We start from the raw sequence: 54,031 nt of genomic DNA on the forward strand, positions 1-54,031 counted from the left end.
ATCAGCCAGCCGGCCTTCGCGTCGTCGATACGTCCCGTCGGCGTGGCGCCGCGCACGAGATATGCCGCCAGGCTTTCGACGAAATAGATCGACCATTCGGGGCTGTGTTCGGGACAGGAATCATTCAGCGCAAAAAGGGCGAGCGCATCTTCGGAGGTGCGAATGCCGTCCGGAAACGCGTATTTGCGCAGCATCAAAATATCGTCGGCCATGATCCGACCCTTCCCGGCGATGACACATGCCGGAAAAGAAAAGCGGAATCCGCTCATCTTCTTTTCTCCGTTTCATCATGAAACTGAATATGGTGATAAACGAGAGAAGTTGAGGGCTGGACAACAAGCGCGGTTAACCGGTGGACAACGGAACGGTCAAACCGCTTCGAGCTGTTTCGATCTGGAACGCTCCCGCCAGATGATGAACAGGCCGGAGGCAACGATGATGGCGATGCCGAGCCATTTGGAGGCGGTCGGAAAATCGCCGAACAGGGCGTACCCGAGCACCGTCGCCGAGATGATCTCGAAATACTGGAACGGCGCGAGCAGCGACAACGGCGCCAGCCGGAAGGCGCGCACCACGAGCAGATGGATATAACCGGAGATCGAACCGAGCAGCATCAGCAGGACGAGGCCGAGCCAGGAGGCGGGAAGCGAGGGCGCGAAATCCTCGGCCCCTGCGCCATCGCCGATCACCAGGGCCGCCGCCATGAACAGCGTGCCGCCGACGCCGGCCATGGTCTGCATGACGAGCGGCGAATCGGCCTCGCCGATCGCGCGGTTGAGGAAGAGGTAGAGCGAAAACAGGAAGGCGCAGGCGACCGGCAGCAGCGCCGTCCAGCCGAAGATCGCATAGCTCGGCTGGATGACGATCATCGCGCCGCCGAAACCGACGACGATCGCAAGCCACCGCCGCCAGCCGACCCTTTCGCGCAGGAAGATCGCCGACATCATGGTGAGCATGAAGGGCTCGACGAAATAGATGGCGAAGACATCGGCGAGCGGCATGTATTTGACCGCCGCGAAGAACATCAGGCTGGCCGCCGCATGCAGCACGCCGCGCAGCAGGTTCATCCAGGGGCGCTTCGGCCGGAAGATGGCGGCGCCCGTGAAAACGACGAACGGCAGGATGCAGACGAGCTGGAAAAAGAACCGGTAGAAGGTCACCTGGCCGGGCGACATCGCCTCGAAGGTCGCCATGTATTTGGCGATGGCATCCATCAGCGGCAGGATGGCCATGCAGGCGGCCATGATGGCCATGCCCTTCAGCGGATTTTCAGGTGTGGAAGGGTGCATGCGCGGCACTTTCGAGGAACCGGCTTCTTCAACCACAGCGATTGGCAATGTTCAAGGCACGATCAGGCCGCGGCAGGCTCGGAAACCGTGGCGCCGAAGATTTCCTCGAATGCTTCGCGCAGGCGCATGTCGACATCGGCCATCATCACCGGAAGGCCGAGATCGACGAGGCTCGTCACGCCATAGGCGCTGATGCCGCAGGGCACGATGCCGGTGAAATGCGAAAGGTCGGGATCGACATTGAGGGACAGACCGTGGAAGCTCACCCAGCGGCGCAGGCGGATGCCGAGGGCCGCCACCTTGTCCTCGGCCATCGTTCCATCCGGCAGGAGCGGCTTTTCCGGCCGGCGCACCCAGACCCCGACGCGATCCTCGCGACGCTCGCCGCGCACGTTCATCATCCCGAGGGTCAGGATCACCAGTTCCTCGAGCGCCGCCACGTAGGCGCGCACGTCCTGGCGCCGGCGCTTGAGGTCGAGCATCACATAGGCCACCCGCTGGCCGGGGCCGTGATAGGTATATTCGCCGCCTCGGCCTGTGGAAAACACCGGGAACCGCTCCGGCTCGATCAGGTCGGCCGAATCGGCGCTGGTGCCGGCGGTATAGAGCGGCGGGTGTTCTAGCAGCCAGACCAGTTCGTCGGCGCGGCCATCGGCGATCGCGGCCACCTCCCGCTCCATGTCCGCCACCGCCTGTTCATAGGGGACCAGCCCATCGGAGATTCGCCAGCGCACCGGCGGAGAACCGGCCTGCGGCAGCATGGAGAGGTTGAGATCGGTGCGTGTGAGCATGGAAAATCTTCTGGCAAAAACAAAAGGGGGCGGCAAGGGGGCCGGTTTCGGCCCGGTTTATATAGGCATCGGGGAGAAGAATTTTTATCCTTCAAAAATCTGTCACGGCGCACTTGTGCACCCCAAATGCTTTTGCTACATGCAGCCCCGCCGGCGCAAGTCGGCTCTACCACGGGCGGTCGTGGCGGAATTGGTAGACGCGCAGCGTTGAGGTCGCTGTGTCGCAAGACGTGGAAGTTCGAGTCTTCTCGACCGCACCAAATAAGAAACCCGCTTCGGCGGGTTTTTTGTTGTCTGGATCACAGCGGACAGAACCAGCCGCTAAAAATTTAGCGGCCAAGCTCCCGTTCCCTTTAGATTTTTCCCCTAATCCCGTTGATCCGGGACATCTGGGGAAAAGACATGAAGACGCTTATCTTTGCGCAGGCTTTCGCCTGCCTTCTGGCAACCACCGTCGTTGCGTCCGCAGAAACGATTTCCATGGACGCTCATTCGCCGGAGCTTTCCGTCAAGGTGGCGGAGGGGATCGGCACGGCCAATGCCCATATCGTCGCAGAGATGACGCGACAGGATGCCGGCGACTATTGCTCGAACTGGTTTGCGGGCCGCGGCAAGACGGCGATCAACGACTGCATCAAAAGCAGCCTGGATGGTGCCAACACCAAGGCGGAGATAAGCGCCGACTGCGATGCCGGCTCACTCATCGACCCTCGCGGCCGGAAGTTCACCTTCACCGGCGTTTGGGAGAAGCATGACGATATCAGGGCGCCCGGGCGGTTCCGCTTCAAGGACGAGACCGGCTCGACGGTCGAGCCCAATAATGCGGCGGGCGGGCTTACCCTGGCCCATTTCTGGACGACGCTCTGCCCGCAGGGCTTTCCCACGCTGGACGCAGAATTCAATCCCTACGTCAGGAAGAGGGAATTCGCGCTTGCCTCCAGCAAGGACACGGACCATCCGCTCAACGACAGCCTGAATATCGAACCGTTCATCCACAACGACTCGTTCATGCATGTCAGCTACAGGTACGGGATCATCACCTATCACGATCCGAAGCCATCGATCGTCGGCACGATCCAGCCGAACACGCTGCTGTTCCAGGGCAGGATCGAGCATATGGGCGAGGCGATCGGCGTCGCCTACACGTTCAAGAAGGGCTGCGAACCGGCACCCTATTTCGTGGTCGGCTATTACCACGCCAAAACATCGAGCTATTTCCTGCATGGCAAGGCGCCGTTGCGCAGCAAGACGAATTGCGATGTTATCGGCTACAGCGAGAAAAGCCCGAATGCGACCTTGAAATTGCAGGCCTATCTGATGGATTGATCCCGGTGCCTATGTTGCAAGGTAAGGAGAAGCCCATGGTCGAACTGAAGATCAAGACACGGCCGATCGGTGCGACGGCCGTCCTCGGACGTCTCGGTCACCCGCAGGTGACGAGCGAGACGAACGGGCATGTGGACGTGGTTACCGGCGCTTCCGAGCCCGGCTTCAATCCGCTGGACCTGATGTTTTCCTCGCTCGCGGCCTGCCTCGTGCTCAGCGGCCGCATCGCTGCAAGCAAGCTCGGCATTCTCGACAGGCTGAGCGAGGTGAGGGTGCATGTGACGGGCGAGAAAGCCCATGGAGAGCCATCGCGCATCAGCAGTTTCATCGTGGATTTTCACGTCGAGGGTGATTTCGACGACGAGCAGAGGCTGCAGATCGCCCATATGGCGGAACAGATCTGCACCGTCAGCAATACGCTGAAGACCTCGCCGGATATTTCGCTGACGATCCGCTAGCCGTCAGTCGTCGTCGGGAATGTGACTGTCGACGCCTTCGAGCCGGAGGTTGTTGACGAGTTCGCGCACGCCCGCGACACGCTGGATACGCCGCACGATCTTGCGCGACGTCGCCGCATCGTCGACAGCGCCTTCGAGCGTCACGGTACCGTCCTCGACATGCACGTCGATCGAGGCCATGTCGATCATGTCCAGCTCGTCGATCGCGTCGGTTACCCGTTCTTCGAGATCGTCGGCTTCCTCGATACCCTTGGTGCCGGGGCGCACGCTGTCCACCAGCCGCTCCTCGGACCCGTCGCTTTCGACGCCATCCACCTGATAGCCCGGATTGCGCTCCGCATCGAAATTGGCCTTGGGATCGCCATAGGCGGCGTTATCGACGGGGCGGGTGCCTGCTCCATCGTCATAGGGCCAGCCGTCATCGATATTCCGGTCGTCGTAATCGCGAAAATCTTCCTCGCGGGAAATATCGTCCGCTTTCTTCTTGCCCGGCACTGCGGTCTCCTGTCATCCAAACGGACCCGGCGCACCCCCGTTCATCGGCTGGCGCGCCGGGTATTTCGCCTCAATGGCTCGCGGATGCGCCATTCTTGCCCGTCAGGGCCAAATGGCTTTCGACATCATGTACGCCATCCACGGTCTCCGCGCTCAATACGGCCTTCCTGGCCGAGAACACGGTATCGACCGAACCCTCGAGGACAACCTTGGTTCCCTCGGCATGCGGTTCTATCGTCGATGAATCGACATCCGGCAGTGCAGCCAGACGCTCCGATACTTTCTGTTCGAGTTCTGCTGCGGTCTTGTCTGCTGTCGCATTCACGGTCGTAGCTCCTCGTTGGCTTTGCGACCGGATAACGGACGAACGCGGATTTGGTTCTGCCGTGCTTCTTATTTTCCCTTGTCCCATTTGCGCAGCAGCCGGTCGCGTTTCAGGCGGGACAGCCGCTTCAGCCAGAAGATGCCGTCGAGCTGGTCGATCTCGTGCTGCATGCAGATGGAATAGAAGCCGTCCGCGTCCTCTTCCCGGACGGCGCCGTCGAGGTCCTGGTAGCGGAACCGGATCCTTTTCGGGCGCTCGATCTCGTCGTTGGCGCCCGGCATCGAGACGCTGCCTTCCATGTGCCGCATTAGCTCGGCGGAGGAGGCGAGGATTTCCGGATTGGCATAGAAACGCGGACCGCTTTCCTTCGAGAGTTCCAGCACGACCAGCCGGGTGAAGACGCCGACATGGGCTGCGGTGATGCCGACGCCGGGCGCCGCCCGCATCGTATCGAGAAGGTCATGGGCAAGCGCGGTCAGGCCCGGGTCGAAGACCGAAACCGGTTCGCAAGGTTTCGACAGGCCCGGATCGGGATATTTCAGGATGGTTCGGATGGCCATTTTTCGAACTCCGCTGGCTGCGCGCCGGGATTTTTCCGCATGGTTTCGCCATGCGCTCTGGACCCGGAACAGCAATTGTTCTAGCAGGAAAACCGGTGGTGCGAGCAATAGCGCCGGATCTAGCTATCCGGTTGTTGACAATATGTTTTTTGCCGCCATTCTCCTTTTGTCGAAGACCAGCAGCGAGGGCGGCAGATGAGCGATATCGGCGAAGACGTCCGCCTGCGCACAAAAACCGACGATGCCGGTGACGACATCTATTCCGAAGACGGTGCGATCCGTGCCGACTTCCTGGCGATGGTGGGCGCAGCGATCGCCGATCGCGACACGCTTTTCCTGCGCAGCCATGTGGCGCGCCTGCACGAATCGGAACTCGGCGACCTTCTCGAAGCCATCCTGCCCGACCAGCGCCACGCGCTCGTGCGGCTGCTCGGCGACGATTTCGACCTGACCGCGCTGACCGAAGTCGACGAAAACATCCGCATGGAGATCGTCGACCAGATGCCGAACGCGCAGATCGCGGCGGCGATCGGCGAACTCGATTCGGACGACGCGGTCTACATTCTCGAAGACCTCGACCACGAGGACCGGGAAGAGATCCTGGCGCAGCTGCCGTTTACCGAACGGGTAAGACTGCGGCGCGCGCTCGACTATCCGGAACAATCGGCCGGCCGCCGCATGCAGACGGAATTCGTCGCCGTGCCGCCGTTCTGGACCGTCGGCCAGACGATCGACTACATGCGCGACGAGGAGGACCTGCCGGAGAGTTTTACCCAGATCTTCGTCATCGACCCGACCTTCAAGCTGCTCGGCGTGCTCGACCTCGACCGTATCCTGCGCGCCAAGCGGCAGGTGAAGATCGAGACGATCATGCGGGAAACCAACTATCCGATCCCGGCCGACATGGACCAGGAAGAGGCAGCGCAGCTCTTCGAACAATACGACCTGATCTCGGCTGCCGTCGTCGACGAGAACGGAAGGCTGGTCGGGGTGCTGACCATCGACGACGTGGTCGACGTCATCCAGGAAGAGGCGGAAGAGGACATCCTTCGCCTTTCGGGCGTCGGCGACGAAGAACTGTCCGACTCGGTCAGGGAGACCTCGCGGTCGCGCGTGCCGTGGCTGCTGGTCAACCTGTTCACCGCCTTCATTTCCGCCTCGGTGATCTCGCTGTTCGAGGCGACGATCGAACAGGTGGTGGCGCTCGCCATCCTGATGCCGATCGTGGCCGGCATGGGCGGCAATGCCGGCTCGCAGACGATGACCGTGACGGTGCGGGCGCTTGCGACCCGCAATCTCGACATTCACAATGCCTGGCGGGTCGCCCGACGCGAGGCCGGCGTCGGGCTGATCAACGGCGTGGTGATCGGCTGTCTCGTCGGCACGGTGGCGGGGCTGTGGTTCCATGATGTCCATATCGGCGGGCTGATCGCCACCGCCATGCTGATCAACATGTTCGCGGCCGCCATGGCCGGCATCATGATCCCGCTGCTACTCGACAGGGCCGGGGCCGACCCGGCGGTATCGTCGGCGGTGTTCGTCACGGCGATCACCGATACGACCGGTTTCTTCTCGTTCCTCGGCCTTGCGACCTGGTGGTTCATGCTCAGCTGAGCGCGAAAAATTGACTGTTACGTAAAAGTCAATTAGTTTGGCTGACGAGTAGCAGGACATGGTCGTGAACAAGTATTATAGCATTACGGAGCTGACGCGTGAATTCGGGGTCTCGACCCGCACGCTGCGCTTCTATGAAGACGAGGGTCTGATCCACCCGGAACGCCGGGGCCGCACGCGGCTTTTCCGGGCGACGGATAGGCGGCTGATCCAGGAAATCCTGCGCGGGCGCCGGATCGGCTTCACGATCGCCGAGATCCGCGAGATCATCCAGGTCTACAAGGAACCGCCGGGCGAGCTCGGGCAGCTCAAGCTCCTGATGACCCGCATCGACGAAAAGCGCAACGACCTGCGCCAGAAGCGCAAGGATATCGACGACACGCTGACGGAACTCGACAATGTCGAGGAGGCCTGCCTGACCCGGTTGGCCGAAATCGGCGTCGGGACCTGATTCTCAAGAAAATCCGGCTATTGCGCCTCGATCGAGCATTGTTCGGCGAGCGCCTGCACCCGGCTGTCCTGCGGGGCGATGGTGCCGGATTGCAGCGGCGTCATCAGTGACTGGGCGATCAGCTTATCGGCCGTGCAGCCGCAGAATTTCCGGCAGAGGCCGGCATCGTTGCCCTGGCCGGTGCAGCCCGCTTCGCAGCTCCGGACATAGCCGATACGGGGGTCCGGCGGCGGCGCCGGGTGCACCAGCGAGAACAGATAGACGAGCGCGATCAGTACCGGCTGATGGACAAGGTAGACGACGAGGCTGTGGCGGCCGGCCTTGGAGAGCAGGTTCTCCCGCGTCTGGACCGCCGCGAGCCTCGGCAGCCATTTCCTCGACAACGCGATGCGGGCGACGGTCACGCCGGCAAGCAGGGCGGCGATCCACGGAAACAGCGGCACGTAGTCGTTCGAGCGCGGCGGGATTTCTGCAAAGCCGAGCCAGCTCAGATAACGCGGATCGAAAAAACTCGAGTCCAGGACCCGGGGCGCAAGGCCGTAATCGACGATCATCGCGACGACGACCAGGACCACGACGGCGCCGGTCAACAACGGCGACAGGCCCAGGAACGCAAGGCCGATCAGGCTCGACAGCGCAATATTGTGCAGGATCCCGAAATAGATCCATTCGCCGCGGAACGCGATGAAAGTGGCGATGCTGATGGCGACCGCGGCACCCGCGACCATCGCGAAACGCTTCCAGAAGGATTGCCAGCGGATGACCGGGAAATGAGCGAGAACGAGGCTGACGCCCGCCAGAAACAGGAACGAGCTGGCGATCGCGCGTGCATAGACCCGGAAGAAGCCCTGGGTCGCCGTCCCGGAATCGAGATAGCCGAAAAATTCCAGGTCCCAGGTGAAATGATAGGTCGCCATGGCGACGAGGGCGACGCCGCGCAGCGTATCGATGAGCGTGATGCGGGGCCTGCGCGACGGGGTGGTCTCAGTTTCGGCAACGGTCACTGCTTGTCTTTCCGGATCAGGTCTCAAGGTGCGCCGCGGTCCATGATCGCCAGTCGCGCCTCCGAGAAATACTGGCGGCGGGTGAGCACGACGACCACGACGAGGGTCATCGCGATGAACATATAGGGCCCGATGAACCAACCGAGATAGCCGATCGACAAAAAGAGCGCCCGCAGGCCCGAATTGAAATGACCGGCCGCGATCGTGTTCATCCGAACCACCTGGTCGGCCGCCCGTTCGGCGGCAGCCCGGTCGGCATTGGTATCGTGCATCATCGGCAAGGCGCCGAAGAGAATGGTGCAATAGTTGAACAACCGGTAGGACCAGCCGAACTTGAAGAAGGAATAGCCGAACAGGAAGGTCAGGCCGGCGACCTTGAGTTCGAAGGCGGTGCGGCCGCCGTAAACGACGAAGGGCAGGTCGCGGAAGACGGCTTCCACCTGTTCGGTGGCGCCGAGCAGCGCGAAACAGCCGCCGATCGCGAAGATCGACGTCGAGGCGAAAAAGGCGGTGCCGTTCTGCAGGCCGGCCAAAATCTGAGTATCAATCATCTTAAGGTCGCGACGGAGGGAATTGTAGATCCATTCGCGCCGCCGTTCGGCCATGGCGCGGTTGAGGCTGGCGCGCGGAAAAAACCGCGAGCCGGCGCCGGCGGTCACCCAGGAATAGAGGGACCAAAGGACGGCAAAGAGGGCAAGCGCACCATAGTCAGCGGTCGTCATGGGCTTTTACGGGTCCGGAATCGATCTCTCTGCCTCTCGTCATGCTTTGTTTCGGTTTCGGCGGCAAGCCTCCTTGATCCGAATGGCAACGGCTACCGCCGCTGCTCGTTCGCAATGCGACCATTCACACCTGCGCCCACGCCTTTGCCATGTTTCCGCCGTTTTCCGGATTGCGAAGGCCACGGGATTTTAATAGACCATTAGCCATGACGGCCCGGAGCGGACGCTCGTCGATGCAGCAAGAGCCTGGAGACAGCATGGAAGATACGGTTCAGAAGTCCTGTTGGGGCGTGACCTTCAAGGCGCTCCTGGGATTTGCAGGGGTTTTGGCTCTCGCATATCTGTTCGGCGCCATCTGATCGCCCCCGAGAGATTCCGGAATTTCCTTCCGCGGCGTGGTATTCGAACCGCGCCGTTTCTATTTTAGGATCATGTCGCGGCCGTTTCACCGGATGTCGGGCAACCGCCAAGGCATGGCGGCGGTCTGGCATAGGCTCGACCATCCATCTCTTTTACCGCACGGGTCACCATGTTCCTGTCCGTTTTCGACGTCTTCAAGATTGGCATCGGTCCTTCGAGTTCGCACACGATGGGACCGATGTCCGCCGCCAACCGCTTCCTGGAGCTCATCCTCTCCAGCGACTGGCCGCGGCCGGCCGGCGCCCATGTCGCGGCGCTGAAGGTGAGCCTGCACGGTTCGCTCGCTTTCACCGGGATCGGTCACGGGACGGGCAGGGCGGTGATCCTCGGCCTCGTCGGCGAGGTGCCGCACAAGGTGGACCCCGACCGGATGGACGAGATCATCGCCGAGGTGGAGCGGACCGGCCGCGTGATGCCGCCCGGCCATCCGTCTTATGAATTCCAGCCGAAGACCGACCTGATCTTCGACAAGAAGCAGCCGCTGCCGGGCCATGCCAACGGCATGAGCTTTTCCGCCTTCGACCGGGACGGCCGGCTTCTCCTGAAGCGGATCTATTATTCGATCGGCGGCGGGTTCGTGGTGACCGATACCGAACTCGAGGCGATGCGCGGCGCAAAGAAATCGGCAGGCGACGCCCGCATTCCCTATCCCTTCGCCTCCGCCAGGCAGATGCTCGACATGGCGCGCGGCTCCGGCCTGACGATCGCCCAGATGAAGCGCGCCAACGAAGAAACCAAGATGGGCACCGCGGAGCTCGACGAGGGTCTCGACCGGATCTGGGACGCGATGTCGAGCTGTATCGACCGCGGGCTCAAGGTCGACGGGATCATGCCGGGCGGGCTGAAGGTGAAGCGCCGCGCACGGGCCATCCACGACAAGCTGAACGAGGAATGGCGCAGCAACCGGCTGAACCCGCTGCTCGCCAACGACTGGCTCTCCGTCTATGCGATGGCGGTCAACGAGGAGAATGCCGGCGGCGGGCGCGTGGTCACGGCGCCGACCAACGGGGCTGCCGGCGTCATTCCGGCGACGGTACGTTATTACCTGCATTTCCACGATGACGCCACCCAGGCGGATATCCATAACTTCCTGCTGACGGCGGCGGCCATCGGCGGCATCATCAAGCACAATGCTTCGATCTCGGGCGCCGAGGTCGGCTGTCAGGGCGAAGTGGGCTCGGCCGCCGCCATGGCCGCGGCGGGGCTTGCGGCCGTCATGGGCGGTTCGCCGGAGCAGATCGAGAACGCCGCCGAGATCGCGCTCGAACACCATCTCGGCATGACCTGCGATCCGATCGCCGGCCTCGTGCAGGTGCCCTGCATCGAGCGCAATGCGCTCGGTGCCGTCAAGGCGGTGACCGCCGCCTCGCTCGCCATCAAGGGCGACGGCACGCATTTCGTGCCGCTCGACGCCTGTATCGAGACGATGCGCCAGACGGGCAACGACATGAGCGAGAAATACAAGGAAACCTCGACCGGCGGGCTCGCCGTCAACGTCGTGGAGTGCTGAGCCGTTCTACCGCTGTGGAAGGGGCCGAGCAAACGCTTGACCTCACGCGCGGATAGGTTTTCAACGAGCCATGGCTCTTCATCTCATCAAACTCTGCGTCGGCGCCGACTCGATCCAGGATCTCCAGGATTGGGTTGCCGAGCGGTCGCTCAATGCGATTGCCGCCGGCCTCGAACCGCACAGCATCCATACGACGCGCATGGTGCCGAAGCGGATGGAGGAACTGCTCGATGACGGATCTCTCTACTGGGTGATCAAGGGGCAGGTGATGGCGCGGCAGAAGCTTCTCGACGTCCGCACGGTTACCGGCGGCGACGGAATCCAGCGTTGCCAGCTGGTGCTCGGGCCGGAGGTGATCGAGACCGCGCCGCAGCCGAAGCGGCCCTTCCAGGGATGGCGCTACCTGAAAAGCGAGGAAGCGCCGCGCGACCTCGGCAAACTGGGCGAGGACGTGGCGGCGCTTCCGGAAGATCTGCGGCGGGAACTCGCCGAGCTTGGACTTCTGTAGCCTGAAAACCTGCGATCAGCTTTGCCTGATCGTGATCAGCGAAGCTTGATGCGAACGGGCGAACGCCCGGCACGGGCGCCGACATGCAGATGGACATTGGCTTCCGGCTGGGAATGACGCCAGGCGCGGGCACCGTGGCTCAGCAGCATGGAGACCAGGTCGCGGGTCTTTTCCTTGGAGCGGTTCAAGCCCAGGCCGGCAAGCCGCATCGCCGCCTCGTGAAGCGGGTTGAGCGCCACGCCCCGGGCTCTGGATTTTTGTGTCGAATGGAAGGCCAGTTCGGCGCTGTTTTCATTCATCATCGGAAACCCCGTCTACGCGTTACTTTCGAGATCCCTCCGCGCCGGGAAACCGGCGCGGGTATTTCATCAAGGGCCGCGAGCGGCCGCTCACTGGAGCGACGCCCAGCAGCTGATGCCCTTTTTCTTCAGCACGTTGCAGGCATCGATGGCCGTCTTCTGGTCGTCGAAGCCGCCGAAGCGGGCACGGTAGATCTGTTCGCCATTGTTGCTGAAGGCGACAGTGAAGGGTTTGGCGGAACGCAATACCTTGCCGCCTTTATCCTGCGCATTCTGCAGGAGATCCTGAGCCTGTTTCTGGTTCGGCGAGGCGCCGATCTGGATGACCCAGCCGCTGGAGGTGATCGAGGCCGGAGCCGCAGCCGGTGTGGCCTTCGCGGACACCGCCGATACCTTGGTGGATGCGGTCGTCACGTCGTCGACGGTCGAGCGGCCGGTGCGGCGCGCCACGGCTTCCTCGGTGCGGGCCGGCATATATTCCGGAGCCGGCGTCGGGACGGCGGCAACACCTGCCATGGCCGAATTCATCGCCTGGGTGATGACCTTCTTCTGCTCCGGTTCTGCGGCATAGGCCGATGCGGCTGCAGGGGCCAAAGCTGCAGGGGCGATGGCCGCCGTCTGCTGCTCGCCATAACGGGCGCCGGGCCGCGGGCCGCTCGGCGGCAGGTCGAGAGCGGCCATCTGGCGGGCATCGGACTGGGCCGCTGCGACAGCCGGAGCCGAGCGGACCGGTGCGGTGGGTGCAGGCGCAGCAGGAGCGGCCTGGGCGATCAGGTTGGAATTGCCGCTGCGGGAAGCCTCCGGCAGGTAATCGGCGACCAGCTTGCGCATCGTGGCGTCACGGGCAGCACTGGAGCGGCCACCGAGCACGACGGCGACGATGGAACGGCCGTCGAGCTGGGCAGAGGTCGCAAGATTGCTGCCGGCAGCCCGGGTATAACCGGTCTTGATGCCGTCGACGCCCCTGACCGTGCCGACGAGGCGATTGTGGTTGCCGATCGTCTGCCTGCCGTAATCGAAGCTGCGGATTGAGAAATAGCCGTAATACTGCGGAAAGTGCTGGCGCAGGGCCATGCCGAGACGCGCCTGATCGCGTGCCGTCGTCATCTGCGCGGTGTTCGGCAGGCCGTTGGCATTGCGGTAGGTGGTGCGGGTCATGCCGAGCGCACGCGCCTTGCTGGTCATCAGCGATGCAAAGCGGTCTTCGGAGCCGCCCACGAATTCACCGAGAGCAGTGGCGATGTCGTTGGCGGAGCGGGTAACGAGCGCGCGAATGGCCTGATCTACCGACACGGAGCCGCCGGCGCGAACGCCGAGCTTGGAGGGCGGCTCCGCAGCGGCGTGCGCGGAAACGGGAACCTGCGTGTCGAGGCTGATGCGGCCCGATTCGAGCGCTTCGAAGGTCAGGTAAAGCGTCATCATCTTGGTAAGCGACGCGGGATAACGCAAGCCATCCGGATCTTCGGAATAGAGGACCTTGCCGGTCTTGGCGTCGACGACAATGCCGGCATATTTCGGACCGGCGGCCGCCGGCGTCGAAAACATCGAAATCGCCACAGCCAATGTGAAGAGAAAACCGAGGAACCGTCCCGGGACCGTCGCATCACTCTTGGAAAGGGATGCAGAAATCATTTTTTTCGACACTGCCGCACTCATCGCTTGCATCAAAATCAGTCACACATCCGGACGCGCCCCCGACACGGCCGTTACCGATCAATCTAGGGGATTAGCGTTACCAAGAGGTTTATGATGAACAGCAGCTTGCCTTGATACGCTGCATTTTAGACATCAACCTGGGGCTTCGACCCGACCCGTCCGCGGCGGCTTATTTCGCCAGCCGGTTTTCGACAAAGAGGCGAACTGCGGCATCAATATGTTGCCAGTCCTTCAAAAGCGCGCTGGAGAAGCGATAGAGCACCGTCAGGTCCTGTCCGATGTGGATATCCCGCTGGCAGTCGCCGCTGGTCGCCTTGCTGCCGGCAGCCGGCAGGACGCAACGCACGACGTAATCGGGTGCATCGGTCTGCTGCCCCGTCAGGACGACTTCGCTGCCGTAACCCGAATCGGCGCGCAGCCGGTGAAGCGTCAACCCGAAGGCGGCCGGCTGCGGCTCGCCGTCGAACAGTTTCGAATAGATCGGCTCCAGCCGGCCCGACATGTCGCGCGACATAGTGCTCTGGGACAATTGCAGGAAAATCAAGGAGGAAGACTGGGCGACATCATCGAAACGGGACCGCAGGGCGGCACTGTAACCTTCGAGTTCCGGCCAGGTGAGATAAAGATCGATGCGTTCGGTCACGCCTGCCTGGCGCTGGTCGCGGAAGCGGATCGTGTTGGCCGAAAGCCTGAGCGTGTCCTGGCCGATCCGAATGAGGAAATCTTCCCGGCTGTCGGTATGGCCGGCAAGCGCGATGCGCTGTCCGAACCAATGGCCGCCGATGCTGATCGCGGCAGTCAACAGCGCAAGGATCGCGATGACCGCGGTCAGCCGATAGACGAAGCGGTTGGAGAGGAGCGGCGCTTCTTCTGCAGCCGAGAGGTTCCGGGCCGGACCTGCCATGACGCGCGCTCCATATTCTCGACCGAGAGGGGATTCGCCTGCGCCGGGATGGGACAGAATAAGGTTACGGAACGCGGCCGGCGATTTGGCCGCAGTGTGGATCGCCATGATTAATGTTTGGTAAATATTCCGCCCGCGAACTGGCGGCAGGTCCGGGCACTCCGATCGGCATGCGCCTGCGGGGATGGCCCGACACGTCGGCCGCGGCCTGGAGTGCCGCGGCCTTTGCCGGCAGGGAAGGCGGGATTACTGGCCGACGGAGCCGACGGCCGTGGCACGGCCATCCTGAAGCTTGACCCAGCGGGCAGGGTCGTCGTTCGCCTGGCGCTTCAGGAACGTATATTCGGTGTCCGACCAGATCATGACCTTGTTACGCATGTTGTCGAGCACGAAATCGCCGCGATCGGTGCGGACCGTCAACACGGCATGACCTTCGCCGTTCGGCTGCAGCACGACGGTGATCAGCAGGTCGGAGGGCGAAAAGCCCTTCGTCATCAGCATCTTACGCTTCAGAAGCACGAAGTCTTCGCAGTCGCCGACGGTGCGGGGATAGGCCCAGCGCTCTTCGACGCCATAGATTTCCTGGTCGGTCATCGGCGTGATCGACGAGTTGACCGTGTAGTTGACGTCGAGAAGCGTGCGCCATTTGTCCTCGGTCAGTGCCAGCGGGCCGGCATCCTGATAGGTCGCCGCGCATTCGCTCACATAGGTCTTGCAGAACTCATAGTGGCCGAGCGGCGGATTGGCCTGGCCGATGACGCGCATCGCGCCGGCCGGCATGCCGAACGAACTTTCGGCGGTGAAGATGGCCATGACGGCGGCGATGGTGGCGAGGCCCAGTCCCTTGCGGTATTTCATTTTTATGTCTCCCCGTTGTGAGGAGAACATTGCCAGACGGGCCTTGAGCGACCGCAAAGTCTCGCAGTAAAATCAATATCTTATTTGAATTCAATTCGGCTAAAACAAAGATCAAATACGGCTCGAATTTTCGCAGAATTCGAGCCGTATTCGCCGCTAATTTGCATAAAATGCCGTCTATCGGAGGCTCGGCGCGTCACGGCTTTCCCGCTATCCAACTGGGAATAAACACGTTTTCGAAACCGCTCGGGCTGCCCGGCGAAAGCCGAAAATACTTCACCGGCGACGATTGAGGCCGCGGAACACGAAGGGGAGGTTGTATCGCGCGCTGCTCCCGAGGCAAAATCAGGGTCACCGAGGCCGATTTTCGGCCTCGAAAAAAGTGCCGAAAGGGCACATTTTTTTTGAAGAAAGTTCATTTCGGCACAGACGGCCCGCTTTTTGTGGCCTGTACCGCGATGAAACGGGGCGTAACGAAGGGGGGCGGCAACAAAAAAGCGCCCCGGATGGGGGCGCTTTGGAAAGCTCGGAGCTGCGTCCCTCTTAAAGGAATTCGGTCAGCGTTTCGCGCGACTGGACCGAATTGAACTCGATCGCCACGCCTTCCATGAAATGACGCACGACGCGGCCACGCATGTTGCCGAGGCGGACGGGCGTGCCGAGCGCCGGGCGGATGTCGATATCGATCGCAGCGCCCGACAGCGAAAGGTCCATGATACGGCAGGCATAACGCCGGCCGTCGTCGAGCGTGATCTCGGAGCGGGTGTTGCGCGGCGCCAGGCGATCGTGGCGACGATCTTCCGGCAGGCCAAGCTCATGCTTGTTGGCGATCCAGGTGAGCTGGGCGGCCAGTTTTTCCCGCTTGCGGTCCGTCGCATTGATCGACATCACGAAGCCGGTGCTCGACAGGCTGATGACGATACCTTCCAGGCGGCCGATATGATCGAGATAGGCGATCACCCGTTCGCCGACGAGAGGACGACCTACACAGCCAAAGCTGACATCACCCGGCGACATGTCCACGACGTTGCACGGAAATTCCTCATGCGTCGCCAGCATCAGCCGACCGGGGATATTGACCGACACGCGCTGAAATGAACGCTGCGTGGGAGCGCTCGTTGTCGATGGATTATGAGCCGGCTGAAAAGAATACATTTGAGAGAGCTTTTCTCTTCTAAGTCTATCGTCAGAGTATTAGCGCGCCGCGGTTAACAGAAGGTTTTGGCACGCCGCGACGCCTAGCCTTTGCCGCGCCGTCCTGTGATCACAACGGCCGTCGGCCAGGCGGCAGGCGGCCGTGCATTTGCCGGGGGCTGCGGCGATCGCCGGTAAGCGGCACGCCGAAATGCGAACCGCTGCCGGTCAGGAACGTCCAGTTGTCGAGCGCGAGGAAAACGGCCGGCATCGCCGTTGCGGGATAGGGAGAAAACTGGGGCAGGAGAGCCCCGAAAATGCGATCGCTCGCCGTCGTCTCCACTGAGCGGATCGGCAGAAGCAGCACCTCATAGGCATGACGGATCTCCCCGTTCGAGGCAAAAACATCCAGAAGGGCAGGCTGTTGGGACTGGATGACGTTGTGGGCGATTTCCACCGGCTGCCGGTGATCGCCCTCCTGCCAGACGCCGGCCAAAGGTTCCCCCCGGAATTCGCGGCCGAACAGGTCGCAGATACGGGTTCCGGCAAGCCGGAATGAGAGGGTGCCCGCCGGATCGAAGCCGGCCATGAAAAGATGCGGAAGAAGATGACGCAAAGCGGTCGGATCGATCTCGGTCTTCAGAGGGACTGCCCCGTCGTGCTTGAGATTGATCCAGTAGTCGAAGATTGCCCGGCTCGCTTGATTCCGCATTCATCATACCTGTTACATTTCGATGCAAACCGCGCGTCATGTGCGGCTGATCCTTCTCAAGCAGCGAAATCCATGCCACGGCAGAGGCGTCAGGGTTAACGAATCGTGACCCGCGATGCGCTGGCGCTACCGTGATCTCGGCCGCGCTTTTCTTTGAACGGCCGCTCCTATATGGCTGTCGGACACTCTCAAGGAATGATCGAGGGCAGAAGGGACTTGCATGAACGACGGGCCGGACATGGCAGACGAGCCGCGCGAGACGGATGACGGCGGCGAGCGCTCGCAACCGGTCTTCAACCTTCCGCAGAGCCTCGTCGTGACGCTCGCCCTGCTCGTGGTCATCTACGTCGTGCAGGACTATGTGCTGGACGACGATACCCGCGCCACGATGGTGGTAAACCTGGCTTTCACGCCATTGCGCTATGTCTATCCTCTCAGCGACCAGGGTCTGGAATGGGCGTGGACGCCGGTTACCTATTCGCTTCTGCACGGCAGCGTCGAGCATATCCTCTTCAACGCGCTCTGGCTGATGGCGTTTGGTGCTCCCGTGGTCCGTCGGATCGGCACGCTGCGCTACGTCGTCTTCTGGATCCTCTCCGCCGTCGCGGCCGCCTTCTTCCATGCCGCGCTCAACTGGGGGAACGAGACGCTGCTGATCGGCGCGTCGGGCGTCGTGTCGGCGCTGATGGGGGCCGCCTGCCGTTTCGCCTTTCCGGAGCGCCGGGGTTACGACCGGACGCATGGCCATCTCTATCCGCGACAGTCGATCCTCGGGGCATTCCGCAACCGCACCGTGGTGATCTTCACCGCCATGTGGTTCATCGGCAACCTGCTGATCGCCTTCGGCGTAACGCTGTTCGGGGCGGATATGGGACCGATCGCCTGGGACGCGCATATCGGCGGCTTCCTGTTCGGCTTCCTGCTGTTCGGCCTTTTCGATCCCCTGCCGCCCAGCGTCATGCCGATCACGCAACCTTGATCTCTTTCTTGATCTCTTTCACACCTCGCTCTACACTTCTTCGCACGTGCAGGGACGGTTCTCCACCCGGGCGCTTTGCTTCCCGGGGATGAGCGATGTCCAGGCCAAGCCGGTTGTGAGGAGAGAGCCATGGCAATAGTCGTCAAGAACATGCTGGATGCAAAGGGACGCGACGTGGTCACCGTCGGCCCCGACAAGACGCTGCTCGAAGTCGCCGGGATCCTCAATGACAAGAAGATCGGTGCCGTCGTGGTGACCGGCATGGAAGGCCGGATCGCCGGCATTTTCACGGAACGCGACCTGGTGCGCGCCATCGCCGGCAAGGGCGCCGGCGTGCTGGACCAACCCGTCAAGTCGGCGATGACCACCGCGGTGCAACGCTGCAAGGAAGATACGACCGTCGACGAGCTGATGGGGATGATGAGCGCTGGCCGTTTCCGCCACGTGCCCGTCGAACTTGACGGCAAGCTCGCCGGCATCATCTCGATCGGCGACGTGGTGAAGTCGCGCATCCGCGAAATCGAACTCGAGGCCGAGCAAATCAAGGCCTATATCGCCGGCTGATTCGTTTTGGCTTAAGCCTCGTCGAAGGGCGAGGCTTTGCTGCCGCCGGGCAGGATCTGCGCCCGCCTAGCGGGCGAAGACTTCCTGCATGCGCTTCAGGGCGGAAATCTGTGCCATGGTCTCCGTATAACCGCGCTCGATCGTTTCGCCGGCGCGGTGGAATTCGGACAAGCCGATATCGGCAAGCCGCGGATGCAGCGCCAGATCCGGCGGATCACCTGCCAGACGGGCCCGGGAAATGCGTTCCTGGATGATGTTGAAGGCCTGCACCATGGTGCCGGTCAGACCGACGCGCACATCGTCGGCCTTCTTGCGGCCGTCGTCGATCGGCTGGACGCTGGCATTGTGCTTGACGACGGCCGATCGGCCGAAAATCTCGTAGTTCAGGTTGACGGCGACCACGAGCGGCTGCTCGTAGGCGCGGCAGACGGAGGTCGGCACCGGATTGACGAGGGCGCCGTCGACCAGCGTGCGGTTGTTGCATTTGACCGGTTCGAAAATGCCGGGGAGCGCGTAGGAAGCGCGAAGCCCGGTGATCAGCGAACCGCTGGAGATCCACACTTCGTGGCCGGTGTGAAGCTCGGTCGCGACCGACACGAAAGGCCGGTCCAGATCCTCGATGGACAGGCCTTCGAGATGCTCCTGCATCCGTTTGGTCAGCCGCATGCCGCCGAGAAGGCCGCCGCCGCCGATCGTCAGATCGAGCAGGCCGGCAATGCGGCGCATCGTCAGCGAGCGGGCGAAACTCTCGAGCTCGTCGAGCTTGCCGGCGAGGTAACATCCGCCGACCAGAGCACCGATCGAGGTGCCGGCGATCATGCCAACCTCAATGCCGGCCTCGTCGAGCGCACGCAGCACTCCGATATGCGCCCAGCCGCGCGCGGCGCCGCCGCCGAGAGCGAGAGAAAGCTTTGCTTTTTTGGGGGCTTCGATGATGGGAGGAGGTGTGGGTTCGAGAACTTGCGCTTCGCCGCCTTCGGCAGGTGCCGCAAGCGGATCGTGACGGTTCCAACTCCAGTTCAGCATCGACAAAGACCCTCCACAGCTGAACAAACCCCGGTCTGCCGATTAACGCACCGACAGGTTTCGAAATCGTTTATTCAGGCGAGATATGCCAAAAAACGGGGCAAATGCCTAAATGGTTCCTTGATCCGAATAGACGACATCCGGGTCAAAATGACGCTGATCGTCGGTGATTTCAAGAACCGCCCGGCCATCACTTTGGGTGACAGTCCGATAGAAACAGGAGCGACGCCCGGTGTGGCAGGTGGCGTCGTGACCGGCGACCGATACCTTGAGCCAGACGGCGTCCTGGTCGCAATCGGTGCGCAATTCGTGAACCGTCTGGAGGTTGCCGGAGGATTCGCCCTTTTTCCAGATCTTCGCCCGCGAGCGGCTGTAATAATGGGCGATGCCGGTCTCGATGGTCAGCGCCAGCGCCTGCGCATCCATATGCGCGACCATCAGCAACTCGCCGTCACCGGCGTCGGTAACGACCGCGGTAACGAGACCGTTCTGATCGAAACGGGGCGTAAAGGCGCCAGCGCCTTCAAGTTCCGTCTTGTCGGCGGAAGGCCGTTCGAAGGTAAGCGACATCGGGAGACTCCGCCCGGAAACCGCGTCAGCGGTTGCGGGCCAGCATGAAGAAACGGGCCTGTTCGGCGGCGTTCGTCTTGAACTCGCCGGTAAACGTCGTTGTCGTCGTGTGCGAGCCCTGCTTCTGCACGCCGCGCATTTCCATGCACATGTGCTCGGCCTCGATCATCACGGCGACCCCGCGCGGCTTCAAGGTTTCCTCGATCGCGTTGGCGATCTGCGCCGTCAGGTTTTCCTGGGTCTGCAGGCGGCGGCCGAAGATCTCGACCACGCGGGCGATCTTCGAGAGACCGAGGACACGGCCGTTCGGCAGATAGGCGACATGGGCCTTGCCGATGATCGGCAGCATGTGGTGTTCGCAATGGGAGAAGAACGGGATGTCGCGCACCAGCACGATATCGTCATAACCCGAGACTTCCTCGAAAGTGCGGCCGAGCACGTCCTCCGGCGACTGTTCGTAACCGCCGAACAGCTCGCTATAGGCGGCGGCGACGCGCTTGGGAGTATCGAGCAGGCCTTCGCGGGCAGGATCGTCGCCTGCCCAGCGCAGCAGAACACGCACCGCTTCTTCGGCTTCCTGCTGCGAGGGGCGGACCTGCTTCTCTTTCGAAGCCGGGAAATTCTTCACAATGGCATCCATCTATCGTCTCCTGATGCGGTTCAAGGCCGCATCCGACTGGCGTTACTCACGGACTGACCAGCCGCTGGGCACTCGCGGCTGATTTTTTGGGCAATCCGGGGTTATCTGACCTTCGGCGAATGTTTTTACAAGATATCCTGTTCCGTTTTCGGTAGGATTTCGTGAAAACATCCTTTCTTGATGATCTCGCCCGGACATCACATATAATGGCAGGAACCCTTTTATGGTAGTCCACCGGACGTGACGCAGTGTTCAACGCGCGACGGCGGGCCAGAAGCGAGCCTTGATGGACGACATCTACAACAGCAAGATCCTCGAATTCGCCGGCAATATCACCCATGCCGGCGTGCTGCCCGATGCGGATGCCAGTTCCGAAAAACATTCAAAGCTGTGCGGCTCGAAAGTGCGTGTACATGTGAAGATGGACGGAGACCGGGTCGCCGACTTTTCCCACGAGGTGCGCGCCTGCGCGCTCGGCCAGGCCTCGTCCTCGATCATGGCGCGGCATGTGATCGGAGCCACGGCCGCCGAGATCCGCAAGGCGCGCCAGGACATGCTCGCCATGCTGAAGGAAGGCGGCGAGGGGCCGGACGGCCGGTTCGAGGAGATGCGCTACCTGAAGCCGGTCAAGGACTACAAGGCCCGCCACGCCTCCACCATGCTGACCTTCGAGGCGGTGGTCGATGCGATCGACCAGATCGAGGCGAAAGAGCGCGCCGAAGCCGTGACCGTCTGACCCGATGTGCGGCGATCCCGACTGCGCGCACGACCATTCCAAGCCGGCGGCAGGCCGCTCCCGCAACTGGTCCGGCCCGTTTGCGAAGACGCCCGGCCGGCTTTTCGGCATGGGGCTGATCCGCTTCTACCAGCTGACCCTTTCCGGCTTCATCGGCAATTCCTGCCGGCACATCCCGACCTGTTCCGAATATGGCTACGAGGCGGTTGCCCGCCACGGGCTGTGGCCCGGCGGCTGGATGACGCTGTTTCGGGTCGCCCGTTGCGGGCCGGGTGGTACCGGCGGGCTCGATCCGGTGCCGGATATCTTGGAGACGCGGCAGTACTGGTGGACGCCGTGGCGTTACTGGCGACGTCACGCCAAACCGGTATCGCAGCCGTGATCACCGTCGCACTGCTTCACAGCATCGTTCTCGGCGGCGGCCGAAGGGTCGTCATGGCGGACCTGCGGGCCATGGCGGAAGAACTCGGCTACCGGAACTGCCGGACGCTGGTTTCGACCGGCAATCTGGTCTTCGAGACAGAGAGGTCGCCGACCGGTGATATCGAGCGGGCGCTGGAAGCCGCGTTCGAAAAGCGGTTCGGCAAACATGTCGATATCATCGTCCGAACCGGGTCGGACTGGCTGAAGCTCGCGGCCGGCAATCCGTTTCCGGCGCGGGACGGCTCCGAGATCGCCGTGCGGGTGATGCGGACGCCGCTCGACGAGAGTGTGCTCGGCCTGCTCGAACGCCACCGGGGCGAGGAGACGATTGCTGTCGTCGACGGCGATCTCTGGGTCGATTTCGGCGGCAAGGCGAGCGGGACGCGGCTCCTGTCGGCGATGACCACCAAGAAGCTCGGCATCGGCACCAGCCGCAATGCCAATACGGTCGCCGGGCTTGCCGAAATGATCGGCTGATCCGCCGCTCGCCTTTACTAAAACGGCAAAAGCATTTATCAGCCACGCCGGCTCCGCCGCGAAGGCGAACCGCCATTTATTCCAACACCACCCGCATTCGTTGGCGGGACTGGACAGGAGAAAGACATGTCCCAATCCGTTTCCCTTACATTTCCCGATGGCTCCGTCCGCGTTTTCGACGCCGGGACGACCGGCCGTGACGTGGCCGAGAGCATTTCCAAGTCGCTCGCCAAGAAGGCGGTCGCCGTCACCATCAACGGCACGCTGCAGGACCTTGCCGATCCCGTCACCGACGGTTCGATCGCGATCGTCACCCGCACCGATCCGCAGGCCCTGGAAATGATCCGCCACGACGCCGCGCATGTGATGGCGGAGGCCGTGCAGGCGCTCTGGCCGGCAACCCAGGTCACCATCGGCCCGGTGATCGAGAACGGATTCTATTACGACTTCAAGCGCGTCCACCCGGATAGCGGCGAGGATTGGCCCTTCACGCCCGAAGATCTGCCGAAGATCGAAGCGAAGATGAAGGAGATCATCCAGCGCAACGAGCCCTTCACCAAGGAAGTCTGGACGCGCGATCAGGCCCGCAAGGTGTTCGGCGAGATGGGCGAGACCTACAAGGTCGAGCTCGTCGACGCGATCAAGGAAGGCGAGGACGTCAAGATCTATCGCCAGGGCAAGTGGTTCGACCTCTGCCGCGGCCCGCACATGGCCTCCACCGGCCAGATCGGGACTGCCTTCAAGCTGATGAAGGTGGCGGGCGCCTATTGGCGCGGCGACAGCAACAACCCGATGCTGACGCGCATCTATGCGACCGCCTGGGCGACCCAGGAAGAGCTCGACCAGTATCTGCACGTGCTGGCGGAAGCCGAGAAGCGCGACCACCGCAAGCTCGGCCGCGAAATGGACCTCTTCCACTTCCAGGAAGAGGGTCCGGGCGTGGTGTTCTGGCACGGCAAGGGCTGGCGCATGTTCCAGACGCTGACCGCCTATATGCGCCGCCGGCTCGCCGGCACGTATGAGGAGGTCAACGCGCCGCAGGTGCTCGACAAGTCGCTTTGGGAAACGTCCGGTCACTGGGGCTGGTACAACGAGAACATGTTCGCGGTGAAATCCGCGCATGCCTTCGTCAACCCCGACGACAAGGAAGCCGACCAGCGGGTCTTCGCGCTGAAGCCGATGAACTGCCCGGGTCACGTGCAGATCTTCAAGCATGGTCTGAAGTCCTATCGCGAACTGCCTATCCGACTTGCGGAATTCGGCCTCGTGCATCGCTACGAAGCCTCCGGCGCGCTGCATGGATTGATGCGCGTTCGCGGCTTCACGCAAGACGACGCGCATGTGTTCTGCACCGACGAGCAGATGGCCGCCGAATGCCTTCGGATCAACGACCTGATCCTGTCGGTCTACGAGGATTTCGGCTTCAAGGAAGTAGTGGTCAAGCTCTCGACCCGGCCGGACAAGCGCGTCGGCACCGACGCGCTGTGGGATCGTGCCGAGTCGGTGATGCTGGACGTGCTGAAGACGATCGAGGCGCAGTCGGAAGGCCGCATCAAGACCGGCATCCTGCCGGGCGAGGGCGCTTTCTACGGTCCGAAGTTCGAATATACGCTGAAGGACGCGATCGGCCGCGAATGGCAGTGCGGCACGACGCAGGTGGACTTCAACCTGCCGGAGCGGTTCGGCGCCTTCTACATCGACCAGAATTCGGAAAAGACCCAGCCGGTGATGATCCATCGCGCCATCTGCGGCTCGATGGAACGTTTCCTCGGCATCCTGATCGAGAATTTTGCCGGCCATATGCCGCTGTGGTTCGCGCCGCTGCAGGTGGTGGTGGCGACGATCACCTCGGATGCGGACGATTACGGCCGCGAGGTGGCGGACGCTCTTCGGGATGCGGGCATGGTCGTCGAGACCGATTTCCGCAACGAGAAGATCAACTACAAGATCCGCGAGCACTCCGTCACCAAGGTGCCGGTCATCATCGTCTGCGGCAAGAAGGAAGCGGAAGAGCGGTCGGTCAATATCCGCCGTCTCGGCTCGCAGGCCCAGACCTCGATGACGCTGGACGAGGCGATCGCCTCGCTGTCGCATGAGGCAACGCCGCCGGACGTGCTGCGCCGCCTCGAAGCCAGAAAGGCCGCGAAGGCGGCCGCCTGATCGGATCCCGACAGCGCCCGCAAACGCGGGCGCTGTCGGAAAACCAAGCCGCAGCGCAGAATATTGCGGCGGTATCCTCAGGGAAGAGACTGTTGGTCAGGCCGGCAACGAGGTCCGGCCGAAATACGGCTAGTTCCTGTCGCTGGCGACCGTGCCGGCCACCTGAGGCGTGTTGCGCATCAGCACCTCGACCTCGGTATTGCGGCCGGCCTTCACGGTGAAGCCGCGCTGATAGGTCTTGGTCTTGTTCCGGGCGACGGCAAGATACTCGCCCTCCGACAGAACCATGGTCGAGAACGCGCTGACGCTTTCGTTGACGACGTCGCCGGCGGCCGTCAGCACCGACCAGGCGGTATCGGCAATTGCTTCTCCCCCTGGCTGGGAAACAAGCTTCAGGGTGATCTGGGCGGCGCGATGCTGCAGCACCGCCTGGGTAAGCTTTCCGGATTCCACCTGGATATCGGCCCGCACGACGGCATTGACGTCGCCATATTCGGAGACCACGTGATAGGTGCCGGCATTCAGCCGCACCACCGTGTTCGGTTTCACATCCGACATGACCAGCGCCCGATCGCCGTTATCGCGCACTTCGGCGGAATAGACCGAAAACCTCAGTTCCTTGGGCGGAATGCGCTGGTCTGTACCGGCAACCGCGTTGAGAACAAAACCGCCTGCATCGAGCACCAGGGTCTGTTTCGGCACGCTGCCGTTTTCAGGAACTTTCAGTTTCTTGGTGACGCCGGCGCGGCCGAAGGCGCAATTGACGAAATAGTCGCCGGGGGCAAGCTGGAAGGAGGCAGAGCCGCCTTCGGAACTGGCGACCAGCGGCAATTTGCCATCTTCGCCGGCGATCGGGCTGAACACACGCCAGGTGAGGCCTTCCTGCATGGGCTGGCCGTCGGCAGTCAGTTTGGCGTCGAACTGCACGTCCTTGGCGAGGGGACCGAGCGGACCGCCCGGCAGGGCCGAGAAGGCATTCAGCTTCGGCATCTTGGCGGTGCTGTCGAGCGCGCGAAAATTCTTGAAGGCGTCTTCCTGGGCGAACGCGCTCAAAGCTGAGCCGAGAGCAACCGCTCCGGCGAGGAGGCAGCGTGTCGCGAGGGAAGTGCCTGACATCTGTTGTCTACCGGTTGACTCTTGTTTTCCGAAACGTCACTTGAAGACCAATGACAAGGCAATTTCAAGACCTTCCCATGAAGCCAGCTCCAAATGAAAGCGTTGACCATGCAAAATGACGTTAAACTCATCGATTTCCTGCGCGACAGGCATTCCACGCCGGTGGCGCAGATCAAGGGGCCGGCTCCGTCGCAGGAGGAACTGGAGGCGATTCTGACCTTCTCAACGCGTATTCCCGACCACGGCAAGCTGGCGCCGTGGCGCCTGGTCGTCTATCGCGGCGGCATCAACAAGGAGCTCGGCGAACAGTTCCTGGCGCTCGCCCTGAAGAAGACGCCTGATATGGCCGACGCCGCCAGGGAGGCGGAACTGACGCGTTTCACCCGCGCGCCGCTGGTCGTCGCCGTCGTCAGCACCGCGGCCCCCCATCCCAAGATCCCCGAATGGGAACAGGTGCTGTCCGCGGGTGCCGTGTGCTTCAACATGCTGATGGCCGCGAGCGCCCATGGCTACGTCGCCAACTGGCGCACCGAATGGGTCGCCTATGACGACGAGGCGCTGGCTCTCCTCGGCATCAGACAAGGCGAAAAGGTCGCCGGCTTCATCCATATCGGTTCGAGCGATTTCCCGACTCCCGACCGCCCGCGGCCGGACCTCGCGCAGATCGTCACCTACGCAGGCGAATAGGGCCATCGATGTTCTATACCACCGACACCAACCGGCATGGACTGAAGCATGATCCGTTCAAGGCGATCGTGGCGCCGCGCCCGATCGGCTGGATCGGTACGAAGGGCAGGGACGGGTCTCTGAACCTGTCGCCTTATTCCTTCTTCAACGCGATTTCCGACAGCCCGAAATTGGTGATGTTTTCGTCCAGCGGCCGCAAGCACAGCCTGAAGAACGCCGAGGAAACCGGCGTCTTCACAGCAAGCCTCGCGAGCCGTCACCTGGCCGAACAGATGAATGCCTCGTCGGAGGCGGTTCCTTACGGCGTCAGCGAGTTCGAGGTGGCGGGGCTGACCGCCGGGATGGCCGAGCTCATCGACGCGCCCTATGTGGCGGAAGCCTATACGGTGCTGGAATGCCGCGTCACCCAGGTGATCCAGCCGGTGGGACTGGACGGCAAGGCGACTGAGGCCTACGTGGTTTTCGGCCAGGTGGTCGGCATCCATATCAGCGAAGAGATCCTGCGCGACGGGCGGATCGACATGGGGCTCGCCCGGCCGATCGCCCGCATGGGCTATCGCGACTTCGCCGACGGCGGTGCGGACGTGTTCGAGATGACCCGGCCGGCCGGCGCCGAGCCTAGCCCTAAAAAACCCGATTGATGATCGGAATTTGACGGACGCTGCGGCAGAGCTTGCCGGAGAAGCCGTTCGCCTTTGCTCTTTGGCATTCGGTCCGGAAGGTCGCTTCGTCGCCCTCAGCGGACATGGCATCGATCGCCGCCGCGCCTGCGGCGGAAGCGGCGAGCACTATCGCCGCGGCCGCGAAACGCGCGGTATCGGACAAGTGACCGTAACCGCCCTCCCAGCCGAGGGCCGTCAACCGGGCGCTGCAGCGCTCGAATGCGGATGCCGAAAGAACGCCGGCCGCATCGGCAAGCGCTATAATCCTCGTCTTGCCGGGGACCTGCCCGGCGCGAATTTCCGCAACACGCAGGGCCATGTCGAGCCTCTGGACCTCACCGCCACCGCGAACGCCCGTCAGGACGACGGAGTAGGCGCCGCATCGGAGGGCGATTTCGACGGCCGCATCCGTTCGTGCCGAGAAGAAAGCCGGCAGGAGGAAGGCCGGCGGGACAGGGCTTATTCCTGCCCAGGCCCGGCAGAAATCTACAGCCGCATTCCACGACTCGGCGGCACCCGTCAGGTCGAGCACGGTGACATCGGCCTGCGCGGAATGGACCGTCGCGGCATCGGCGGAGGGTTCGACGACAAGCCAGGACCGTATTTTCAAGGACTTCGCCATGGTTAAGGAACGTGGTGAACCAATCTTAAACTTTTTCGCTCTAGCGTGATCTCTCAAGCCAGACAGATCCTGACTGGCATGTGTAGTCGAGGCCGAGTGTGATCGTACAGGCATTTCTTCGTTGGGCTGAAACGGCAAGAACCGCCGAGAGGGCAAAGGCTGCCAATGCTCTCGGGCGAGCCTATCTCCGATCGCCGATGGGCGGCGAGCAGCATCGCGCCGCGGCGCTTGCCATGACCTATCTTCTCGACGATCCTTCGCCACGGGTGCGTCTGGCGCTCGCCGAGGCTCTTGCCGAATCCAGGGACGCCCCGCGCGCCGTGATCGTGTGCCTGGCCGAAGACCAGCCGGAGATCGCCTGCACGGTCATCGCCTGCTCGCCTGTTCTCACCGAAAACGATCTCGTCGACCTTGCCGGGCGCAGCGACAGCCTGACCCGCGGAATGATCGCCGCAAGGCCGAACCTTTCGCGCGGGGTGGCTGCCGCGATCGCCGAGATCGGCGACGAATGCGAAGTCACCATGCTTCTGGAAAACGAGACCGCCCTGATCACCCGAGTGTCGCTGCGGCGGATTGCCGAGCGGTTCGGGCATTGCTGCGATATCCGCAACCTGCTCCTGGAGCGCGACACCCTGCCGGCCGATGCCCGCCACATGCTCGTCAACCACATCACCGCCGCTCTCGCGGGCTCGGGCCTGGTGCGGACCAGCATGGCGCCGGCGCGGATCGAGCACATGACCCGCGAGGCGGGGGAAGCCGCGGCCGTCGCCATTGCCGGCACGGTGCTGCAGGAGGAAATTCCCGGCCTCGTCGAACATCTGCGCACAGCCGGGCGGCTGACACCAGCCTTCCTCATTCATGCGCTCTGCAGCGGCAAGGTGGATTTTTTCGCCGGCGCGATGGTTTCGCTTTCAGGGCTCGATGACCGCCGTGTGCGCGCGATCCTCGCAACCGGCCGCATGCATGCGGTCCGGGCGCTGTTCGAAGCGTCCGGGCTCGGGCGGGATATCGCGGCAGTCTTCGTCGAAGCGGTCTTCCTCTGGCGCAAGGCCGCGGCCACCGGCAGGCTCGACAATATCGCCGGCATATTGCTCGAACAGTTCCAGCGGTCGGAGATGCCGCTTTCGCCCGTCTCCGAACTCCTCGAGATGATCGAAAAACTTCATCGGCTGGAAGTCAGGCTCAGTGCCCGCTCCTATGCGAACGAAGTGTCGCTGGCGGCGTAGGCCGATCTAGCGCTGGAACCGCTTGGCGACCCAGGAATAGCCGTTTTCCATGAGCCGGACCGGACTGGTCATCAGGGTCTTCACGCCCTCGGTCGTCGGCAGCACGGTCTTGACCCGCTGGATGGCACGGCCCGCGAGCGTCTCCTTCTCCTGCTGCGTCACAGGTTCGTCGGCGATCGCCGGCGCCGGCTGCGCGGGCTGCGGGACCTCCGGCCGCGACTGCGGCACCGGCGCCTTGGCCACTTCGGTGGCTTCCGGTTTCTGGCAGACGGCGATGAGCATCGGATAGGGCTGGTTGGCGTATCCGGAAAGCTGCTGCTCCGAAACGGAATTGCACATCTCGATGCTCGGCCAGCGGCTTTCGGCAGTGGCGATATAGTGGCAATCCGTCCCGGCGTCGTTGCAGCCGAGAATGGTCATGACAATCAGTGCGGAATTCATGTCGTCCCCGTCAATATGGCGACGGACTTAGAGCGGGCAATCTGGGCTCAACCAAGGCAGCTTTCGGCGCAACGCCGCATCCGTTAAAGATTACGCATCCGGCGGAGCCTTGGAGACCGAAATGACCGTGACGATTGCCATCGAGCCGCCGCGCCAGGCGGGGGTACTGAGGCTTCTCGAACTCTCCGACGCCTATGCGGCATCGCTCTATCCCGCCGAGAGCAATCACATGGTGGATGTCGCGACGCTCGAGGAAGAGCACGTGTCGTTCTTCGTGGCGCGGCAGGGCGAGGCGGTTCTCGGCTGCGGCGCCCTGGTCGAGGCGGGTGACGGTGCGGGCGAGATCAAGCGGATGTTCGTCGACGAGGCGGCGCGCGGCCTCAAACTCGGCCGACGGCTGCTCGACGCGATCGTCGATCGGGCCGGGGCGCTTGGCCTTTCGGTGATCCGGCTGGAAACGGGCATCCATCAGCCACAGGCAATCGGACTTTATCGCGCCCATGGCTTTGTCGAGACCGGGCCTTTCGGAGACTACAGGCCCGATCCGCTCAGCATCTTCATGGAGAAGACACTTTCCTGACGACCGGAAGGTCGGGCGGCAGGTCCGGAGACGGCGTCTTGGCGACCTCGGCAGTTTCCGCCTCGGTCACGTCGGCCATCTTCACCTCGCGGATCCATTCGCGCCAGATCGACACGAGCAGCGCCATCAGGACCGGACCGATGAACAGGCCGAGAAAGCCCATCGTGCTGACGCCACCGACGAGACCGAAGAAGGTCGGCAGGAAGGGAAGCTTGATCGGACCGCCGACCAGGCGCGGCCGAAGCGTCTTGTCGACGATGAAGAGCTCGACCGTACCCCAGATGAAAAGACCGGCGCCGGCGACATAGGCACCGTTGGCGACCAGGTAGAACGAGATCAGCGAGAAAGACAGTGGCGCGCCACCCGGGATCAGCGCCATCAGGCCGGTGAGCACGCCGAGCGTGACGGGCGAGGGGACGCCCGCGATCCAGTAGGCGATACCGAGCACGATGCCTTCGCCGATCGCAATCAGCGTCTGGCCGGTCACGGTGGAACTGATCGTCCTTGGAACGACGCGGGAGATGCGCTCCCAGCGGGTCGGCAGGATGCGCTCGCCGAGAAGGTCGATCTGCTCGCTGAAGGAACCGCCGTCGCGATAGACGAAGAACAGCGCGATCAGCATGAAGAGCAGCGTCAGCACCAGGTGGAAGGCGCCGTCGCCCGCCGCCACGATGGCGCGGTAGATATTGCCGATATTGGCGCCCGAGACGATCTGGATGAGTTCGCCGACAGCGCCTGGCGATCCGACATGCTGGACCCACTGGATGCCGAGCCATTCGCCGACCCACGGAAGGCCCGTGATCCAGGCCGGCGGCGGCGCGCCGAAACGGTTCACCTCGGCAGCCCAGATGATCCACTGGCGCACTTCACCGATCGTGTAGGAGATCGCGATGCCGATCGGCACGATGAGGAAGGTGAGGATGAAGACGATGGCGAGCGAGGCGCCGATGGTGGTGTTGCCGCCGGTGCGGCGTAGCAGTTCCCGGTACAGCGGCCAGCTGGCAAAGCCGATCACCAGAGCGGCCAGGACCGGAACCAGGAATCCATGGAAAAAATAAATGCCGGCGGCGGCGACGAGCACCAGAAGCCAGCGGGCAGCGGAGATCGGCGGGATGAGCGCGACCCTGCTCGGCGCGACCGGCCCAAGCCAGCGCGGCTCTTTCGGGCCCTTGCGATCGTTATTTCCGCTCACCGCATTTCCTTTTTTCATTTTCACCATCATATGGCTTATGAGGCTCCCTGGTACAAGACTAATGCGTCATCCATTAAAAGGAAGCTTACTCCTTGCCCTAGACGGCAGATGCGATAGAAATATGAAATCGCTTTCCGGCAGAGCCGGAAGTACGGAACAAACGTTCTTGATGAAGTTTTCCTAGCTTCGATGGAATACCGAAGTGTCTGATGCCCATTCCATCGGCCAGACTGTCTTCAGGGATTTGCAATATGCCTTACAGGGACACGGTCGATCTCAGCAATTGCGACCGAGAACCGATCCATATCCCCGGCAGCATTCAACCGCATGGATGCCTGATCGCCTGCGATGCCGCCGGCGCGATCGTGGTACAGCACTCCGCCAACGTGGGGGAGATGCTTGCGATCGCGGGAGACATCAACGGCCGGCGCCTGGAGGAGATCGTCGGCGGGGAGGCCGCGCACACATTGCGCAATGCGCTCGCGACGTCCGACAACCCGGCGCGGCCGGCGCTTCGGCATGGGCTGAGATTTGCCTCGGGTGCTGCGTTCGACGTTTCGATCCATCGCTTCGAATCCAAGATAATCCTGGAATTCGAACCGGCCTCGGTCGATTCCGATCAGCCGCTCGAAGTCGCGCGCATGCTGATCAGCCGCATCCGCAACGTGGCCAGCCTCGACAGGCTGGTCGAGAGCTCGGCGCGGCTGATCTATGCCATGCTCGGCTACGACCGGGTGATGATCTATCGTTTCGAAGAGGATGGCGCCGGAAAGGTCGTCAGCGAATACAAAAGGCGCGACCTCGAGAGCTTCAAGGGCCAGTATTTCCCGGCAGGCGACATTCCGAAACAGGCCCGCGCGCTTTACGTCAAGAACACCATCCGGGTGATCTCCGACGCCAGCAATCCCCGCGTCCCGATCGTGCCGGAAAATGACGAGGCAGGCGAGCCGCTCGACCTGTCCTTCGCGCATCTGCGCAGCGTGTCGCCCATCCATTGCGAGTATCTGCGCAATATGGGCGTCGCCGCCTCGATGTCGATCTCGGTCGTCGTCGATAACGAGCTCTGGGGACTGATCGCCTGCCACCACTATTCCCCGAAAGCGCTTTCGATGCCGCAGCGGGTGGCGGCGGAAACGTTCGGAGAATTCTTCTCGCTGCATCTGAGCGCCTTGAAGCAACGGCAGCTGATGGAGACCGCGGGCCAGGCGCGGCGGTCCCTCGACCGCTTCCTGCAGGCCGCCTCCCACAATGCGGACATCACCGCGCTGCTGCGCAGTTCGCTCGGAGATTTCGGCCATATGTTGAGCTGCGACGGCATAGGCCTGTGGCTCGGCGGCGTGTGGACGGGCGAGGGGGTCGTGCCGCCGGCTGACCTGATCGAGGAGCTCGCCGAGCTCGTCGGCGGTGTCGCGGCGGGCAAGATCTGGTCCAGCTTCCAGCTCAGCGTGGATCTGCCGGGGTTGCGCATTTCTCCCGACACGGTCTGCGGCGTGCTGGCCATCCCGCTTTCCCAACGCCCCCGCGACTACCTGTTCTTCTTCCGCCGCGAGATGGTGCAGACGCTCGACTGGGCCGGCAATCCCGACAAATCCTACGAGACAGGCCCTCTCGGGGACCGGCTGACGCCGCGCAAGAGTTTCGCTATCTGGAAGGAAATGGTGCATCGGCAGGCCCAGCCGTGGACCGACAGCGACCGCGAGATCGCCGACGCGATCCGTGCGGTGCTGGTCGAGGTGGTCCTTCACCACAACGAGCTGCTCGCCGACGAGCGCGGCAAGGCGGACGTGCGCCAACGGATGCTGAACGAGGAACTGAACCACCGGGTCAAGAACATCCTTTCGGTGATCAAGGCGCTGGTGGGCCATTCGGTCGATGCGGATGTCAGTCTCAAGGATTATGTCGGTTCGCTCAAGGGACGCATCCAGGCATTGGCCTTTGCCCATGACCAGGTGGTGCGCGGCGGCGATGGCGGGGTGCTGTCCGATCTTCTGGAAGCGGAGCTGAAGCCCTATAGCGAGGGGACCCGCAGCGTCACACTCAAAGGGCCACGCATCTGGCTCGACAGCCGCGCCTTTTCGGTGATGGCGCTGGTGCTGCACGAGATGTCGACCAATGCCGCCAAATACGGCTCGCTCTCCGTCAATGGCGGACGGCTGGATATCGAGTGGCGGCGGCTCGCCAACAACGATTGCGAGCTTGTCTGGACGGAAGGTGGCGGTCCCCCGGTAAACCTCCCGTCGCGTGCCGGTTTCGGCAGCGTCCTGATCACCCGCAGCGTGCCCTACGAGCTCGAGGGCGAGGCAAAGGTGGAATATCCCCCCGAAGGGGTGAGGGCGCGCTTCCTGGTGCCGGCCAAACACATCCACGGCGATGACGAGCTGACGGAAGCCGAAATCGCAGAGGGCAACGGCGCCGCCGGTCAAGAGGCCGCTCCGTCGCGGCTTCAGGATCTCGAATTCCTGCTGGTGGAAGACCAGATGCTGATTGCCGCGGATGTCGAAGTGATGCTTGCCGAACACGGCATCGACAAGGTAACGACGACGCCCTCGGCGGCGGACGCTTTCCGCAAGATCGAGGAATTCGCGTTCGACGTCGCGATCCTCGACGTCAATCTCGGCTCGGGCACGTCGCTGCCGGTCGCCGAGGAACTGATCCGCAGGAATATTCCCTTCGTTTTCGCGACCGGCTACAGCGACAAGTCGATCATCCCGGCGAGTTTCTCGGCGCCCGTCGTGCGCAAACCCTACGAGGCGGCAGCCCTGATCAGCGCCGTCACCAAAGTGCTTGCCGGACGGAGCTGACCTTCATGACGACGCCGGAATTCCTGATGGTGTTCGGGCGTGCACTGATCGGCGGGCTTTTTGTCGTCGCCGGGATCCGGCATTTCTTCATTCTCCCCGCGGTGGCCGCGCCGATGGCGGCGCGTGGCATACCGCGTCCGCAAGAGGCCCTGATCGTCGGCAGTATATTCGAAACGGTTGCCGGCTTGATGGTGATCTTCGGCTTTTACACCGGCTGGGCGGCGCTCGGGCTTGCCGGCTTCACGCTGGTTGCCTCGTGGATCATGCTCGACTTCTGGAACAAGCAGGGCTTTGCGCGCGAGGGCGCGATCAATGGCTGGATCGCCAATACCGGCGTGGTCGGCGGCCTGCTGATCGTGGCCGCCGAAGGTTTCTGACCTATGGGCCTTTGAGGGTATCCAAGCCGGAGGTCCGGCTCAGATATCGAGGTTTTCCGCAAACGCGGCGCGTTCCTGGATGAAGCGGAAGCGGGCATCCGCCTTGGTGCCCATCAGGTTGTCGACGGCTTCGCGGGTGCCTTCGAAATCCACGTCGTCGATCGAAACGCGCAGCAGCGTGCGATGGGCGGGATCCATCGTGGTTTCCTTGAGCTGCGACGCCATCATTTCGCCCAGGCCTTTGAAGCGGCCGATCTCGACCTTCTTGCCCTTGAACACCGTTTCCATCAGTTCCGCCCGATGGGCGTCGTCGCGGGCATAGACCGTCTTGCCCCCCTGGCGCAGCACGTAGAGCGGCGGCACAGCCAGGTAGAGGTGGTTGCCGCGGATCAGTTCCGGCATTTCCTGGTAGAAGAAGGTGATCAGCAGCGAGGCGATGTGGGCGCCGTCGACGTCCGCATCGGTCATGATGATGATGCGTTCGTAGCGGAGGTCTTCCTCGCGGTATTTCGTGCGGGTGCCGCAGCCGAGCGCCTGGATGAGATCGGCGATCTGCTGGTTGGCGGAAAGCTTTTCACGGCTTGCGCTGCCGACGTTGAGGATTTTTCCGCGCAGCGGCAGGATCGCCTGGTTGGCGCGGTTGCGGCCCTGCTTGGCGGAGCCGCCGGCCGAGTCACCTTCGACGATGAAGAGTTCGGCGCCCTCGGCGGTATTCTGCGCGCAGTCGGCGAGCTTGCCGGGCAGGCGCAGCTTGCGCACCGCCGTCTTGCGGTTGACTTCCTTTTCCTTGCGGCGGCGCAGGCGCTCCTCGGCGCGCTCGATCACCCATTCGAGGAGTTTCGCCGCCTCGGCCGGATTGCCGGCAAGATAGTGGTCGAAGGGGTCGCGCAGGATATTTTCGACGATGCGCTGGGCTTCGACGGTCGCGAGCTTGTCCTTGGTCTGGCCGACGAATTCCGGCTCGCGGATGAAGACCGAGAGCATGCCGACCGCCGAGATCATCACGTCATCGGTGGTGATGTCCTTGGCGCGCTTGTTCTGGGTCAGGTCCGCATAGTTCTTGAGGCCTTTGGTCAGCGCGATGCGCAGGCCAGCCTCATGGGTGCCGCCTTCGGGGGTTGGGATGGTGTTGCAATAGGAATGCAGTTCCGGATCGCCGCCATACCAGGTGATCGCCCATTCCATGGCGCCGTGGCCGCCGGTCTTTTCGGTGCGGCCGGCGAAGATTTCGCGGGTGACCGTAAAGTCCTTGCCGAGCGTGGCGGAAAGATAATCCTTCAAGCCGCCGGGGAAGTGGAAGACCGCCTTTTCCGGGATGTCGCCGCCCGGGGCCACCATGCCCGGGTCGCAGCTCCAGCGGATCTCGACGCCGCCGAACAGATAGGCCTTGGAGCGCGCCATGCGAAAAATACGGCCGGCATCAAATTTCGCGTGTTCGCCGAAGATCTGCGGATCGGGGTGGAAGCGCACCCTGGTGCCGCGGCGGTTATGGACGTCGCCGAGCTCTTCCAGGCCGCCCTGCGGCACGCCGCGCGAAAAGCGCTGGCGGTAGAGTTTTCGATTGCGGGCGACCTCCACCTCGAGAAGATCGGACAGCGCGTTGACGACGGAGACGCCGACGCCGTGCAGGCCGCCCGATGTCTCGTAGGCCTTGCCGTCGAACTTGCCGCCGGCATGCAGCTTGGTCATGATCACTTCGAGCGTCGACTTGCCCGGAACCTGGGGGTGATTTTCCACCGGGATGCCGCGGCCGTTATCGGTGACGGTCAGGAAACCCTCGGCATCGAGATGGACTTCGATGAAATTCGCGTGACCGGCAACCGCCTCGTCCATCGAGTTGTCGATGACTTCGGCGAAGAGGTGGTGCATCGCCTTTTCGTCGGTGCCGCCGATATACATGCCGGGGCGCATGCGCACCGGTTCCAGCCCCTCGAGCACGCGGATCGAGGAGGCGCCGTAATCGTCGCCGGACAAGGTCGTCGGGGCAGGCCGCGGGGTCGAGGGCTCCGCCTTGAGGGCGGGCGCGGGTTCGACGGCGACCGGCTTTGCTGTCACCGGCAAATCGGCAAAAAGGTCGTTATTGTCATCCATCGGCTGCGTCGGTACTACCTGTCGGGGTGCGGAAGAGGAAGCCATACCCATCTCGTGCTGTTTCGAATCACTCGCGATTCTGCCAGAAACCCGGCTTTTTCGCGATGCCGCATGGAAACGGTCGTTTTTCACCAATGCTGCGCCGATCGGGCCATGGCAAGCTTGCGAGGCTGAGGGAACCTGATGAAACCAAGCATGTCCACAGTTCATTTCGTTTTCGGCACGCTTCTTGCTCTTCTCGCACCTCTTGCCGCCGTGCCGGCAAACGCGCAGGAAGGGCCGATCAAGCCCTTCAAGGACGAGCTGTTTTCGCGCATGACGGTGCTGCAATCCTCGGACGGCGGCGCCTTCGAGGTGATCGACTACCAGGAAATGCGCGACATCAACGGCCGCGACCGTGAGCCGGAACGACGCGTCAAGGATGAATATGTCTCCCTGGGCGTCAGGGGTTCCCAGCAGAACGAGACGCTGGAGCTCGCCGGACGCCGGCTCGATGTCACCAGAGTGGGACAGGCCGAGGGCGCCGCCTTTACGGTGATCTTCATCCATGGCCGCGGCGGCGACCGCCGGCTCGGCGTCAACGACTACACGTTCGGCGGCAATTTCAACCGGCTGAAGAACCTCGCCGCCGGCAATGGCGGCACCTATTATTCGCCGAGCGTGACCTCGTTCGACGACAAGGGTGTGGCCGATATCGCCGCGCTGATCCGTTATGCGTTCGACCGGTCGTCGGGGCGGCCGGTGATCCTCGCCTGCGCCTCGATGGGCGGGTTCATCTGCCAGGGCATCAGCCGTGACGCCCAGGCGGTGCGGTATCTGAAGGGGGTTGCGCTGCTCGGCGGCCCGCCGGACCCTGTATTGCCGAAATCGGCGCTGGCCAAGCGCAAGCTGCCGATCTATTTCGCGCATGGCGGCAGCGACAGCGTCTACAAGTCCGAGGATCAGGCGGCGGTCTATCGCAAGCTGAAGGCAGCGCGCTACCCGACCCGGTTCACGCTGTTTGCGACCGGCAGCCACGGCACGCCGATCCGGATGGTGGACTGGAGGAAGGTCCTGAATTTTCTGCTGACGGGGCACTGAAACAGCGGCCGTTAACCAAAGACTTGAACCAAAACCTGTCTTTTGCATACCAATTGCTGCAGGATGTGTCTAAAAACACGGTTCCCGAATAGATGGAGGTTTCGGTTCCGCCCGCCGGAACCGAATGGAGAGGAAATATTTGCCGATGACGCCTGACGTGCGCCCGCTCGTTGCCGGAAACTGGAAGATGAACGGCACCCGCGAGTTCCTGACCGAAATCAAGACGATTGCCGATGGGGTGATGGGAGCGCTTTCGGAAAAGGTCGATACGCTGATCTGCCCGCCGGCGACGCTGCTCTATGTCGCGACCGCATTGTCGACCGACAGCCCGCTCGAGATCGGCGGCCAGGATTGCCACCAGAATGCCAGCGGCGCCCATACCGGCGATATTTCCGCGGAGATGATCGCCGACTGCTTCGGCACCTATGTGATCGTCGGACATTCGGAACGCCGGGCCGACCATGCGGAGACCGACCATCTGGTTCGCGCCAAGGCGGAGGCGGCCTATGCCGCCGATCTGACGGCGATCGTCTGCATCGGCGAAACCGGCGACGAACGCGACGCCTACCAGACCCTAGACGTCCTCAAACGGCAGATTTTCGGCTCGCTGCCCCAGTCGGCAAACGCCGACAACACCGTCGTCGCCTATGAACCGATCTGGGCGATCGGCACCGGACTGACGCCGACGGTCAAGGATATCGAAATCGCCCATGCCTTCATGCGGGCGGAACTCGTCCAGCGGTTCGGCGACGAAGGCAGGCGGATGCGCATTCTCTATGGCGGCTCGGTCAAGCCGGGCAACGCCCGGGAGTTGATGAACGTCGAGAATGTCGACGGCGCACTGATCGGCGGCGCGAGCTTGAAAGCCGCGGACTTTCTCGCCATCTACGGGGTCTATGAGGAACTGACGGCCTAAAGCTCTTGATAGGGCTTGGAATGCGCGCGGGCCTCATGTAAAGAGCCGCCAATCTTCTTCTATTGCCTCGTCGAGGGGCAGGGATCTTTAATTCATGCAGACCGTTCTGATCGTCATTCATCTCATGATCGTGCTGGCGCTGGTCGGCGTCGTGCTGATCCAGCGCTCCGAGGGCGGCGGGCTCGGCATCGGCGGGGGCTCCGGCTTCATGTCGGCACGCGGCACCGCCAATGCGCTGACCCGCACGACCGCCATTCTCGCGACGCTGTTCTTCATCACGTCGCTCGCGCTTGGCATTCTCGCCCGGTACGAATCCCGCCCGAGCGACATCCTGAACCGCATCCCGCAGAGCCAGCAGGGCACGGGCGGCGGTATTCTCGACCAGCTCGGCCCGGCGCCTGCGCCGGCTCCGGCAGGCAACGGCGTTCCGTCCGGCTCCGGCGCATCCGCTCCGGCACCGGCAGCGCCTGCGACCGGCGCTGCGCCGGCACCTGCCGCCCCCGCCACCGGTTCGGCGCCTGCCGCTCCGGCTGCACCGGCGGGTGTTCCGACCGGCCAGTAAGGCGCGGTCGACGTTTCAAGCTCCGGCAGGCCAAAAGCCTGCCGGTTTTATTTTGTGAAGATTCCACAGCCGTTTTGATAAAGCGGACGATTTGGGCTGGCGGAATCACCAATGAAAAGGTATCCGGTGAATCCCATGGCGCGATATGTATTCATAACTGGCGGCGTGGTTTCTTCCCTCGGAAAAGGAATTGCGGCCGCGGCACTCGGAGCTTTGTTACAAGCACGAGGTTACCGGGTTCGGCTGAGAAAGCTCGATCCTTATCTCAACGTCGATCCGGGCACGATGAGCCCGACGCAGCACGGCGAGGTGTTCGTCACCGACGACGGGGCGGAAACAGACCTCGATCTCGGTCACTACGAACGCTTCACGGGGCGTTCGGCAACGAAGACCGACAACATCACCACGGGTCGCATCTACAAGAACATCATCGACAAGGAACGCCGCGGCGACTATCTCGGCGCGACCGTCCAGGTGATCCCGCACGTCACCAACGAGATCAAGGATTTCGTGACCGAAGGCAATGACGACTACGATTTCGTCATCTGCGAGATCGGCGGCACGGTGGGCGACATCGAGGCGATGCCGTTCATGGAAGCGATCCGCCAGCTCGGCAACGATTTGCCGCGCGGCACCGCAATCTATCTCCACCTGACGCTGATGCCGTTCATTCCGGCGGCTGGCGAGCTGAAGACCAAGCCGACCCAGCACTCCGTCAAGGAACTGCAGGCGATGGGGATTGCCCCCGACATCCTGCTCGTGCGCGCCGACCGGGAAATCCCGGAAGCCGAACGCCGCAAGCTGTCGCTGTTCTGCAACGTGCGTCCGTCCGCCGTCATCCAGGCGCTCGACGTCGCCAATATCTACGACGTGCCGATGGCCTATCACAAGGAAGGCCTCGACAACGAGGTGCTTGCCGCCTTCGGCATCGAGCCGGCCCCGAAGCCGCGTCTGGATGCCTGGGAAGAGGTCTGCAACCGCATCCGTACGCCGGAGGGCGAGGTGACGATCGCGATCGTCGGCAAATATACGGGCCTCAAGGACGCCTACAAGTCGCTGATCGAGGCGCTGCATCACGGCGGCATCGCCAACCACGTCAAGGTCAAGCTCGAGTGGATCGAATCGGAAGTCTTCGAGAAGGAAGATCCGGCACCCTGGCTCGAAAAGGTCCACGGCATCCTGGTGCCGGGCGGTTTCGGCGAACGCGGTTCGCAGGGCAAGATCAATGCGGCGCGCTTTGCGCGCGAACGCAAGGTGCCGTATTTCGGCATCTGCTTCGGCATGCAGATGGCGGTCATCGAGGCTGCCCGCAATCTGGCCGGCATCGAGAAGGCGTCTTCGACGGAATTCGGCCCCGCCAAGGAGCCGGTGGTCGGCCTGATGACCGAATGGGTGAAGGGCAACGAACTCGAAGTCCGCTCGGCGGCCGGCGACCTCGGCGGCACGATGCGTCTCGGCGCCTACAAGGCGGCGCTCAAGAAGGACACCAAGATCGCCGAGATCTACGGCTCGACCGATATTTCCGAGCGTCACCGTCACCGCTACGAGGTGAATATCGACTACAAGGACCGGCTGGAAAACTGCGGTCTGGTCTTCTCGGGCATGTCGCCGGATGGCGTGCTGCCTGAGACGATCGAATATCCGGACCATCCGTGGTTCATCGGCGTCCAGTACCATCCGGAACTGAAGAGCCGGCCACTCGATCCGCATCCGCTGTTTGCAAGCTTTATCGAAGCGGCTCTGGAACAAAGCCGCCTCGTTTAAGGACATCCGACAAAAGGCAGGGTCACGCACCCTGCCTTTTTGCTATCGGGCGGAGATGTTCCGTTTTTCGCACTGGCGGCATTGCCGCAACATCCCCTATGCTCGCCGGAATTGTTCTTTTCATTTCAGCGGTGCGACATGGGTATTTTTGACAGATTTTCTCTTGAGGGGCGCGTGGCGCTCGTCACCGGCAGCGGTCGCGGGCTTGGCCTGCAGATGGCGAAGGCCCTGGCGGAGGCCGGCGCGCATGTCGTGCTCAGCGGCCGCTCGAGCGACTTGCTCGAACAGGCCGTGGCCTCGATCACCAGCGCTGGAGGCAAGGCGAGTGCCGCTGCCTTCGACGTCGCGGATCTCGATGCCGGACGCGAGACGATCGCCAGGCTTCACGCGGATCATGGCCGGCTGGATATCCTGATCAACAATGTAGGAGCCCGCGACCGGCGCGTGTTTGCAGCGTTCAGCGATGCCGAAATCCTGAACCTGATCCAGACCGATCTGCTCTCGGCGATTGCGTTGTCCCGAAGCGCCGCTGAGATCATGAAGGGGCAGGGATACGGCCGTCTCATCTCGGTCACCTCGATCATCGGCAGCATGGCGCGCGCGGGCGACGCCATCTATCCCATCGCCAAACAGGGCCTGACCGGGCTGGTGCGAAGCCTTGCGGCCGAATACGGCCCGTTCGGCGTCACCAGCAACGCGGTTGCGCCGGGCATGTTCGCGACCGAGACCAATGCGGGGATTTCCGCGGATCCCGGCATGATCGCCTTCATGCGCCAGCGCGTGCCGCTGCAGCGATGGGGCCAGCCCGAAGAGATCGCCGGTGCCGCGCTGTTTCTGGCAAGCGACGCCGGCTCCTTCGTCAACGGCCATGTGCTGACCGTCGACGGCGGCATGTCCATACAGATGTGAGGGCCGTCATGCCGCCTGCGGCAGCGGTCCGACATAGACCGAACGCGGGCGGATCAGCCGGCCTTCCAGCGCCTGCTCGCGGGCATGGGCGATCCAGCCGACCGTGCGGCCGATGGCAAAAACGCCGGTAAAGGCCTCGCGCGGGAATTTCAGCGCGTCGAGCAGCAGGGCGGTATAAAATTCCACGTTGACGTCGAGCGGCCGATCGGGCTTGCGCTCCCTGAGGATGGCGAGTGCAGCCTGTTCCACCGCTTCGGCAAGCCGGATCCGGTCGAGATCCACCTGGCCGGTGGCGACAAGCGGCTCCAGGGCGTGTTTCAGCGCATCGGCGCGCGGGTCGCGAACCCGGTATATGCGATGGCCGAAGCCCATCAGCCGTTCGCCGCGGTCGAGCGCATCGGCCAGCCACGCTTTGGCATTCTCCTGCGTGCCGACAGCATCCAGCATGTCGAGTACGGGTCCCGGCGCACCGCCGTGCAGCGGGCCTTTCAGCGCGCTGATCGCCGCGAGCACGCTGGAGGTGAGGCCGGCCTTGGTCGAGGCGACGACGCGCGAGGCGAAGGTCGAGGCGTTGAGGCCATGGTCGGAGATCGTCACCAGATAGGCGTCGAGCGCTGCGACCTGTTCCCGCGTCGGCAGGCTGCCGCTCAGCATGGCGAGAATATCGGCGGACTGGGAGAGCGACGGCTTCGGCGCCACGGGTGTCTCCCCCTTCTGGAGCCTCAACACGGCCGGCAGGAAGACGGCGGGAGCGGCAAGCAGGCGCAGGGCCGTCTCCAAGTCCTCGCCATCCGGCAGCCGTGCGATCAGGGCGCGCATGGCATCGACCGGCGGCAGGTTCAGGAGCGCTTCATCGGCGGAGACCACGTGCGAAAAAACTTCGGCGCGGGCCTCGCCAAGACGGGTCTTCAGATCGGTCGCGCTAAGTGGCTGTTCCAGCATGCCATCCAGCAACAGCACGGCCACGTCTTCAAAGGTCGCGTGCGAGACGAGGAGGTCGAGAGAGACGCCGCGGATGACGAGGCGGCCGGCTTCCCCGTCCACGTCCGAAAGCCGGGTCTCGGCGGCGATGACATCTTCAAGTCCGTTGTTTTTCATGGGTGTTTCTCCTTTACGTGAAGGATGATCGGACCTAGTCTTATTGACGTCAATCTTGATGCAATCGATCAATATGAACATGCTCTGGATCACAGCCGAAGAGGCGCTTTCCCGGCTCGGGACCAAGCCGCAGACGCTCTATGCCAATGTCAGCCGCGGCCGCATCCGGGCGAAGGCGGATCCGGCCGATCCGCGCCGCAGCCTTTACCAGGCCGACGACGTCAGGCGTCTCGCGGAACGCCATGCCGGACGGCGCCAGTCGGAAGCCGTGGCGGCCGACGCGATCCGCTGGGGCGATCCGGTCCTGCCGACGTCGATCTCGACGATTTCGGGCGGGCGGCTGCTCTATCGCGGTCGCGATGCCGTGGAGCTTTGCGAGCATGCGACGTTCGAGCAGGTGGCCGCGCTGCTCTGGGATACGGAAGGCGTGCGTGTCGCGGCAGGCGGAGAGGGGCAGAGCGACACCAGCCGCATGACGGCCGCCTTTTCGGGACTTTCGGCCCGCGTGATGAGCGACCTGCCGGCGCTCTACCGGAAACCCTTCGTCCTGCGCGCCGAAGCGGCGGACGTTCTCTCGACCGTGGCCAAGGCGCTCGCGCCCTGGCCGGAACCGCAGCCGCTGCACGAGCGGCTCGCGCTCGGCTGGCAGCGTCGCGAAGCCGCCGAGCCGATCCGCAGGGCACTGGTGCTTGCGGCCGAGCACGAGCTCAACGTTTCGGCCTTTGCGGCGCGCGTGACGGCATCGTCGGGTGCCGCACTCTCGGCGGCGACCCTGTCGGGCCTTGCCACACTCACGGGCCCGCGGCACGGCGGCGCGTGGGTGAGCGTCACGGCGCTGGTGGAGAAGGCGGCCTCGGTCGGTGTCCGCGAGGCGATCCGCGGCATGTTGTCCTCGGAAGGCATCGTCAGGCCCTTCGGCCACCGGCTCTATCCGCAGGGCGATCCAAGGGCGCGGGCGCTGATGGCGAGTTTCGGAGTGCCGCCGCTCTATGCCTCGCTTGCCGAGGCGGGCGAGGACCTGCTCGGCGAACCGGTCAATATCGATTTCGCACTGGCGGCGCTCGCCGCTGTCTTCGCGCTTCCGGAGGATGCGCCGCTCGTCATTTTCGCGCTTTCCAGGACCGCCGGCTGGCTGGCGCATGCCATGGAACAGGTCGAAAGCGGCCACCTGATCCGGCCCAGGGCGCGTTATGCCGGTCCCGGCGGCGATTCCGGTGCATAGCCTGTCGCAAAGATGACCGTTTCCCATGCTGCCATCACACTGTGACGGAAACTCTTCTATTCTCGCATACGAATCAGGGTGAGCATGGACGATGTTGGGCGACGATTTTAGCTTGAGTTTGAGCCTGTTCGTGGCGCAGGGCCGCGAACGCGATACGGCCGAGTTCTACAAGAACGTGTTTGGTGCCAGGGAAACGAATTCCTACGAGATGCTGCGGCTGACGATGATCGAGCTTCAACTCGGATCGATCGGCATCGTCGTCTGCGGTTCCGATCCCGAAAAGGAGTCGGCGCCTTCCTACCAGGGGCCCTATCATCCGAAAAACGACGGGGCCGTCAGCACGATCTTCCAGTTGACGGTGCCCGATGTCGAAAGCGTGGTCGATGCGGCGTTCGAATTCGGCGGCATGATGCGCGACCGGATCCAGACGGACATGAACGGCCGGCAGGTGGCGTCGATCTTCGATCCGGCCGGCCATGTCTGGGTCTTGATCGAACGCGCTCCGGACGAGGAATAGTCTCGTCTGCCAGTTGGCGTGATCAGCGGATATCCCGATAGGCAGCAAGAGCACGGTCGCGGGCGAAACCGTGGTCGACGATCGGATTCGGATAGGTCTTTCCCAGCCGGACGCCCGCTTTTTCCAGGACGTGCTCCGGCGCTTCGAAAGGCTTGTGGATGTATTTTCGGTCGAGCCTTGCCAGTTCAGGCACATATTCCCGGACATAATCGCCATCCGGATCGAATTTCTCGCCCTGCAGGACAGGGTTGAAGATCCGGAAGAACGGGGAGGCATCCGCGCCGGAGCCCGCGACCCATTGCCAGTTGGCGGCATTGTTGGCCGGATCGGCATCGACCAGCGTATCGCGGAACCATCTTTCGCCCCGGCGCCAGTCGATCATCAGGTCCTTGATCAGGAAGGATGCAGTGATCATGCGGACGCGGTTGTGCATGAAGCCGATGCGCCAGAGCTGGCGCATGCCGGCATCGACAATCGGATAGCCGGTCAGGCCCTTGGTCCACGCATGAAACTCTGCGGGGTCGTATTCCCATTGAAAGCCGTCGAACCTGCCATCCCAGTTCCTGTCGTGCAGTTCGGGGAATTCGGCGAGCAGATTGTAGCAGAAGTCGCGCCAGGCGAGCTCGCGGCGGAAATGGACGACGTCGTCGGCAGCCCTTCGAGAAAAGCCCCGTACGGCATGCCAGATGCGGGCGGGGGAGACCTCGCCATGCGCCAGGTGCGGCGAGAGGAGGGACGTGGCGTCGACCGACGGCAGATCGCGGCCGCGCTTGTAATCGTGCAGGTCGCCATCTACGAAGCTGCGAAGCCTTTCCTGCGCGCCCGCTTCGCCCGGCGTCCATGTTTTTCCGAAGTCCTTGGCCCAATCGGGTTTCCTCGGCAGCAGAGCCCAATAGTCGAGATTTTCGGACGATGGAAAATGCTCGGGCGATGGGATTTTCGTCGGCGGGTCGGCTGGTTCGTGGGGCTCGCCGGCCTTCTGAAGCGCATTCCAGAACGGCGTAAACACCTTGAAGGCGCCGCCGGCACCGGTGCGGATGGATTTCGGCTCGTGCAGGAGCTGTCCATGAAAGGCGCGGATGGCGATGTCGTGGGTTTTCAGCTCAATGGCGATGTCCCGGTCGAACAGCGTCCGCTCATAGGCGCGGTTGGCGAAGACGGTTTTCGCGCCGGTCCTGCGGGCGAGACCGGCGAGCACGTCCCCGGCCTTGCCAGTGGCAAGGACAAGGTCACTGTCCAGGGACTTTAGTGAGACCTGTAGCGCGACAAGCGAATGATGCAGCCACCAGGCCTGCGCGGCACCGAGCGGCCCGATGTTCAGATGTTCCGGTTCGCGGATATAGACCGGGATGACCGGGCCGCCCGCCTCGATCGCGGCATTCAGCGCCGGGTTGTCGTCGAGGCGAAGATCCTTGCGGAACCAGAGGATGGCGGGGGCCGGTTTTTCAAGAGACACGGTCTTCTCCGTTCAGGGCATTGCTGCCCCAAGGTACGGATTTCGAAAGTGATCGGATCACCGTCAGGGGCGGATTAGCAGGATCGGGCAGGGGGCGCCGGCCGGCAGTTCCGGCGCATGCGCCGGGCGGACGATCAGGCCGTCGGAATGGGCAAAGATCTTCATCATCGACGAGTCCTGCTTATCGAACGCCTCGGCGACCAGATTGCCGTCGCGATCCCTTGTCAGCCTGGCGCGCAAATAGTCCTGGCGCTGGTCGTTGGCGGCAAGCCCGTGGGCCGTGACACCCTGGACCTCGCGGCGCCTTTCCGGCAGATGCGCGAGCCTGCGGATCAGGGGCTCGAGGAAGAGCATGCCGGTGACGAGGCTTGCGACCGGGTTGCCGGGCAGGCCGAGGACCTGCATGCCGCCGAGCGCGCCGACCATCAGCGGCTTGCCCGGCCGCATGGCAATGCGCCAGAAATCCAGCTCCATGCCGGCGGCCTTCAGCGTCGATTGTACCAGGTCATGGTCGCCGACGGATGCACCGCCGAGCGTCACCAGCACGTCGACTTCCGCCGCGCGGGCCTTGTCGATCGCCGCGGTAATATCCTCGGACCGGTCGCGGACGATACCGAGATCGACGACCTCACCGCCATTGTCACGCACCAGGGCGGAGACGCCGAACGTGTTGGAGGCGATGATCTGCGCTGCTGCGGGTGTCGCGCCGGGCGGAACAAGCTCGTCGCCGGTTGCGAGGACTGCCACGCGCGGACGACGGTAGACGGTGAGCGCCGCATGGTTCATGGCCGCGGCAACCGTCAGATGCGAGAAGTCCAGCACCGTGCCGGGCGGCAGGACCGCTTCGCCCTCGGTAAAATCCTGGCCGCGGGGGCGGATATGCCGCCCCTTCACCACGTCGAACTTCGTGCGGATCCGGGTGCCCTCAAGTTTTTCGGCATCTTCCTGGATAAGCACGCAATCGGCACCTTCCGGTACCGGGGCACCGGTGAAGATGCGCACGGCCTCGCCCTTGTTCAGCGTGCCCTCGAAAGCGTGACCGGCGGCGGCTGTGCCGATCACGGTCAGTTCCGAGCCGATCGACGGCGCATCCGCCGCGTTGAGCGCGTAGCCGTCCATGGCAGACGCATCGAAGGGCGGCTGGGTGAGGCGGGCGACCAGTTCGGCGGCAAGCACGCGCCCGTTCGCATCGCCGAGAGCAACCGTTTCCACCGCTTCGATCGGGCGTGCATTGCCGAGAAGGCGGCTCTTCGCTTCGGAAACGGGCAGCAGCGCCATGTCTCAATCCCCTGCGCGGTAGGTTCCGGATTTGCCGCCGGTCTTTTCGAGAAGGCGGATGCCGCCGATCTCCATGGCCCGGTCGACGGCCTTTGCCATGTCGTAGATGGTCAGGCAGGCGACCGAGGCTGCCGTCAGCGCTTCCATCTCGACCCCGGTCTTGCCGGTGAGTTTGGCGGTCGCGGTCACCCTGAGGCCTGGAAGGGTCTCGTCCTCGGTTATGTCGACGACCACTTTGGTCAGCATCAGCGGATGGCAGAGCGGGATCAAATCCGAGGTCTTCTTGGCGGCCATGATGCCGGCAAGGCGAGCGGTGCCGATCACGTCGCCCTTCCTGGCATTGCCCTCGCGGATCAGCGCCAGCGTCTCCGGCAGCATGCGGACGTAACCCTCGGCGGTCGCCGAGCGGGTGGTTTCGGCCTTGTCGCCGACATCGACCATATGCGCCTCGCCGGAGGCGCCGATATGGGTGAGGCCCGTCATTATTCCGCCGCCTGGGCCGCAGCCTCGCCGGTCAGGAGAAGCCGGGTTGCCGCGGCCACGTCGTCCTTGCGCATCAGGCTTTCGCCGACGAGGAAGGTGCTGATGCCGACCTTTTTCAGGCGCTGGCAATCCTCGTGGGTGAAGATGCCGCTTTCGCCGACGAGCAGCCGTTCGGCCGGCACCATCGGAGCCAGCCGCTCGCTCGTTTCGAGGCTGAGCTCGAACGTGCGAAGATTGCGGTTGTTGATGCCGATCAGCGGCGAGGGGAGTTTGAGCGCCCGCTCGGTCTCTTCCTCGTCATGCACCTCGATCAGCGCATCCATGCCGAGTTCGGCCGCCACGTCGTAGAGTTCGCGCGCCTCGTCGTCGGAGAGCGAGGCCATGATCAGCAGGATGCAATCGGCGCCCCAGGCGCGGGCCTCGTGGATCTGGTAGGTCTCGAACATGAAATCCTTGCGCAGCGCCGGCAGCGAGCAGGCGTTGCGGGCAGCGGTCAGGAATTCGGGCGCGCCCTGGAAACTCGGCGCGTCGGTGAGCACGGAGAGGCAAGTGGCGCCACCGGCTTCATACGCCGCGGCAAGCGACGGCGGATCGAAATCCGGCCGGATCAGGCCCTTGGACGGGCTTGCCTTCTTGATCTCGGCGATCAGCCCGAAGGCACCGGCATCCTGCCTGGCCTTCAGCGCACGGTGAAAGCCGCGCGGGGCCGGCTGATCCGCGGCACGGGCCTTCAGTTCGGCAAGCGGTACGCTCGTCTTCGCGGCCGCGATCTCCTCGCGCTTGTAGGCTTCGATCTTCTTGAGGATATCCGTCATGGCCTCAATCCTTGTCGTTCGAGACGGCGACCAGACGGTCGAGCGCCGCAGCTGCTTCGCCGCTGTCCAGCGAGCGGGCGGCAAGCCTCATGCCGTCGGCGATCGTCTCCGCCTTGCCGGCGACGACCAGCGCGGCAGCCGCGTTGCAGAGCGAAATATCGCGATAGGCATTCTTGGCACCGCCGAGCACGCTGCGCAAGGCAGCCGCATTGTGAACCCCGTCGCCGCCCTTGAGCTCGTCGAGCGTGGCCGGCTGCACGCCAAAATCCGTCGGCGTCAGCTCGAAGGAGCGGATCTTGCCGCCCTCCAGCGCGGTTACCTGGGTCACGCCGGTCGTGGTGATCTCGTCCATGCCGTCACCATGGACGATCCAGACCGTTTCCGAACCGAGATCGCGCAGGACTTCGGCGATCGGGCCGAGCCATTTCGGTGCGAAGACGCCGAGAAGCTGGCGTTTGGCGCCGGCCGGGTTGGAAAGCGGGCCGAGCAGGTTGAAGATCGTCCGCGTGCCGAGCTCGACGCGGCTCGGGCCGACATGGCGCATGGCCGCGTGGTGCATGGAAGCGAACATGAAGCCGATGCCGGCCTCGCTGATACAGCGGGAAATCTGGTCGGGACCGATCTCCAGGTTGACGCCGAGAACGCCAAGCGTATCGGCCGTGCCGGATTTCGAGCTCTGCGCCCGGTTGCCGTGCTTGGCGACGGGCACGCGGCAGCCGGCGACGATCAGGGAGGCGAGGGTGGAGATGTTGTAGGTGCCGAGGCCATCGCCGCCGGTACCAACGATATCGATGGCATCAGCAGGGCCGGAGACGGGCAGCATCTTCGAACGCATCGTCTCGACGGCGCCGGTGATCTCGGCAACCGTCTCGCCGCGGACCCGCAGCGCCATCAGGAAGCCGCCGATCTGCGACGGCGTCGCCTCGCCGGACATCAGGATCTCGAAAGCGCCTCTTGCCTCTTCGTGGCTGAGGCTCTCGCCATTGGCAACCTTGGCAAGCAGGGGTTTCAGCTCAGACATGGTCGACCATTCCTCTGGTTTACTGGAGCATGGCCTGGTCAACGACGGTCTGGTTGACGGACACGCCGTAGCTGCCCTTCAAGCTGTTGACCATCTGATCGAGCATATCGTCGCCGGCCGCATTCGCCATCTGCTGCAGCTGCTGGTCGCCGGAGAGCGCATCCGAGGTCGCCTGATCGACGGCCGCCACCTTCATCAGGAGGCGGCTGTCGCCGTCGGCGCCAAGTGCGGTTGCCGTCGTATTGACCGGGCCGGAGAAGGCGGCGGAAATGGCCTCGTTGCCGAAGATCGCATCCTCGGCGCCGCGGCGCAGGCCCTGCTTGTTCTCCACTGCCACGCCAAGCTCGGCGGCGATGGTGGCAAGCGTCTCGCCCTTGTCGAGGCGGCCCTTGAGTTCGGTCGCCCTGGCAGCAAGCGCCTGGCGCTGCTGTTCGGCGGTCCAGTCTGCAACGGCCTTGTCGCGCACGTCCGCGAGCGGGCGCTCGCGCTCCGGCGCGATGTTGCGAACCTCAAACCAGATGTAACCGTCATTGCCGAGGCTCACCGGGATGGTGTCGGCGCCCGGATCGGTGCGGAAAACCTCGCCGAGCAGCGTGTTCGAGGCCGGAAGCTCGGTGATCCGCTGCTCCTTTTCGTTGCGCCCCGAAGCGTCGGCCGTCACCGTGACGGCCTTGAGGTTGAGCGCCTTGGCGGTATCCTCCAGCGAGGTGCCGCCGCTGCGCATGTCTTCGAAACGGTCGTGGACGCTCATGACTTCCTGGGACGCGGAGGAGACCGCAAGCCGCTTGCGGATCTCTTCCTTGACCTCGTCGAAGGAACGCGTCGATTCGGGGCGGATATTGGTGACGCGCAGGATGACCGGGCCGAACGTGCCGTTGACGACGGGCGTCGTTCCGCCACTTGCAGCCACCTTGAAGGCCGGTTCGGCAAAGGCCGGATCGGGCATGCTCTCCTTGGTGAAATCACCGAGCAGGACGTCCGTCGCGGTCTTGCCCTGATCCTTGATGATCTGGTCGAACGTGGCGGTGCCTTCCTTGAGCTGCGTCGCGGCGGCCTGCGCCATTTCCTTGTTGGGGAAGGGGAGCTGCTCGATCGTGCGGGTCTCGTGCGTCTTGTAGCTGTCCTTGCGCTTTTCGTATTCGGCGCGCGCGGCTTCGTCGGTGATCGAAGACGCGTCGGCGATATCGCCGGGCTGCAGCTTCACATAGGTGAAAGTGCGGTATTCGGGTGCGCGGTAGCGAGTCTTCACGCCTTCGAACCAGGCGGCGAGCACGTCGTTTGCCGGCGCCTTCACCGGGTCGATATTGGCATTGGACAAGAGTACGTAGTCGATCGAGCGGGTCTCGTCGCGATAGCTCTTTAGGGCATCGACCAGCACTTTCGGTGGCTGGAAGCCATCGGAAACCGCCTCGACGATCTGGCTGCGCACCGCGACCTTGCTGCGCTCCTTGATGTAGTCGTCTTCGCGGATGCCGGCATTGCGCAGGCGCGAGGTGAAGAGGTTGCGGTCGAACTGGCCGTTGACGCCCTTGAAGGCGGGATCTTCAGCGATCAGGCCGGCAAGGCGGTCTTCCGAGAGCCCGAGGTTCATGTCGTGGGACAGTTGATCGAGTGCTGCGCCGGCGGCGAGCTGGGTGAAGACCTCGTTCTGGATTCCGAAGGCGCGGGCCTGCTCGGCGGTCAGCTGCGTGCCGAACTGACGGCTCAGGTTTGCGATCTGGCGCTGATAGGCCAGGCGGAATTCCTGGCTCGAGATCTGCTGGTCGCCGACGGTCATCACCGTGTTGCCGTTTGCCGTCACCAGCGAGTGAGAAACACCCCAGATGGCGAACGAGGCAACCAGAAGCAGGAGAAGCGACTTGGCAACCCAGGAGCGGGCGGCGTTTCTGAGGGAATCAAGCATCGATCAACATACCTTGCGAACAGTCCTGCCGCCGGAAAAGGCGGATTGAAGGACTGTCTCTAAATCAAACCGAGATAGAAATGAAGGCATGCCGGCGGAAAAGCGAAAATCCCGTTCAGGCGCGTCTCGCGGTCTTCGCAATCGACGAAATCAGGCCCGCATTCAGCCGGTCGGCCAGGGCCTGCGCATCCCGCGGCGCGCGCACTTTCACGTCGTTGTCGAAATAGACATAGACGTCCAGCCCGTGTGCACGCGGCGGGGAGGGCGGCCCGACATGCTCGGCATCCTTGGGGTCGCGGCCCTTCGCCCATTGACCGATCAGCTGCGCCCAGCGATCGAGCGCCTTGTCGTCGTAGCCGCTGACATATAGCTGTTCGGAACCGTGCAGGCGGCAATAGACGAAACCGGCCGTGAGATCCATCAGCAGCGGCCATTCGACCGTATCTGCCACGACCAGGCCGACCTTGTAGTGACGCAGCAGGTCGATAAACTCCTGCGAACGAAAGCTGTCATGGCGGATTTCAAGCGCATGGCGGATCGGCCGATCCGCATCGGTTTCGAGATGGGCGCGTCCGTCGAGCCGCGCATCGTGCCGACGGGCGAGTTCGACGGCATCCCCGGTCGTCTTCGGCAACAGCTTCAGAAAGGGCTCGAAACGTTCCGCATCGAATTTCATCCGCGGGGGAAACTGCCAGAGAACCGGCCCGAGCTTCCTGCCGAGGCGCAGAACGCCGGATGCCAGGAAATTTGCAAGCGGCGTCTCGATGTCGGTGAGGCGGCGCATATGGGTTATGTAGCGCGACCCCTTGATGGCGAAGACAAAATCATCGGGCGTCGCATCGTACCATGCGGCAAAGCTTTCCGGGCGCTGAAGTCCGTAGAAGGTGCCGTTGATCTCGATCGAGCGGAAATGCTCGGCGGCATAAGCCAGTTCCTGCTTCTGTGGCAGGCCCTTGGGATAAAATACGCCGCGCCAGGGCTTGTAGGTCCAGCCCGAAATGCCGATCCGGATATCGCCCGACTGCTTCTTCATCGCACCACCTGAGGTCACGGTGATGCGAACACTTTTCCGGTGCGGCGGTTCCCGCCATCCGCTTTATTTCGTGAAGATGAAGAAGGCTCCGAGCGCGATGAAACAGAAGCCGACGATCTGCTTCCAGTGGATCGGTTCGCCGAGATAAAGCACGGAGAAGATCACGAAGACCGAGAGCGTGATGATCTCCTGAATGGTCTTCAGCTGCGCCGCATTGAAGTAGCCATAGCCGATACGGTTTGCCGGCACCTGGGCGCAATATTCGAAGAAAGCGATGCCCCAGCTCACAAGGATGACGAGATAGAGGGGCTTGCTCTCAAATTTCAGGTGGCCGTACCAGGCGAACGTCATGAAGACGTTCGACAGGATCAAAAGGCCGATGGTGAGGAGGGGCGTGGCGTTGGCAAACATGGGAGAATCCGTACGAGGCTGCTAATGCGCTACGGCAACCACGTTCTCCCGCCAAACACAAGCCGGCAAATACCGTCCACGGGGTCCGGCGCTTCAAGCCCTGATGGCAAAGCGCCGAAAAGGCACGGCAAATTCAGTGGAGCGTTTCGGGACGAATTTCGTCCTGGAGAATGCGAAAAGCCTCGTAGAGCGCCTCGACCAGAATATCGGTCAGCTTGTCGGCGTCGTTGTCGTGCAGGAACAGCGCGAGCGACTGTTCGGACGGCTGGTGAGTATTGGTTTCATTCGACATATCATGGTCCTCAATCTAAGCCGGAATCATTCCGGATGAGGTTGACGCTAGGGACGCTTGCTTGCGCCGGGCTTGACGTTCTCGTGACAAGACCGGCAAGCGCCCGGCAACACCCGTGTGGGAACGGGTGTCGCATGGATAACGTTCCCGATTTGATACACCGTCGGAAATGGAGCGTCGTCATCACGCCTGGAGATCGAGGGCGATGCTCTTCCTTCCGGGCCGTCATTTTGCCGGCTGCAGGACACGGTGGTGGCGATGGACGCCCGATGGAGTTGCCAGCAGACGAGACGACCAAAGGATTTGGAGGAGCAGACGCATGGATCGGTTCAGCGGCGGTTGTCTTTGCGGCAAGGTCCGATTTGTCGCGTCCGGAAAACCATACCGGGTCGGCCTCTGTCACTGTCTCGACTGCCGCAAACATCACGGCGCTCTTTTTCACGCTTCAGCGATTTTCCCCGATGACGCGGTCGCGATCGACGGCGAGACCCGCGGCTATGCCGGACGGTTTTTCTGCCCGAACTGCGGTTCGCCCGTTTTTGCGCGCACCGCCGACGAAATCGAAGTGAACCTCGGATCGCTGGACGCCCCGGACCAGTTGATGCCGACCTACGAACTCTGGACCATCCGCCGCGAGTCCTGGCTGCCGCCGTTTCCGCTCGCCAGACGATACGAACGCGATCGCGACTCAACGAGCCGATCTGAGGAATAGGCAGCACGGACGGCGAGGAGGCGGCGCGTTTGCAAATGGAAGCCACCCGCTCACAAACGATGTCAAAGCTGAATAGGGCTGCGACGCTGTCAGCCAGTTAGAAACGCGACACTGGCTCTGGTGGTCAGCCCCCGATCCGGCCGGCTGGGCCGG

59 protein-coding genes and 1 tRNA gene (1 of these 60 running past the window's edge) are annotated in these 54,031 nt (G+C 63.1%); 28 read left to right on the forward strand and 32 right to left on the reverse strand.

What is annotated here, in order from left to right:
- The 3 genes from J2X76_RS18965 to lipB all read right to left on the reverse strand — a co-directional run.
- A protein-coding gene (locus tag J2X76_RS18965) for a hypothetical protein (RefSeq protein WP_310218818.1) crosses the window boundary here: on the reverse strand, positions 1–212 show its beginning. Its footprint begins 442 nt before the window's first position; the window shows 212 of its 654 coding nt (coding positions 1–212); it begins with the start codon at positions 210–212; its stop codon lies off the left edge, out of view.
- A gap of 156 nt (positions 213–368) precedes the next feature.
- Entirely contained in the window at positions 369–1,289 is a 921-nt protein-coding gene (locus J2X76_RS18970; protein ID WP_310218819.1) for a DMT family transporter, read from the reverse strand.
- A 62-nt stretch (positions 1,290–1,351) separates the two neighbouring features.
- Positions 1,352–2,080 (reverse strand): lipoyl(octanoyl) transferase LipB, encoded by a 729-nt coding sequence (gene lipB, locus J2X76_RS18975; protein WP_113130816.1) that lies wholly within the window; start codon positions 2,078–2,080, stop codon positions 1,352–1,354.
- On the opposite strand from lipB, the gene J2X76_RS18980 reads away from it, so the two are divergent.
- The 4 genes from J2X76_RS18980 (at position 2,079) to J2X76_RS18995 (ending at position 3,864) form a co-directional block, all read left to right on the forward strand.
- Entirely contained in the window at positions 2,079–2,291 is a 213-nt protein-coding gene (locus J2X76_RS18980; protein ID WP_310218820.1) for a hypothetical protein, read from the forward strand. The genes lipB and J2X76_RS18980 overlap by 2 nt on opposite strands.
- Positions 2,256–2,340, forward strand: a tRNA-Leu gene (locus J2X76_RS18985). The genes J2X76_RS18980 and J2X76_RS18985 overlap by 36 nt, the downstream gene beginning before the upstream one ends.
- Positions 2,341–2,482: 142 nt before the next feature.
- Entirely contained in the window at positions 2,483–3,406 is a 924-nt protein-coding gene (locus tag J2X76_RS18990; RefSeq protein WP_310218822.1) for a hypothetical protein, read from the forward strand.
- 35 nt (positions 3,407–3,441) lie between these two features.
- Positions 3,442–3,864 (forward strand): OsmC family protein, encoded by a 423-nt coding sequence (locus J2X76_RS18995; RefSeq protein ID WP_310218824.1) that lies wholly within the window; start codon positions 3,442–3,444, stop codon positions 3,862–3,864.
- Between the two features lie 3 nt (positions 3,865–3,867).
- Here J2X76_RS18995 and J2X76_RS19000 read toward each other — a convergent pair whose 3' ends face one another.
- The 3 genes from J2X76_RS19000 to J2X76_RS19010 form a co-directional block, all read right to left on the reverse strand.
- Entirely contained in the window at positions 3,868–4,359 is a 492-nt protein-coding gene (locus tag J2X76_RS19000; protein ID WP_310218826.1) for a BON domain-containing protein, read from the reverse strand.
- A gap of 70 nt (positions 4,360–4,429) precedes the next feature.
- Positions 4,430–4,684: a BON domain-containing protein gene (locus J2X76_RS19005; RefSeq protein WP_310218828.1), complete on the reverse strand. Its 255-nt coding sequence runs from the start codon at positions 4,682–4,684 to the stop codon at positions 4,430–4,432.
- Positions 4,685–4,752: 68 nt separating this feature from the next.
- Entirely contained in the window at positions 4,753–5,244 is a 492-nt protein-coding gene (locus J2X76_RS19010; RefSeq protein WP_310218829.1) for a peptide deformylase, read from the reverse strand.
- A 195-nt stretch (positions 5,245–5,439) separates the two neighbouring features.
- Here J2X76_RS19010 and mgtE point away from each other — a divergent pair, with 195 nt between their 5' ends.
- Both mgtE and J2X76_RS19020 read left to right on the forward strand, forming a co-directional pair.
- On the forward strand, positions 5,440–6,858 hold the full coding sequence (gene mgtE / locus J2X76_RS19015) for a magnesium transporter (protein ID WP_113130882.1): 1,419 nt from the start codon (positions 5,440–5,442) through the stop codon (positions 6,856–6,858).
- A 58-nt stretch (positions 6,859–6,916) separates the two neighbouring features.
- A complete protein-coding gene (locus tag J2X76_RS19020; protein WP_162732436.1) occupies positions 6,917–7,309 on the forward strand; it encodes a MerR family DNA-binding transcriptional regulator in 393 nt (130 codons plus the stop codon).
- A gap of 17 nt (positions 7,310–7,326) precedes the next feature.
- Here J2X76_RS19020 and J2X76_RS19025 read toward each other — a convergent pair whose 3' ends face one another.
- Positions 7,327–8,313: a DUF1624 domain-containing protein gene (locus J2X76_RS19025; RefSeq protein ID WP_310218831.1), complete on the reverse strand. Its 987-nt coding sequence runs from the start codon at positions 8,311–8,313 to the stop codon at positions 7,327–7,329.
- 23 nt (positions 8,314–8,336) lie between these two features.
- The gene (locus J2X76_RS19030) at positions 8,337–9,035 is read right to left on the reverse strand and encodes a DUF599 family protein (RefSeq protein ID WP_113284891.1); all 699 of its coding nucleotides are present in this window, start codon (positions 9,033–9,035) and stop codon (positions 8,337–8,339) included.
- Between the two features lie 529 nt (positions 9,036–9,564).
- Here J2X76_RS19030 and J2X76_RS19035 point away from each other — a divergent pair.
- Positions 9,565–10,965, forward strand: a complete 1,401-nt coding sequence (locus J2X76_RS19035; RefSeq protein ID WP_310218832.1) for an L-serine ammonia-lyase — start codon at positions 9,565–9,567, stop codon at positions 10,963–10,965.
- A 70-nt stretch (positions 10,966–11,035) separates the two neighbouring features.
- A complete protein-coding gene (locus J2X76_RS19040) occupies positions 11,036–11,473 on the forward strand; it encodes a DUF1489 family protein (RefSeq protein WP_113130886.1) in 438 nt (145 codons plus the stop codon).
- Between the two features lie 35 nt (positions 11,474–11,508).
- Here the strand turns inward: J2X76_RS19040 and J2X76_RS19045 are convergent, their stop codons facing one another.
- The 6 genes from J2X76_RS19045 to J2X76_RS19070 all read right to left on the reverse strand — a co-directional run bounded on the left by J2X76_RS19045 (position 11,509) and on the right by J2X76_RS19070 (position 17,036).
- Complete coding sequence (locus J2X76_RS19045) at positions 11,509–11,772, reverse strand: hypothetical protein (protein ID WP_310218898.1); 264 nt, start codon at positions 11,770–11,772, stop codon at positions 11,509–11,511.
- A gap of 90 nt (positions 11,773–11,862) precedes the next feature.
- The gene (locus tag J2X76_RS19050) at positions 11,863–13,317 is read right to left on the reverse strand and encodes a D-alanyl-D-alanine carboxypeptidase (RefSeq protein ID WP_310218833.1); all 1,455 of its coding nucleotides are present in this window, start codon (positions 13,315–13,317) and stop codon (positions 11,863–11,865) included.
- Positions 13,318–13,597: 280 nt separating this feature from the next.
- The gene (locus J2X76_RS19055; RefSeq protein WP_113130889.1) at positions 13,598–14,332 is read right to left on the reverse strand and encodes a hypothetical protein; all 735 of its coding nucleotides are present in this window, start codon (positions 14,330–14,332) and stop codon (positions 13,598–13,600) included.
- Positions 14,333–14,578: 246 nt separating this feature from the next.
- On the reverse strand, positions 14,579–15,145 hold the full coding sequence (locus J2X76_RS19060) for a transglutaminase-like cysteine peptidase (RefSeq protein ID WP_405030066.1): 567 nt from the start codon (positions 15,143–15,145) through the stop codon (positions 14,579–14,581).
- A 588-nt stretch (positions 15,146–15,733) separates the two neighbouring features.
- The gene (locus J2X76_RS19065) at positions 15,734–16,345 is read right to left on the reverse strand and encodes a PilZ domain-containing protein (RefSeq protein WP_113130891.1); all 612 of its coding nucleotides are present in this window, start codon (positions 16,343–16,345) and stop codon (positions 15,734–15,736) included.
- A 109-nt stretch (positions 16,346–16,454) separates the two neighbouring features.
- Positions 16,455–17,036, reverse strand: a complete 582-nt coding sequence (locus J2X76_RS19070) for a PAS domain-containing protein (RefSeq protein WP_310218834.1) — start codon at positions 17,034–17,036, stop codon at positions 16,455–16,457.
- Positions 17,037–17,256: 220 nt separating this feature from the next.
- Between J2X76_RS19070 and J2X76_RS19075 the strand changes: the two genes are divergently transcribed.
- Both J2X76_RS19075 and J2X76_RS19080 read left to right on the forward strand, forming a co-directional pair.
- Positions 17,257–18,015, forward strand: coding sequence for a rhomboid family intramembrane serine protease (locus J2X76_RS19075; protein ID WP_113130893.1), 759 nt, complete (start codon positions 17,257–17,259; stop codon positions 18,013–18,015).
- A gap of 129 nt (positions 18,016–18,144) precedes the next feature.
- Positions 18,145–18,579: a CBS domain-containing protein gene (locus tag J2X76_RS19080; protein ID WP_113130894.1), complete on the forward strand. Its 435-nt coding sequence runs from the start codon at positions 18,145–18,147 to the stop codon at positions 18,577–18,579.
- Between the two features lie 66 nt (positions 18,580–18,645).
- On the opposite strand, the gene J2X76_RS19085 is transcribed toward J2X76_RS19080, so the two are convergent.
- From J2X76_RS19085 to folE, 3 genes are all read right to left on the reverse strand, one after another.
- Positions 18,646–19,605 (reverse strand): patatin-like phospholipase family protein, encoded by a 960-nt coding sequence (locus tag J2X76_RS19085; RefSeq protein WP_113130895.1) that lies wholly within the window; start codon positions 19,603–19,605, stop codon positions 18,646–18,648.
- Positions 19,606–19,713: 108 nt separating this feature from the next.
- On the reverse strand, positions 19,714–20,175 hold the full coding sequence (gene hisI / locus J2X76_RS19090) for a phosphoribosyl-AMP cyclohydrolase (RefSeq protein WP_310218836.1): 462 nt from the start codon (positions 20,173–20,175) through the stop codon (positions 19,714–19,716).
- A gap of 25 nt (positions 20,176–20,200) precedes the next feature.
- Positions 20,201–20,815 (reverse strand): GTP cyclohydrolase I FolE, encoded by a 615-nt coding sequence (gene folE, locus J2X76_RS19095; RefSeq protein ID WP_113130897.1) that lies wholly within the window; start codon positions 20,813–20,815, stop codon positions 20,201–20,203.
- 286 nt (positions 20,816–21,101) lie between these two features.
- On the opposite strand from folE, the gene J2X76_RS19100 reads away from it, so the two are divergent.
- From J2X76_RS19100 to thrS, 4 genes are all read left to right on the forward strand, one after another.
- A complete protein-coding gene (locus J2X76_RS19100; protein WP_310218837.1) occupies positions 21,102–21,551 on the forward strand; it encodes an iron-sulfur cluster assembly scaffold protein in 450 nt (149 codons plus the stop codon).
- A gap of 4 nt (positions 21,552–21,555) precedes the next feature.
- The gene (gene yidD, locus J2X76_RS19105) at positions 21,556–21,933 is read left to right on the forward strand and encodes a membrane protein insertion efficiency factor YidD (RefSeq protein ID WP_310218838.1); all 378 of its coding nucleotides are present in this window, start codon (positions 21,556–21,558) and stop codon (positions 21,931–21,933) included.
- Positions 21,930–22,451 (forward strand): DUF1697 domain-containing protein, encoded by a 522-nt coding sequence (locus tag J2X76_RS19110; protein ID WP_310218839.1) that lies wholly within the window; start codon positions 21,930–21,932, stop codon positions 22,449–22,451. Before yidD ends, J2X76_RS19110 begins: the two co-directional genes overlap by 4 nt.
- Positions 22,452–22,577: 126 nt before the next feature.
- On the forward strand, positions 22,578–24,611 hold the full coding sequence (thrS, locus tag J2X76_RS19115; RefSeq protein ID WP_310218840.1) for a threonine--tRNA ligase: 2,034 nt from the start codon (positions 22,578–22,580) through the stop codon (positions 24,609–24,611).
- Positions 24,612–24,740: 129 nt separating this feature from the next.
- Here the strand turns inward: thrS and J2X76_RS19120 are convergent, their stop codons facing one another.
- Positions 24,741–25,727, reverse strand: coding sequence for a hypothetical protein (locus J2X76_RS19120; RefSeq protein WP_113130902.1), 987 nt, complete (start codon positions 25,725–25,727; stop codon positions 24,741–24,743).
- Between the two features lie 108 nt (positions 25,728–25,835).
- Here J2X76_RS19120 and J2X76_RS19125 point away from each other — a divergent pair, with 108 nt between their 5' ends.
- Positions 25,836–26,414 (forward strand): nitroreductase, encoded by a 579-nt coding sequence (locus J2X76_RS19125; RefSeq protein ID WP_310218842.1) that lies wholly within the window; start codon positions 25,836–25,838, stop codon positions 26,412–26,414.
- Positions 26,415–26,422: 8 nt separating this feature from the next.
- A complete protein-coding gene (locus J2X76_RS19130) occupies positions 26,423–27,055 on the forward strand; it encodes a flavin reductase family protein (protein ID WP_113130903.1) in 633 nt (210 codons plus the stop codon).
- On the opposite strand, the gene J2X76_RS19135 is transcribed toward J2X76_RS19130, so the two are convergent.
- Positions 27,039–27,686 (reverse strand): hypothetical protein, encoded by a 648-nt coding sequence (locus J2X76_RS19135; protein WP_310218843.1) that lies wholly within the window; start codon positions 27,684–27,686, stop codon positions 27,039–27,041. The genes J2X76_RS19130 and J2X76_RS19135 overlap by 17 nt on opposite strands.
- A 110-nt stretch (positions 27,687–27,796) precedes the next feature.
- Between J2X76_RS19135 and J2X76_RS19140 the strand changes: the two genes are divergently transcribed.
- Positions 27,797–28,924, forward strand: a complete 1,128-nt coding sequence (locus tag J2X76_RS19140) for a DUF2336 domain-containing protein (protein ID WP_113285458.1) — start codon at positions 27,797–27,799, stop codon at positions 28,922–28,924.
- Positions 28,925–28,930: 6 nt separating this feature from the next.
- Here the strand turns inward: J2X76_RS19140 and J2X76_RS19145 are convergent, their stop codons facing one another.
- Positions 28,931–29,365, reverse strand: coding sequence for a hypothetical protein (locus J2X76_RS19145; RefSeq protein ID WP_310218844.1), 435 nt, complete (start codon positions 29,363–29,365; stop codon positions 28,931–28,933).
- A gap of 121 nt (positions 29,366–29,486) precedes the next feature.
- Between J2X76_RS19145 and J2X76_RS19150 the strand changes: the two genes are divergently transcribed.
- Positions 29,487–29,945, forward strand: a complete 459-nt coding sequence (locus tag J2X76_RS19150; RefSeq protein WP_310218845.1) for a GNAT family N-acetyltransferase — start codon at positions 29,487–29,489, stop codon at positions 29,943–29,945.
- On the opposite strand, the gene J2X76_RS19155 is transcribed toward J2X76_RS19150, so the two are convergent.
- A complete protein-coding gene (locus J2X76_RS19155) occupies positions 29,923–31,137 on the reverse strand; it encodes an AI-2E family transporter (RefSeq protein WP_113130939.1) in 1,215 nt (404 codons plus the stop codon). The genes J2X76_RS19150 and J2X76_RS19155 overlap by 23 nt on opposite strands.
- A gap of 251 nt (positions 31,138–31,388) precedes the next feature.
- Here J2X76_RS19155 and J2X76_RS19160 point away from each other — a divergent pair, with 251 nt between their 5' ends.
- Both J2X76_RS19160 and J2X76_RS19165 read left to right on the forward strand, forming a co-directional pair.
- A complete protein-coding gene (locus J2X76_RS19160) occupies positions 31,389–33,938 on the forward strand; it encodes an HWE histidine kinase domain-containing protein (RefSeq protein ID WP_310218847.1) in 2,550 nt (849 codons plus the stop codon).
- A gap of 5 nt (positions 33,939–33,943) precedes the next feature.
- A complete protein-coding gene (locus tag J2X76_RS19165) occupies positions 33,944–34,315 on the forward strand; it encodes a DoxX family protein (protein WP_310218849.1) in 372 nt (123 codons plus the stop codon).
- A 39-nt stretch (positions 34,316–34,354) separates the two neighbouring features.
- On the opposite strand, the gene parE is transcribed toward J2X76_RS19165, so the two are convergent.
- Positions 34,355–36,406, reverse strand: a complete 2,052-nt coding sequence (gene parE / locus J2X76_RS19170) for a DNA topoisomerase IV subunit B (RefSeq protein WP_310218900.1) — start codon at positions 36,404–36,406, stop codon at positions 34,355–34,357.
- A 195-nt stretch (positions 36,407–36,601) separates the two neighbouring features.
- Between parE and J2X76_RS19175 the strand changes: the two genes are divergently transcribed.
- The 5 genes from J2X76_RS19175 (at position 36,602) to J2X76_RS19195 (ending at position 41,637) form a co-directional block, all read left to right on the forward strand.
- Positions 36,602–37,486: an alpha/beta fold hydrolase gene (locus J2X76_RS19175; protein WP_310218850.1), complete on the forward strand. Its 885-nt coding sequence runs from the start codon at positions 36,602–36,604 to the stop codon at positions 37,484–37,486.
- 145 nt (positions 37,487–37,631) lie between these two features.
- Positions 37,632–38,402: a triose-phosphate isomerase gene (gene tpiA, locus J2X76_RS19180; RefSeq protein ID WP_310218851.1), complete on the forward strand. Its 771-nt coding sequence runs from the start codon at positions 37,632–37,634 to the stop codon at positions 38,400–38,402.
- 94 nt (positions 38,403–38,496) lie between these two features.
- Positions 38,497–38,964, forward strand: a complete 468-nt coding sequence (gene secG / locus J2X76_RS19185) for a preprotein translocase subunit SecG (RefSeq protein ID WP_310218852.1) — start codon at positions 38,497–38,499, stop codon at positions 38,962–38,964.
- A gap of 126 nt (positions 38,965–39,090) precedes the next feature.
- Positions 39,091–40,728 carry a CTP synthase gene (locus J2X76_RS19190; RefSeq protein ID WP_310218901.1) on the forward strand — a complete coding sequence of 546 codons (1,638 nt, stop codon included), beginning with the start codon at positions 39,091–39,093 and terminating at the stop codon, positions 40,726–40,728.
- Between the two features lie 138 nt (positions 40,729–40,866).
- On the forward strand, positions 40,867–41,637 hold the full coding sequence (locus J2X76_RS19195) for an SDR family oxidoreductase (protein ID WP_310218854.1): 771 nt from the start codon (positions 40,867–40,869) through the stop codon (positions 41,635–41,637).
- Positions 41,638–41,643: 6 nt separating this feature from the next.
- Here J2X76_RS19195 and J2X76_RS19200 read toward each other — a convergent pair whose 3' ends face one another.
- Positions 41,644–42,735 carry a citrate synthase/methylcitrate synthase gene (locus J2X76_RS19200; protein WP_310218856.1) on the reverse strand — a complete coding sequence of 364 codons (1,092 nt, stop codon included), beginning with the start codon at positions 42,733–42,735 and terminating at the stop codon, positions 41,644–41,646.
- A 79-nt stretch (positions 42,736–42,814) separates the two neighbouring features.
- On the opposite strand from J2X76_RS19200, the gene J2X76_RS19205 reads away from it, so the two are divergent.
- Positions 42,815–43,957, forward strand: a complete 1,143-nt coding sequence (locus J2X76_RS19205) for a citrate synthase (protein ID WP_310218902.1) — start codon at positions 42,815–42,817, stop codon at positions 43,955–43,957.
- Between the two features lie 112 nt (positions 43,958–44,069).
- Entirely contained in the window at positions 44,070–44,474 is a 405-nt protein-coding gene (locus J2X76_RS19210) for a VOC family protein (RefSeq protein WP_310218857.1), read from the forward strand.
- A 22-nt stretch (positions 44,475–44,496) separates the two neighbouring features.
- On the opposite strand, the gene J2X76_RS19215 is transcribed toward J2X76_RS19210, so the two are convergent.
- From J2X76_RS19215 to J2X76_RS19255, 9 genes are all read right to left on the reverse strand, one after another.
- Positions 44,497–45,930 (reverse strand): deoxyribodipyrimidine photo-lyase, encoded by a 1,434-nt coding sequence (locus J2X76_RS19215; protein WP_310218859.1) that lies wholly within the window; start codon positions 45,928–45,930, stop codon positions 44,497–44,499.
- A 63-nt stretch (positions 45,931–45,993) separates the two neighbouring features.
- Positions 45,994–47,208 (reverse strand): gephyrin-like molybdotransferase Glp, encoded by a 1,215-nt coding sequence (gene glp, locus J2X76_RS19220; RefSeq protein ID WP_310218860.1) that lies wholly within the window; start codon positions 47,206–47,208, stop codon positions 45,994–45,996.
- A 3-nt stretch (positions 47,209–47,211) separates the two neighbouring features.
- Positions 47,212–47,691, reverse strand: a complete 480-nt coding sequence (gene moaC, locus J2X76_RS19225) for a cyclic pyranopterin monophosphate synthase MoaC (protein WP_113130919.1) — start codon at positions 47,689–47,691, stop codon at positions 47,212–47,214.
- On the reverse strand, positions 47,691–48,506 hold the full coding sequence (gene trpC, locus J2X76_RS19230) for an indole-3-glycerol phosphate synthase TrpC (protein WP_310218861.1): 816 nt from the start codon (positions 48,504–48,506) through the stop codon (positions 47,691–47,693). The genes moaC and trpC overlap by 1 nt, the downstream gene beginning before the upstream one ends.
- A 4-nt stretch (positions 48,507–48,510) precedes the next feature.
- On the reverse strand, positions 48,511–49,527 hold the full coding sequence (trpD, locus tag J2X76_RS19235) for an anthranilate phosphoribosyltransferase (RefSeq protein WP_310218863.1): 1,017 nt from the start codon (positions 49,525–49,527) through the stop codon (positions 48,511–48,513).
- A gap of 19 nt (positions 49,528–49,546) precedes the next feature.
- Positions 49,547–51,430: a peptidylprolyl isomerase gene (locus tag J2X76_RS19240; protein ID WP_113130922.1), complete on the reverse strand. Its 1,884-nt coding sequence runs from the start codon at positions 51,428–51,430 to the stop codon at positions 49,547–49,549.
- Between the two features lie 115 nt (positions 51,431–51,545).
- Positions 51,546–52,463: a DUF72 domain-containing protein gene (locus tag J2X76_RS19245; protein ID WP_310218865.1), complete on the reverse strand. Its 918-nt coding sequence runs from the start codon at positions 52,461–52,463 to the stop codon at positions 51,546–51,548.
- Between the two features lie 63 nt (positions 52,464–52,526).
- Positions 52,527–52,874 carry a DMT family protein gene (locus J2X76_RS19250; protein ID WP_113130924.1) on the reverse strand — a complete coding sequence of 116 codons (348 nt, stop codon included), beginning with the start codon at positions 52,872–52,874 and terminating at the stop codon, positions 52,527–52,529.
- Between the two features lie 133 nt (positions 52,875–53,007).
- Entirely contained in the window at positions 53,008–53,166 is a 159-nt protein-coding gene (locus J2X76_RS19255) for a hypothetical protein (RefSeq protein WP_310218866.1), read from the reverse strand.
- Between the two features lie 319 nt (positions 53,167–53,485).
- Here J2X76_RS19255 and J2X76_RS19260 point away from each other — a divergent pair, with 319 nt between their 5' ends.
- Positions 53,486–53,878: a GFA family protein gene (locus J2X76_RS19260; RefSeq protein WP_113285442.1), complete on the forward strand. Its 393-nt coding sequence runs from the start codon at positions 53,486–53,488 to the stop codon at positions 53,876–53,878.
- Positions 53,879–54,031: the final 153 nt, after the last annotated feature.

Origin of the sequence: Neorhizobium sp. 2083 (genome assembly GCF_031455615.1) — a bacterium.
Lineage (GTDB): Bacteria > Pseudomonadota > Alphaproteobacteria > Rhizobiales > Rhizobiaceae > Neorhizobium.

Excerpts from the sequence above, each read along its gene's own strand:
- J2X76_RS19165 (WP_310218849.1), top strand. The coding sequence starts at position 33,944 with ATGACGACGCCGGAATTCCTGATGGTGTTCGGGCGTGCACTGATCGGC.
- J2X76_RS19100 (WP_310218837.1), top strand. The coding sequence starts at position 21,102 with ATGGACGACATCTACAACAGCAAGATCCTCGAATTCGCCGGCAATATC.
- J2X76_RS19250 (WP_113130924.1), bottom strand. The coding sequence starts at position 52,874 with ATGTTTGCCAACGCCACGCCCCTCCTCACCATCGGCCTTTTGATCCTG.
- J2X76_RS19050 (WP_310218833.1), bottom strand. The coding sequence starts at position 13,317 with ATGTTTTCGACGCCGGCGGCCGCCGGTCCGAAATATGCCGGCATTGTC.
- J2X76_RS19125 (WP_310218842.1), top strand. The coding sequence starts at position 25,836 with ATGCAAAATGACGTTAAACTCATCGATTTCCTGCGCGACAGGCATTCC.
- folE (WP_113130897.1), bottom strand. The coding sequence starts at position 20,815 with ATGGATGCCATTGTGAAGAATTTCCCGGCTTCGAAAGAGAAGCAGGTC.
- J2X76_RS19030 (WP_113284891.1), bottom strand. The coding sequence starts at position 9,035 with ATGACGACCGCTGACTATGGTGCGCTTGCCCTCTTTGCCGTCCTTTGG.
- J2X76_RS19080 (WP_113130894.1), top strand. The coding sequence starts at position 18,145 with ATGGCAATAGTCGTCAAGAACATGCTGGATGCAAAGGGACGCGACGTG.
- thrS (WP_310218840.1), top strand. The coding sequence starts at position 22,578 with ATGTCCCAATCCGTTTCCCTTACATTTCCCGATGGCTCCGTCCGCGTT.
- secG (WP_310218852.1), top strand. The coding sequence starts at position 38,497 with ATGCAGACCGTTCTGATCGTCATTCATCTCATGATCGTGCTGGCGCTG.
- parE (WP_310218900.1), bottom strand. The coding sequence starts at position 36,406 with ATGGATGACAATAACGACCTTTTTGCCGATTTGCCGGTGACAGCAAAG.
- J2X76_RS19150 (WP_310218845.1), top strand. The coding sequence starts at position 29,487 with ATGACCGTGACGATTGCCATCGAGCCGCCGCGCCAGGCGGGGGTACTG.
- J2X76_RS19245 (WP_310218865.1), bottom strand. The coding sequence starts at position 52,463 with ATGAAGAAGCAGTCGGGCGATATCCGGATCGGCATTTCGGGCTGGACC.
- J2X76_RS19160 (WP_310218847.1), top strand. The coding sequence starts at position 31,389 with ATGCCTTACAGGGACACGGTCGATCTCAGCAATTGCGACCGAGAACCG.
- hisI (WP_310218836.1), bottom strand. The coding sequence starts at position 20,175 with ATGTCGCTTACCTTCGAACGGCCTTCCGCCGACAAGACGGAACTTGAA.
- J2X76_RS18980 (WP_310218820.1), top strand. The coding sequence starts at position 2,079 with ATGGAAAATCTTCTGGCAAAAACAAAAGGGGGCGGCAAGGGGGCCGGT.
- J2X76_RS19200 (WP_310218856.1), bottom strand. The coding sequence starts at position 42,735 with ATGAAAAACAACGGACTTGAAGATGTCATCGCCGCCGAGACCCGGCTT.
- glp (WP_310218860.1), bottom strand. The coding sequence starts at position 47,208 with ATGGCGCTGCTGCCCGTTTCCGAAGCGAAGAGCCGCCTTCTCGGCAAT.
- J2X76_RS19045 (WP_310218898.1), bottom strand. The coding sequence starts at position 11,772 with ATGAATGAAAACAGCGCCGAACTGGCCTTCCATTCGACACAAAAATCC.
- J2X76_RS19065 (WP_113130891.1), bottom strand. The coding sequence starts at position 16,345 with ATGTATTCTTTTCAGCCGGCTCATAATCCATCGACAACGAGCGCTCCC.
- J2X76_RS19055 (WP_113130889.1), bottom strand. The coding sequence starts at position 14,332 with ATGGCAGGTCCGGCCCGGAACCTCTCGGCTGCAGAAGAAGCGCCGCTC.
- J2X76_RS19075 (WP_113130893.1), top strand. The coding sequence starts at position 17,257 with ATGAACGACGGGCCGGACATGGCAGACGAGCCGCGCGAGACGGATGAC.
- J2X76_RS19145 (WP_310218844.1), bottom strand. The coding sequence starts at position 29,365 with ATGAATTCCGCACTGATTGTCATGACCATTCTCGGCTGCAACGACGCC.
- trpC (WP_310218861.1), bottom strand. The coding sequence starts at position 48,506 with ATGACGGATATCCTCAAGAAGATCGAAGCCTACAAGCGCGAGGAGATC.
- J2X76_RS19205 (WP_310218902.1), top strand. The coding sequence starts at position 42,815 with ATGCTCTGGATCACAGCCGAAGAGGCGCTTTCCCGGCTCGGGACCAAG.
- J2X76_RS19020 (WP_162732436.1), top strand. The coding sequence starts at position 6,917 with ATGGTCGTGAACAAGTATTATAGCATTACGGAGCTGACGCGTGAATTC.
- J2X76_RS19260 (WP_113285442.1), top strand. The coding sequence starts at position 53,486 with ATGGATCGGTTCAGCGGCGGTTGTCTTTGCGGCAAGGTCCGATTTGTC.
- J2X76_RS19175 (WP_310218850.1), top strand. The coding sequence starts at position 36,602 with ATGTCCACAGTTCATTTCGTTTTCGGCACGCTTCTTGCTCTTCTCGCA.
- trpD (WP_310218863.1), bottom strand. The coding sequence starts at position 49,527 with ATGTCTGAGCTGAAACCCCTGCTTGCCAAGGTTGCCAATGGCGAGAGC.
- J2X76_RS19085 (WP_113130895.1), bottom strand. The coding sequence starts at position 19,605 with ATGCTGAACTGGAGTTGGAACCGTCACGATCCGCTTGCGGCACCTGCC.
- J2X76_RS19255 (WP_310218866.1), bottom strand. The coding sequence starts at position 53,166 with ATGTCGAATGAAACCAATACTCACCAGCCGTCCGAACAGTCGCTCGCG.
- moaC (WP_113130919.1), bottom strand. The coding sequence starts at position 47,691 with ATGACGGGCCTCACCCATATCGGCGCCTCCGGCGAGGCGCATATGGTC.
- yidD (WP_310218838.1), top strand. The coding sequence starts at position 21,556 with ATGTGCGGCGATCCCGACTGCGCGCACGACCATTCCAAGCCGGCGGCA.
- J2X76_RS19035 (WP_310218832.1), top strand. The coding sequence starts at position 9,565 with ATGTTCCTGTCCGTTTTCGACGTCTTCAAGATTGGCATCGGTCCTTCG.
- J2X76_RS18995 (WP_310218824.1), top strand. The coding sequence starts at position 3,442 with ATGGTCGAACTGAAGATCAAGACACGGCCGATCGGTGCGACGGCCGTC.
- J2X76_RS19120 (WP_113130902.1), bottom strand. The coding sequence starts at position 25,727 with ATGTCAGGCACTTCCCTCGCGACACGCTGCCTCCTCGCCGGAGCGGTT.
- J2X76_RS19240 (WP_113130922.1), bottom strand. The coding sequence starts at position 51,430 with ATGCTTGATTCCCTCAGAAACGCCGCCCGCTCCTGGGTTGCCAAGTCG.
- J2X76_RS19010 (WP_310218829.1), bottom strand. The coding sequence starts at position 5,244 with ATGGCCATCCGAACCATCCTGAAATATCCCGATCCGGGCCTGTCGAAA.
- J2X76_RS19070 (WP_310218834.1), bottom strand. The coding sequence starts at position 17,036 with ATGCGGAATCAAGCGAGCCGGGCAATCTTCGACTACTGGATCAATCTC.
- mgtE (WP_113130882.1), top strand. The coding sequence starts at position 5,440 with ATGAGCGATATCGGCGAAGACGTCCGCCTGCGCACAAAAACCGACGAT.
- J2X76_RS19060 (WP_405030066.1), bottom strand. The coding sequence starts at position 15,145 with ATGGCCATCTTCACCGCCGAAAGTTCGTTCGGCATGCCGGCCGGCGCG.
- lipB (WP_113130816.1), bottom strand. The coding sequence starts at position 2,080 with ATGCTCACACGCACCGATCTCAACCTCTCCATGCTGCCGCAGGCCGGT.
- J2X76_RS18990 (WP_310218822.1), top strand. The coding sequence starts at position 2,483 with ATGAAGACGCTTATCTTTGCGCAGGCTTTCGCCTGCCTTCTGGCAACC.
- J2X76_RS19130 (WP_113130903.1), top strand. The coding sequence starts at position 26,423 with ATGTTCTATACCACCGACACCAACCGGCATGGACTGAAGCATGATCCG.
- J2X76_RS18970 (WP_310218819.1), bottom strand. The coding sequence starts at position 1,289 with ATGCACCCTTCCACACCTGAAAATCCGCTGAAGGGCATGGCCATCATG.
- J2X76_RS19195 (WP_310218854.1), top strand. The coding sequence starts at position 40,867 with ATGGGTATTTTTGACAGATTTTCTCTTGAGGGGCGCGTGGCGCTCGTC.
- J2X76_RS19040 (WP_113130886.1), top strand. The coding sequence starts at position 11,036 with ATGGCTCTTCATCTCATCAAACTCTGCGTCGGCGCCGACTCGATCCAG.
- tpiA (WP_310218851.1), top strand. The coding sequence starts at position 37,632 with ATGACGCCTGACGTGCGCCCGCTCGTTGCCGGAAACTGGAAGATGAAC.